We start from the raw sequence: 57,671 nt of genomic DNA on the forward strand, positions 1-57,671 counted from the left end.
CCATTTTCAAAGTAGTTGAATATTTAGTCATGAAAAAAGTGCTCCTAATAGTCAGATTAATGTCTAACTATTATGGAGCACTTCAATTGAACAGATTTAATCTAGAGGGTTATCTAATAACACTATTTTTTTATTGGTTGATGTTTACTTCATTAAAAATATAACAGAACAAAATTTACAGATTTATTTAGTTATTTTGGTGCCATGCCCAAATGATCCCTTTTGTCTAATCGTTTTAGCAGCAGCTAAAGCAGCTTTAGTTAGACTCTCATTTATATCTTCTTCTGACAGATTTTTTAGGTTTTTAGTTTTAGTGAGCAAATAGACAACTAAATTGGCAAAAAAAGTATCTCCTGCACCCATAGTATCAATAGGTGCTGGATCATATTTAACTTGGCCAACATACTTTTTCCTGTGATTACAGTCAAATAGCAAGGGAGGCTTACCGCCATTTGTAAATAAGACCAAAGTTGTATTAAGTTTAATACATTGCTTTAATATTCTTTCCAAATCATCAGCTTTTGCTTCCGATAAAGAAAATTGCGCAATATCAACATTTTTAGCTACTTGATCTAAATATTCAGCAGTATGATATTTGGCCATTTCGGAAAAATCATAGGCAATTATAATTCCTCTTTGGTGAAGTTTAGCAATAACATTTTCAGAATTTGCATGGCAAGCACTATAAACTACAAGTGCCGAATCCAACATTTTTAATAAACCAGGTTCATCTAGTGAAGGCAATAGCCTGGTACCTCTTATACTGTCAATAAATTGACGATCCCCATCCACAATGTTTACAAAAGTCTTTTCGGTTTGGGCATTAATTCGATTGCAAAATGATGTATTTACGTTTTCATCTTTTAAACTATTTAAGATTAATTCCCCATCATCATCTTTTGCCAGACTACCAACATAGTATGAATCAACAAGTTGCTTTGGTGCAAAAACAGAAAAGTTAACTGCATTGCCCCCAGGATATTTTACATTTTGGTTTTGATAGTAATCTACTACATTATCTCCCAAACCGACAACGTATTTCTTTGACATCTTAAGCAGCTCACTATCTAATAATCTACCACTCGATAATAGCGACGCTTAGTTAGAGGATGATTTCTAATATTTTCCAAATGTAAACTCACTCTGCGTAAAGCGGCCCACATTACTGAAGGCTCAACTATTGGTCTAAATTTCGCTGAAATATGGGGTAAAGTGAATTCTTTCATATCAAACTTGGTGAATTGGTCTGTATATTTAGTAGCAAAGTTAGCCACTCGCTCGTCTAGTGGCCTCGTCGCTCCTTCTGATTCAAGCAACACCACTGGAACATCTTTATCAACCAATTCAAATGTACCATGAAAAAATTCAGGTGAACTAACTGATTTGGTTCTAAGCCATTGCGATTCTTCTAATACACACATTGAATAACTATATGTCGTTCCCCACAGGTCGCCAGAGCCAACCCATATTTGATAGTCGACATTTTGATATTTTTCTGCAAATTCTTTTGCCTTACTGTCAACCTCTTGGGCAACAACATTCATATCTTCTGGCAATGACTTAAGTTCATTAGCAAATTTTTCATAGTCATTAAATTCATTATTCACTTGCATAATTTTGCCAATCAAGAAATAAAAAGCTAATTCCTGAGGATGATAGCCAAAAGTATTAACGGCATATGTTGAGTGCTGTGCTAGTGGCGTATTATCTTTGTTAACAATTGAAATAGTTCGTACACCCAATTGTTCCATCTTTTCAGCTAAAGCAACAGTTTCCTTAGTATCACCTGATTTAGAAAGTAGAATAACTATACTATTTTTGTTTAGTTTCTTACTTCCTACAGCTAAAAAGTCTGCGGCTGTCAGCAAATAGCTGGGAATTGATGACTTACTTTCCATCCAATAGTTAAATGGCTGCATCACAGCATTTGAACCACCAGAGGCAGTGAAAAATATATTACTAATTCCTTCTTTTTGCACTTTCAGAGCAATTTGTTCAATGTCAGCCCGTAAGCTATATGCTTTTTTCCCTTCAGTTACAAACTTTTCAGCGTCAAACTTTAACATTACAGTTTTCCTTTCTTCTATGCCTTTAAAATTCCTAAATAAGCCATTAAAATGCCGAATACAAAAATTCCGACTAATATAGTAATTGTTGATACCTTTTTCTTTAATAACCAATAAATAAACAGCACACACGCAAGAGGCAACATATTCGGTAAAACACCGTTAATCATAGCGTTCCATGTTTGGGCATCATTTCCCTGACCAAGCTTACCTGCAACGGTGATTGTTACCATACTTGCCGACATTCCGCCAATAACCATCAAACCAAGAATTGATGCGCCATATGCAAATTTTTCAAGCAAACCAGAAGACTCGGCACTCTTTAGCATTGAAGCTCCCAAGTCATATCCTTTGACTAAACCAATCCAGCGTACTAAAAGTGCGGGGACGTTGTAGACTAACAAAAATAATATTGGACCTAAGATACTACCTTTTAATGCAAAAGAAGTTCCTAAGCCAGTGGCTAAAATTCTTAAAGTGCCCCAAAAGAATGAATCTCCGATTCCTGAAAGAGGTCCCATCAAAGCAGCTTTAACATTATTTATTGATTCCGGATCAAAATTATCTGGGTTTTTGGCATTTTCTTCTTCCATTGCTGTAGTAATTCCCATTACCAACGTAGAAAGTGGTGGTGAGCAATTGAAAAAAGCCATATGCCTTTGAAGGGCCTCACTTCGTTGCTTTTTTTCTGGATATAACTTGTCTAGAACCTTATTCATGGCATAGCTATAGCCCATATTTTGTTGTCTTTCAAAATTCCAAGAAGCTTCTAATGTGAGAGAACGCCAAAATATTCCTTTTAAATCTTTTCTAGTAATGGCTTTTGTAGCAGAATCAGAACTCATTATCATCATCCCCTCCTGGATTATTATTTAACTTATTAGCATCAATTTTATTTTCAAGATGCAGCACAATGTACATTAGGCAGAACGCAAAGATGGAAATTCCCAAAATTGGTATTTTTAAATAACTGTACAATGCAAAACCAAGTACAAAGTAAATCGCCACATTTTTCTTTAAAATCATTTCCAACAATAAAGCAAAACCTAATGCTGGCATTATTCCAGCTGCAACATTTATACCATTTTGAACAAAATCAGGGATCATATTGAGCAATTTTGTCATTACCGGGCCACCTAAGTAAAAAGCAAGCCCGACAAAAATCGCTCTCGGTATACATTTGACTGTGATAAAACCATACATGTTCATTCTGCTCAGATGTCTACTATCACCTTGTTCAGCATATTTATCGCCCTTCTTTAAGAATATAGGTAAAATTACAATCGTTAATAAATTGTCAATAATCAAATACAGTGCTGCAACCGGAAAGGCTAAAGTAATCGCAAAACCAGCTCCCTTACCTGTTGATATTGCAAAGGCTGTACCCAAAACTCCTCCAGCTGGAACATCTGGCGGCCTAGAAGCGCCAATAGTAATTGCGCCCATAAATGCCAGTTCAATAGTTGCACCCATTATGATTCCAGTCCTTAAATCGCCTAGAACTAATCCAGTTAGTGCTCCAGTAACAAGTGGTCTAGACAAGTTACTAGTTCCAGTTAACCAGTCGGCTGGAGCAAGAGCTGTAATTAAGGCTAGCAAAATTGATTGAGTCAATGTGTTCATTTTTCAAACCTCCTTTTTAGTATTTATAACCGTTTAATCAAATCTATTTTTTTATCTGTTGGTACCATTTGGGCAAATATTTCTATGTTTTTTTGTGCTAATTGTTTGAGATCAGATATATCTTTATCATTTAAAAAAACTGAAGAGGTTATTTGGACAGAACCAACAGTTTTACTAGTTCCGCCAACATTAAGTTCCTTTATTTGTGGGCAACCGCTTAACAATTGGTAAGCATCATTAACCGTTTTTAGAACGATGAAGAGACGATATTTATCAGTAACACCTGAATTTATTTGATTAACAGAATCAGCAATAGTTTTAACTACGACTTTTACACCCTGGGGTGCTGCCAATTTTAATGCAGTCATTTGCATATCATTATTTGCTGCTGCATCGTTCGCAACCAAAATACAATTAGCGCCAATAGCAGAAATCCAAGAAAATGCAACTTGCCCATGAACAAGTCTATGGTCTACCCTTGTCCCAATAATCATTGTTTTCTACTTCCTTTTTTAAAATTCATCTCGTTTAATATCAAGATTAATTTCATTGCAAAATTTAACGCTGTCTTTTGCGCTTTTGATTGATCTTTTTATAATTTTATTGATATTATCTTGAGACTTTTGTTCTATTTTTAAAACTAATTCAATAATTAAAGGCAAAGATAAACCAGCAATTAAATACAGATTCCCCTCTTTATTCAAATACTTCATCCAGTTATTATTAACGCTGCCACCAAAGATATCAGTACACACTATAATAGTTTGCCCACGATTTTGATTTAAGTAATCTACTATCTTCTTTTCAATATCATCATTGCCATCTACATACGCATTGATGTAATCGAGAAATTTTACATCACCAACTATCATCTTGGCCGACTGGACAACGCCTTGTGCCATTGTCCCATGACTCATGCATAAAATTTTCATTTTTACCATCGGCTCCTTACTAGATCTTTATTAATTGACTAACTAAAAACTGAGGTTTTAATCAAATTAATAAGGGATTCTCTTGTAATACCTACGAACAGTCAGGGGATGCTTTCTTTGATCTGAAAGATATGCACTAACTCTTTCCAAAATTGTGGCTAATACGATAGGGGAAATAATCTTTCTAGTTTCATTTGAAATATCCATTTGATAGTCTTTCGTATCGATCACAGTAATAGTATCTGTAACTTCTGGTAAGAAGTGACGAACACGATCAACAATTGGTCTTGAAAAATCCTCTCCTTCAAAGACAATGACACTAACACCCTTTTCAACTAATTCCAGTGTTCCATGGAAAAAGTCTGCAGCCTGTACAGGTCTGGTTTTTACCCACTGCATTTCTTCTAAAATACACATACCGTAATAATATGCTTCAGTAAATGAATCACCTGCACCAGTAATAATGTGATATGGGGTATCTTGAAATTTCTGAGCAAATTCTTTCGCCATAGGTTCTGCCTGTTGTTTTACTGTTAATAATTCTTCAGGCAATTTGGCAAAATCTTGGAAATAGGAATCATATTTTTCAGTTGTAATTTCACCCTTTTTTAGCATTACTCGCAGAACTATCATCAAGCCCTGTAAATAATAACTTTCGGAACTCGTGTCATCCAAAACGTCATTATAAACAGTGTAGGTTGCCTCTTTTTCAAGTGGTGTATTTGGACTGCCAACAAGTGCCAATGTTTTAACATGCTTTTTATTACAAAAATCAACTAGTTCCAATGTTTCTTTAGTTGTTCCAGATAATGATGGAATAACAACTAATGATTTGCTTGAAAAAGTTTTATTGGGAGATGCAATGAATTCAGCTGCTAAAACCCGCTGAAATGGAAAAGCACTTCTAGTCCTTGCAAATTCAATAGTAGAGTCAAACAAAATTCCCACACCACCAGAGCCGATAAAGAAGATATTATCAATTTCAGGTAGTAATTCATCAATAATATTATTGATATTATCCTTTTGCTTTACTGCCCCTGTTTGAGTCTTCAAAAATCTGTTTTTATCAAAGTTAAACATTTTATTCCTCCTAAAAATTACCTTTGGTTAACTTTTACGAGTAAAGATTAGCATTTATATTACAATGTGTCAATATTTTGTTGACATTATTATTTACCAAAGGTAATATATAATTCGTAAGCGATTACAAATTGAAGGGAGTAAAACATGATTTCACTATTCAGAATTGATGACCGTCTTATTCATGGGCAAGTTGCAATGGCTTGGTCTAAGGCAGCTAACGCTGACATAATCATAGCAGTAGACAAGACAGCAGCTAATGATCAATTACAAAAAATGGCTTTACTTTTAGCCAAACCGTCGGGGGTCGAAGCTAAAATAATTGATCCTAAAGATTTTGCTAAAACATACCAAGAGGTAAAAGAAAGTAAAGTTATGGTAGTAATTGGTAATCCGATTGATGCCAGCAAAATAGTCAAAGAACTAAAAGGAAAAGAAAATTTTGATATCAACTTAGGTAACCTAAAAAGTGGTGAAAATAAAGAAAAAATTTCTGGATCTATTTATGTAACTCCAGAAGAAAAGTCAGCATTAGAAGAGATAAAAAAAGATGGCTTTAAGATTTACATTCAAGGCACACCAACTTCGAAGAAAGATTTTTATTAATTTAATTCTAAATTAAGTTGAAAGGGATGAATTTAAATGATACTAAAAAATTTACTTATAGCTCTTGTTGCTTATATTTCGCAACTTGATGAAAGATATCTCGGGGCATCAATGATGAATCGGCCTATTATTATTGGGCCTGTCGTGGGTCTTATATTAGGCGATTTACAAAAAGGCATTGTCATTGGTGCAGCTTTAGAGGCAATGTTTATTGGTATAGTTACAATTGGTGCAGCCTTACCACCTGATGTTGGTGTAGCCAGCGCAATCGCAACGGCCTTAGCAATTCAAAGTGGTGCTAGTACCAACGTTGCGGTAACTTTAGCAATGCCGTTTGCCATAGTTGCTCAAGGACTTAACATGTTGGCATTCACACTTAACTCTTACACTATCAAAAAAGGCAGAGACGCAATTAAAAGACATAATTTTAAGAGTATGCAAAGATGGCATTTTTTCCCATTAATTCTTAGATTGCCTTCTGGAATCTTGACTTTTTTAGTACTTCAACTGGGAACAAAAGCTGCGCAATCTTTGATAGCTTTATTACCAACAAAGATAATGACTTCTTTTTCAGTCGCGGCCGGTCTGCTTCCAGCAGTTGGATTTGCAATGCTAATACAAATGATGATGGATAAAAAAGTTGCTCCTTACTTCTTTATTGGTTTCATTCTTAGTTCATATTTAAAGATGCCGGTAATTGGAGTCTCAGTACTTGCTTTACTAATTGCACTTTTAATAACTCAAAAAAATAATGCAGCAAAGAATAATCAACAGTAAATAGAGGTGATTTTTTATGGCTAAAAAGAAATTAACAGTTAAGGATTTAAATCGGGTATTCTGGCGCTCTTTTGCATTGCAAGGATCAGAATCTTATACAGACATGCAGGGAATGGGCTATACTTTTTCAATTTTGCCAGCTCTTAAAAAGATTTATGCTGGCAATGATGATAAACTCTACGAATCTGCATTACGAAATACAGCTCTTTTTAATACGACTCCCCACATAGCTACATTTATTATGGGAATGTCATTAGCCCTGGAAGAAGAAAACTCTGTTGACCCAGATTTTAACGTTGAGGCAATTTCCTCCTTAAAAGCGGCGTTGATGGGTCCTGTAGCAGGGATCGGAGATACTTTATATTGGGGGACATTTAGAGTAATTGCTGCAGGAATTGGTCTTTCTCTTGCTACTCAAGGTAATATTTTGGGACCGATTCTCTACTTTTTAATCTATACTACATTACACTTTATTGGCCGCTATGGTGGAATAAGGTTAGGTTATAGCATGGGCGCCAAGGCAATGGAAAAAGCTTATGAAGGAAATTATCTTGAAAAATTTACATTAGCTGCTTCTATTGTTGGTTTGATGTCCATTGGTTCCATGACTTCTTCATTAGTTAACTTTAAAATTTCTGCAATATTTAAAACTGCCGGTGGCACAATTAATGTTCAAAACATTCTTAATGATATCTTTCCTGGACTGCTGCCCCTTGGATTAACCTTTTTAATGTATTACCTGTTAAAGAAAAAGGTTAAGGTAATCTGGTTAATCTTAGGAATTTTCGTTCTTGCTATTGCAGGAGTTTATCTAAATATCCTAAAGTAAAGAATTGTTATTAATAAAAAAATGTGCAAAACGCATTATTTGCGGTTTTACACATTTTTTCTTTGTTCAACTGGAAATCACTAAATGAATCTTATATATGATAGAATTAATATTTACTATATTAGTTTATTTTAAAAAAAGAGTATTAAAATAGGTAACAGTTAGTTATCTTGCTATGACCTATTATTAAAGTATACACTTAAATATATAAGAAATTTTGCTAAAATTAAATAAAATTAGTTAGTTTATTTGAACTAACAGTTTTGTCAGTAGCTATGCTTGTTATATAATTCTACAAGTTACAGAACTGGGACCAGGTTCCAAAATTTATACTCACATTGGGTGTGGTTATTAATGATATATAAACAAATTAAAGAAAAGATTTTCAATCAATACATTAAAGTGGCAGACAAAACCGGTTTAATTCCTTCTGAAAGAAGTTTATCAGAAAAATATAAAGTAAGCCGGCCAACTATCAGAAAGGCCTTAACTTCATTAGAACAAGATGGTCTGATAACTAAAGACTATGGTCGAGGCTATATAATTAATCAAACTGCATCTGGCCAAGATAAATATGTAGATCATGAGCTAAGTACATTTATTGGCTTTTTTGAAGATGCCGAACACCAGCAAAAACCAACTTCTTCAAAAGTTTTACAGCAATCAGTAGAATATGCGGATGAAAATATCGCTAAAAAGCTAAATCTTGAAAAAGGCGATCCAATTTTTGTTTTGTCAAGAATACGTTATATAAAAGAAACACCAATGTGTGTTGCCAGATCTTACATCCCACTAAAATTTGATGGTAACTTAATAAATCAAGATTTCAGTGAAAAATCTTTATTTACTACTCTAAAAGATAGTGGCCTTCAATTAGACAAAGCTAAGCGTACAATTGAAGTCGTTAGAGAGGAATCACCCGACTATCTTTATTTAAAGATAGATAAAAGTGAACCAATTTTAAAATTTACCAGCATAGGTTATACCAAAAAAGGTATTCCATTTGAATACGAGGAGTCAAGATATCCTGCCTACAAAGTAAAATTTGAAAGTACTGTTTGCTAGATTTGATAATCACAGAAAGCAAAAAATGTTCTTAAACGTAAAACGTTCAAGAACATTTTTTATTAGAGTTATTCTCTTAATAATCTTTTTGCCAAAGCAAAATCACCAACAGTCGCAGAACCATTATTACTGATTTCCGGCATTGTTATATATTTTTCTAATGGTGGCACGTGGACATAATCATTCAATAATGTCGCAAAATCACGCCGTACTTTTTCAAGAAACTTTTCACTGGTAACGCCGCCGCCAAAGACAATTTTATCCGGGCGTAAAATTAAAGTGACTTGCAAGGCAGCCTGTGCTACATAGTAGCTCATAATATCCCACACAGGATCGGAAAGCGGCACATCTTTACCAGATTTGTTAAGACGTGCTTCAAACGTAGGACCTGAAACCAAACCTTCCAAGCAATCTTTATGAAAAGGACAAACACCAGCAAAATCCAAGTCATCTGGATGGCGCTTAACTTTAACGTGCCCCATTTCGGGATGACCTAAAGAGCCTACCAACTTGCCGTTAATAATAGCTCCGCCACCGACACCAGTGCCAATCGTGTAGTAAACGAGTGAATCAACATCTTCATTAGATAGCTGCGACATTACATATTCACCAAAAGCAGAGCCATTAACATCAGTGGTAAAGAAAACTGGAACCTTAATTGTTTTAGTCAAAAACCCGACAAAGTCAGTATTACTCCAGCCTTTTTTGGGAGTATCAGTAATAAAGCCATAATTAGGTGCCGTTTTCCGAACTTCAATTGGTCCAAAAGACGCAATTCCAATTGCATCAACTTTAAACTGCTTAAAGTAATCTACTGTTTTTTGTAAGGTTTCCTCTGGTGTCGTAGTGGGAAAAGTTGTTTGATCCTTAATTTGATAATTCTCATTGCCGACCGCACATACAAATTTTGTACCACCGGCCTCAATTGATCCTAGTAACATTTATATCTCCTTAGTTATTTTGTTTATATTAGATATTATAACCCTCAATCTATTCTCCAAAAAATTTTCTTAAATAAAAGCCTGCCAATAGTCTTTCAACTATTTAGTAGGCACACCCTGAATATTATTACAGCTTCTGGCAGACTTCAAATATTTCTTTATTCGGTCCGTAGAAGTTAAAATACTTAATACCATTTTCCCAATAAGGCAAACTTTGAATTCCATTTTCAACAAACTGTACATTTAATTTTTGAACTTCAGCAAATGCACGATTTATATCGTTTGTATCAAGTGCAATATGATTAATCGCTCCTACTTTTTCCGGTGCTTCTTGAGGAGATTCCCAACTCTCCAGCATTAATGATCCTAACTGGTAAAATCCTACTCGGCTCCCTTGATTATCTTCAGTATTAACCAACTTAAAGCCTAAACTTTGATAAAAATCTCCACTCTCATCAAATTTTTTTGTCGGAATGCCTACATGTTGCAAGCCATTAAAAATCATTTTATTACCTCAAACTTATCTAGCAGTATCTCGCCATTCGGTGTAATACTTAACATTAGAAACAGCAATTTTACCTTCATTTACAAAAAAGCTGAACTCTTTTCCTGTTTTATGATACATTCTAGCACTTAGAGCAATATTGTTAATATAGATTATGATGATACTACCATCAACGATTAACTTAATGTCATATGTTTTACCCTTTTCAAGTGAAAGTGGACGCTCTAAACCAATATCAAAATATTGTGGCCACGGATAATTTGGAGTTCTGGAAAATTTAAGTGCATGTTCAGGCTTAGAAACTTTATACTGATAACCTTCTCTAGTGTCATCGTTAACAAAAGCTTTTATGCCAAATTCTTTAGTATCTTCTAATACTTCGACTCGTGCTTCAACTAAGAACTGTTCCGGAACTTCATTAATTACAGTATGCTCTTTTTTACCGTTGGCTTCTCCCATCTCAAAAGATGGAATAATTTCAACTTTTGCAAAGTTATCAATTATTGTTTGTGGCAAGGTCACACCCAATGTCTTATCTTTTCTTTGAACAATCTGATGAGGCACAAAAGCTCCACCCCAATCCCAATTACCAAGATCATCATTATTCTCTTTTGTTGCTACCCAGCCACTCAAATATCGACCTACTTTTTCATTGCCAACTGATCTGGCAGCATAATATGCTTTACCATCAAAGAACTCATCGTTTAACGAATGCCAGTTACCAAATAAATGTTGACTAATTCTATACTTTGTCCGCTTATCCTCTGAATACTCTGAAAATAAAAGGTACCAATTTTCTCCTATTTCAAATAAATCTGGCATTTCAATCATATTGAACTCATTAGGTGTCCAAAAATCTCCTTTAAATGTCCAGTTTTTCATATCTGGAGATTCAAAGTAAACTAATCTTCCTGTCGGTTTCTTTTTATCACTTGGAAGTCTTGCACCTAAAACCAAAATGTATGATTGCTTTTTTTGAGAATAAACTACAACTGGATCACGCCAATCATTATGATCATAACCATCTTGTGGTACTAGACTGCTGGCTTGGCCAATTTTATTCCAATGAATTAAATCTTTACTGGTAGCAGACATCAAAATTTCTGAAGTTTTTTTAGCTAATTTTGCCTGACGGTTATGTCCGGTATAAAAAGCTATTTTTTTATCTTTACCCTCAGTAATACTACCGGCATATATAAATTGATCTGCAGAATCATGAGAACCTTTTGGTAAAACTTCTCCATAATCCTTGAAATTCACAAAATCTTTAGTAGTTACGAGTGACCAGCCAAAAGGATCAGTTAAAGGTTCAGGCTTACGTGTATCTCTTTGGTGAAACAGGTAGAAAGTTTGGTCTTTCTCATTAAAAAAAGGCATACAATCTCCAAACCAACGATCTTTTGGTTTATAAAATATTTTTTGCATATCTAATACATTTTCCTCTATTCGTCTTCAGCCTTTTTGGCATTTTTCATATCAAACCTGATTAAGGCAGACATAGAAGTGATTTTTTCAATAACTTCGTTTATGCCTTTTCCCTGCATCCTCATATTTAATGTTTCCACGAGTATTGGCAAGTTTACTCCGCCAAATAATGCAAATTGATTATGCCAATTTATACTTCTTTTTGCTAACTCATTAAAGGGAGTTCCACCTGCAATATCACAAAATATGATTGTCGGTTCATTTACACAGGGTGTAATAACTTGATCAATTTTTTGAGAAAAAGCGTTTATTCCCTGATCACCTAGATTGACAACTTTTAATTGATCTATTTTACCAAAAAAGGATTTTAAAACTTTTTCAAACTCGGTAGCAAGATTACCATGTGTAGCGACGATAACATTAAACATTAAATTCAAATCCTTTTTAAATATAATCTTTTAAATAGACAGTAGGACTCTGTGGTGTAGGTATTACCGTGACTTCAACTCCGCGGTCTATCAATTTTTTAAATGACTCTTTCTCTTCTGGGGTTACATTAATTGAGGGGCGGACACGTTCAGTTCCGTCACGCTGAGCTAGATTGCCAACGTTTACGGAATTAATTGGTAAACCATTATCAATCAAATAATTGACATCCATCGGGGAAACACAAATTAGTAAAACACGTTGTCCTTTGTATTTTCCACTTTTAATATTATTTAAAGCCTTTTGTCTGCCTAAAATTGATGTACTAACATTAGCAGGTGCAGCAAGTCTCACAACTGTTTTACGCATTTCGTCATTTACAATATTATCGTTAATTACCATGATTCTCGTAGCATTCAACCGACCACTCCACTGAGTAGCCACTTGACCATGAATCATACGATCATCAATTCTAACGTGAATAATTCCTTCCATGCTTTCTGTCATCTTGCTTACCTCTAAGCTAAAATATGCATAGCATTCAACGCTACAGAAACAACCAGTACAATTAGAATTACGTAAAGAGGTTTTACCTTTTTACCAAGCAGGTAATATATAAGAGCAACAACAGCTGCAGGCAACAACCCAGGCATAATCTGATCTAATATGCTGTTTCCAGTCATTGTCAGCTTTCCCTGTTTAAAGGTAAATGCCAAATTAACCTTAACCATAGTTGCAGCTAAGGCACCAACAACCATTAGTCCCAGCACAGATGCTGCGTTTGTCAGAGCTTTTAAAGTGGTATTTAATGAGGAAAGCATTTTGGTTCCAGATTTATACCCTACATTAAATAATGGATAAGCTGTTAGACGTAATAATATTGAAGCAACAACCCACATAATACAGCCAAAAGCATTACCATGTAGTGCCATATTAGCAGCGATTGCGCCAAAAATAGTCCAAGGAATAGTGACAAACAAGCTGTCTCCTATACCAGCTAAAGGCCCCATTAATCCAGTCTTTAAAGCACTTACTGCTTCAAGTGATTCAGTTTTGCCTTTTTCTTCCATACCTACATCAACACCCATAATAAATGGTGCTGTGTATGGGGTAGTGTTAAAGAATTGCAGCTGGGTTTTAATAGCGGTCTTCTTACCCTCTGGATCATCTTGATAATTTTCTTCAATGAAAGGCAACATAGCATATGTATACCCTAGACCTTCATATTTTTCATAGTTTAATGATGTTGCGCCGAATACTATCCAGCGATTCATTACTTTTCTATAAATGTTTTTCATTTTACTCATCTTCGTTAGATCCCCCATTTACAGTTTCTTCAGTTGTACTTTGTTTTTTTGATTGATTTTTATATAGGATTAACGCAATGGCAAAACCAATTAAGGAAATACCGATAATCGGCATCTTTAAATAAATTGCTAAAACAAAGCCAATAATCAAATATGAGAAGTAATCTCTGGTCGGTAAATACTGCAATAGCATTCCAATACCAACTGCTGGCAATATCCCTGCAGCAGTCTTAAGACCGCCTGAAAGCCAAGCAGGAATATAATTAATGAAGCTACCAACAATTTTAGGTCCTAAAATTACTGTTAAAAGAACAGGAATACCGGAAACAAAACTGGTAAACAATGTAGCAAGATACTGCATCCAGTTAATCATGCGGTAATTTCCCTGATCGGCATACTTTTCGGCCTTCTGTTGACAAAAAATATTTGCTGACCATTTTAGAACATCAACCTGAACGATGAGCAAGGCAATTGGAATCGCAAGTGTGATACCAATTGCAGCAGACTGCTTTGTTGCGATAGCTAAGTAAGTACCAATTAAAGCTGCTGTCTGATAATCAGGAACAGAAGCGCCACCAAAACTGGTAATTCCAAGTGTCATTAACTGCAGGGTACCACCAATATATAGTCCTGTTTCTACATTACCCATAATCAAACCTGCAATTAAGCCAGCAACAACTGGTTGAGAAATTCCAAGCTTAGGTCCCTCTTTATCAAAGTTGATTATAAAACCGTATATCACGATTAAAATATTACGTAATAGCATTTTTCTCTCCTTCTCGAAAAATAGTAAACAATCAAATTAAATTTACTTCGCTCCAAAAGTTACTTAGCAATAACTGTGCCAAGATTGCAAGAGAAAAATAAACAACCCAATAATGCAGTTGAAACCTGGTTTTATTGTCTGTTAAATATTATTTGATCAACATAGATTAACTCTGACCTGGGAATTTTCACACTATAATTATCCTTTATCACACTAAATGCGGAATTAATTTTTTCAAGGTCCTGACCATGCTCCTTTGCAAATTGTTCTTCAAACTCTGGATTTAAATTATTTTCTTCCTTCCTGATTAACCGCTCAATCAAATAGCTAACATGAACGTATAGCGTAAATTTCTTTTGGTTTGATAGTGCTAATGAAAATTGCCGTTCAAGTTCTTGAATAAAAATAGTAATATTTTCAATAACTTTTGGTGCATCCAAAATAGTAACCATGTTGATTGTTTGTTCTAAAGAAAAATTTTTGACTAAATTATTTGAAATAGTATTAATTTCATCATTTGAAAATAAACCTGCAAGCCATTTTTTTAATTCTTCAGTCCCATTATCAGATAATATTTTTTCCAAAAGAATGAAATCAATCCCTTCAATTTCGGGATTTTCAGTGCCTATGATTCCCACAATGTCATACATTCTTTTGATTACCTCAACTTTATGGGCATCTTGCAAAGCCTGAAAATCATAAGGAATAATTTTAATTTTTTTCGTCGATGGCAGGCAGCGTCCCAGCAGTCGAGCAACGTGCGTGGCAGTTCCTATTCCTGAATAGCAAGTGGTCAATATTGCTTTAGTCTTATTTTTTGCAGGATATGTTAATTTAATATCCAGTTGACTTATTTTTCTAGCATTTTCACTTATTTCTCTAAAACTGCGTTTCTTTAAAATACTCTCTCCTACTTCTAGAGCCAGTGGAGTAGAAACATTGTTCATTAGCAAAATCGGAGCATTTATCTGACGGGGAAAGAGTTTTTCTATTTCTTTTAAAGATCCCATATCTACTAAAATAACTAGCCCATGTGAAATATCATTATTTTCACTATAATCAATAATTTGGTTAGCTATTTGTTGGGTACTGACATTAATTGGCATGTCAAATGCATCTAAAGTGTGTGCATTAAGCAATCTATTAACAACATTGGCAATACTACCCGCTGTGGCGTAGCCATGGGCAATGACAATTGCTTTAATTAAACCCGTTTTAGTAATTATTTCTAATTTATTCAGATAGATAGTTAATAAAATATAATCAATTTTATTTAGATCAATATCAAGATTATCCTTAATCAAAGTTATCAGGCGAGTAACATACTGGTAAACATCAGAATATCTCTGCTGTACATCCTTATTAAGTTGAATCAAATCCTGCATGTTTTTCAATTCTGTATTATCTAAACGAATTTTTTGTCTTTCAAATAAATAATAGCTAACAGCATAAATTGCATTGCCACTAATTTTTAACTGATATGCATTTTTTAACTGGTCAAATAGTCTTTTGACGCTTTCAATAACATAAGATAAAAAAGGAATTTGTTTACTATTATCTTTTTCAAAAAGCAATGTATCAAATAACTGATAAACAATCTGTTTCAGTTTTGATTCGCACTTATGTAAATCATGGCTATTTTGCACATAAATCGATAGTATTCTTTTTAAACTATTCAGAAAAACCTTTTTTTCTGATGTGTTACGTGCTATTAAGTCTTCCAATTCAGTATCATTATTAATTACAATTGAACTGCTCTGCGCATGATAGGTATCAATCTTACTGTTACTCAAAACTTCATCTGGTAAAAATGAAGTCGTAATTGAGATTGCCTTTTTGCTTTTATTCTCTGCATTTGCTCTTGCAATTGTTAATTTAATTGCATTCTTTAAATCACCAATATTGCCTGTAGGTTCATAATTGGCGAGCATTTTCAAAACCTGACTACTTACATTAAGGGTCTTTCTAATTTTTTTCTGCTCATTTTTAAGTAAAGTGAAAACTAGATTTTGTCGTTCCTCTCTGCTTCTTTGACTTAGCGGTGGCAGAGTAATTTTAACTGGAATTCGGCGCATAAAAGTAGTCAAAAAATTAGTATCAAGGTCTGCCGTGGTGGCAAAGCATAATCTGACATTCACTTTTTTGCCTTTTTGCGTTTCCCCTACCGGATACACAATCCCTTGATCAAGATATGTAAAAAGTTTTTCTTGTCCCTTTGACCCCAATCTATGAACTTCATCCAAAAAGAGAATACCACCATCTGCTTCGACGAAAGCGCCATCATGATCAAAATCTGCGCCGGTAAAAGCTCCTTTTTTATAACCAAATAAATTACTGGTTAATAATTCTGGATTATCTGCATACTGGGCACAATTTACAGTAATGAATGGAGCATTGGCCTCAATGAGCTTTTGTGTCCGACAAAATTGATTGATTAAACCAACTAAATAACTTTTACCAGTTCCACTTTCACCAGTTATAAGCAAAGGCAAACCGCCATTTGGATATAAAATGGCCGCTCGCACCCGTTCTATACTTTCTTTCAGGCTAGGATTTATTTGGGTAAGATTTTTTAAAATATCTCCATTATCATTTTCTCGTTCAATATCTGAAGCAGAATGATAGATATTTCTCTTTAAATGGAAATTACTCTTTTCAAACTCTACCTTATGAATAAAATGCACAGGTCTAGTTTCAATTTTGACTAATTTTTGTTCTTTTGTTAGTTGGTTTAAATACAAACTAACCGTATTGCGCTTTGCCTTCAAAGCCTTGGCAACTCCACCAGCTGTTAAATCCTCATCTAATTCTTGCAAATCAATTGTTTTGGTTTTAGCATCCAAATAACGTAAAATTTCATCTTTTAGCATGTTGACCTCTATATTTAAACAATTTGTTAAACCGCAAATACCTACAAACGTCATTGTAACTTAACTTTATTAATTCTTCAGAGCTTTTTTTACTTCTAAAAACTGTGAATCATAGCTAATAAGAATTCTTTTGTCTCCTTTAACTAATTTTGGATGAATAGTAGTCGGCAAAAAAATTTTCTGATTTCTTTAGTGTGAAGAGGAGAGAATTAGTGTGAAAGCAAAAAAGACTTGAGACTCGAAAATCCCAAATCTTTTATTTATAAAATATTCTTATTTGATAGCTCACCGGCTTATTACTTTTCAGACACATCCTGAATTTTTACATCAGCCCCAAGCAGTCGCAATTTTTCTTGGACACGATCATATCCTCGTAAAATATTACCAGCATTATTAATAGTGGTTACACCATCGGCCATTAAACCGGCTATCATTAAACATGCTCCTGCGCGAATTTCGCCAGCTGAAACCGTAGTACCATGGAGTTTAGCAGTAGGATGAACCAAAATAATATTATCTTCAACCTTAATATCCGCACCCATTTTGCGTAATTGCTCAATGTGTCCAATTCTTTTGGGGTAAATTTGGTCAATGATGACACCTTCACCGGACTTAGCAGAAAGCAAAAGCGGTGTTACCGGCTGCTGCAAATCTGTCGCAAATCCCGGATAAGAAGAGGTCCGAATTTGGGTCATTTTTAAATCACCAGCGGGATAAACATAAAGCGAATCCTCTGTTGCATCAATTACCACTCCCATTTCTTCTACTTTAGCTAAGTAAGAATCAAGGTGTTCTTCAATAATATTATGAATGCAGATGCCGTTGCCAATACAACCAGCAAGAGAGATATAAGTTCCGGCTTCTATTCGATCAGGAATAATTGTGTGGGGAGTCTTAGCTTCAAGACGCTCAACACCCTCAATCCTAATAGAATCGGTCCCAGCACCTCTGATAACTGCACCCATATTGTTCAAAAATGTGGCTAAATCAATTATTTCAGGTTCTTTAGCAGCATTATCAATAATAGTTTGTCCTTGAGCAGTAACAGATGCCATAATTATGTTCATTGTGGCACCCACCGAGGGCATTGCCAAATGAATTGTAGCACCATGCAGTCCATCTGCAGGTGAAGTAATTTTTATTTGATCATTCTCATTTTTTACACAGGCGCCTAAGGCTTCAAATCCCTTAATATGTTGATCGATGGGGCGGGGACCAATATCATCTCCACCAGGGAAGCCCACAACAGCCTTACCAAAACGACCAAGAAGGGCTCCCATAAAGTAATAGGAAGCACGTAAACTCTTGATTTTACCACTTGGCAATGGGCTCATCTTAATGTGTTCTGGATTAATGCACAACGTCGTGTTGTGAAAATCACTTACGACATTCATTTCATTTAACAGATCCATTAAGTTGTCAACATCGGCAATCCTTGGAACGCCTTCCAAAGTTACTGGTGTACGCGACAAAATTGATGCTGGAATCAATGCAACAGTCGAGTTTTTGGCACCACCAATCCAGACATCACCCTGCAGGGGCTTTCCACCATGAATTATCATTTGCTTCATTGGCGAAAAAATCCTTTTCTATTTCGTTTAGTCATAATAATGTTATAGGAATTTAACAGAAAAAACAAGAGAAGACCTTCGTCTTCCCCAGCTCAAAAATCTGGTTTTTGTATTATCCAAATATGCCAATTAAAGCTTTTCTTCAGGAAGACCACTGGCAGCACCAATAAATGCTTTGTATAGACCTTCCGGTCTTTGAGGTCGACTCAAAAATTCTGGGTGATATTGGGCAGCGATAAAGAATTTATTTTTAGTCAATTCAATAATTTCAACTAAATGATTATCCGGGGAAACTCCGGCAAAAGTCATACCAGCCTTTTCAAAGTCTTCACGATATTCATTATTAAATTCGTAACGGTGACGGTGACGTTCCTGAATAACATCTTGATTGTCATAAGCAGCAGCAGTCTTTGTCCCCTTCTTCAAAGTTGCAGGATAAAGACCTAAACGCAAGGTTCCGCCGATATTTTCTTCATCACGTTTGTCGGCCATAATGTCAATAACATTATGCTTAGTCTTAGGATCTGCTTCAGTGGTGTTAGCATCTTGATAACCCAAAACATCACGCGCAAATTCGACTGTTGCCATCTGCATCCCCAGACAAACGCCTAAAAATGGAATATCATTTTCCCGAGCATATTTAATAGCAGTAATCATACCTTCAAAGCCGCGCGAACCAAAGCCGCCAGGAACGATTAAACCGTCTGATCCTTGCATGTAATCAGCAATATTGTCTTCAGTCACGTCTTCTGCTTGCACCTTATTAATTTTAACATCAGTATTGTAGGCGTAACCAGCATGCTTTAACGCGTCTGTAACTGAAATGTAGGCATCCTCAAGTTCAACATACTTGCCAACAAGAGTAATCGTGGTAGTGTGTTGTAAATTTTTAACCCGTTCATCAAGCCTTTGCCATTCCGCCATATCAGCTTCATCCTTAGGGCTCTTGAGATGTAAGAAGTCACACACTTTTTGGTCCATCCCTTGTTTTTGGAAAGCTAACGGCAGGTCAAAAAGGGATGGTGCGTTAATTGATTCAATAATGCGGTCAACCGGCACATCAGTAAAGTTAGAAATTTTATCTTTGTGCTCTTGATCAATTGGCATTTCTGCACGCAAAACCAACATGTTAGGTTGAATACCAATACTACGCAATTCAGCAACTGAATGTTGGGTCGGCTTAGTCTTCATTTCTTGGGCTGCGTGTAAATAAGGCACTAACGTACAATGAATATACATTACATTTTCTTCGCCTACCTCACGCCGCATTTGTCTAATAGCTTCCATAAAAGGAGTTGATTCGATATCACCAACAGTACCACCAATTTCTGAAATGACAACATCAGAATCAGTTGTCAGACCTGCGCGCATGATCTTTTGCTTAATCATGTCTGTAATATGAGGAATGACTTGCACAGTGGCACCATGATAGTCCCCGCGCCGCTCTTTTTCTAGCACTTCTTTATAAATTTTACCGGTAGTAACATTCGAATATTTGCTCGTGCGTACGTCAACAATTCTTTCGTAGTGACCTAAGTCAAGGTCTGCCTCAGTACCATCATCAGTGACAAACACTTCCCCGTGTTGGTAGGGATTCATTGTTCCGGGGTCAATGTTAATGTAAGGATCAAACTTTTGCATTGTCACCTTTAAACCGCGGTTTTTTAATAATCGACCTAAGCTAGAGGCAGTGATGCCCTTACCTAGTGAAGAAACGACACCGCCAGTAACGAAGATATATTTTGTCATTAGCCCAAACTCCTTTGCAAAAAATAAGAATAATCAAAAATAAAAAAGCTCCCTCACGGGAGCTTAAACGCACATAACGTGCCCAAATAAAATACTATCTATTTTAGGACGCAAAGTCAAGAAAATTATTCGTCATCATCGTCGTCTTCATCATCATTCAATTCAGACAGCTGACCCTCAATGCCATCTGGCAAGTCTTCATCATCGTCGTCATCGGTGTTGACATATTCATCGTCATCGTCAAAATCATCCGGCTCATCATCAGCAGTGGCATCCAAGTCTTCGTCTTCCGGATCATCATTATCATAATCAATGATATCATCGCTACCTGTAGCACTCGCTAAAAAGGCATTAACTTTCTTATGGTGCGTCCGAGTATCTTCTTCATCTTCGTCTTCAGGGTGATTAACCTCTTCATCTACAGATTCATAAGGAAACCATGAACGCAGAGCCCACACATTTTCACCCATCGAAATGAATTCACCATCGGTATTCATGTCAGTGTAGAATTGGGGCAAACGTTCCCTTATTTCTTCATCGCTGACGTCTAAGTACTTTTGCACTGCATTAACAATATCGGCAAAAGCCATTCTCTTATTGTTATCTTCTAAAATTGCGCGAGCAACTTCAATCATTGATAATTCATTGCGATTTTTATTTTTAAAGTCGTTTAATCCCACAATGTATTCCTCTCTCTTAAACAGTCTTTCTTATTTTACTAGGCGTTCAAGTAAAAATCAATGTGACGGCATAATTACCTATTAAGTATAGACCACTATATAGGTTATATTCAATCTGAAGTTCTCTTGAACCATCATTTTTAGGGAAAAATTTAATAAATTCAGTCGTGCTTTGGAGATCCATTTGATAACCTTGAGCGACATAGCGACAGTCTTTGCGCTCACCAACAACAAAATGGAGTTGCGAGTAGTTATTTCTGTCAGTTCCCCGCCTAATAATCACATTATCTTCTTTAATTAATATCTTAACGGGAATTTTGTCATCTTCCAAATAAGAAACTCTGGTATTACCTGCAGATTCAATTAACTCGCCATCAGCTTTTTTCTTGAAAGTTTCACTTTCTTTGCCTTGGATTATTTTGCTAGTAAAATCGATTTTTACTTTAGTCATATACTTGATTCTTTGTAATAAAAAAGCCAACCATGTTGATTGACAAATATGTCTTGATTTTTTACTTAATTTTAGCAAAAAATATTATAAATCAAATTATTTTTTTAAGCCAGCAATTACTTTAATTAGTTTTTTTAGGTCTTGCCAGCAAAATATTTATGCCACCTATTATAATTAAGATCGCACAAAGAGCAATAATAAATTTTTCACCAACATGATCAAGAATTATACCCGAAACAACAGACGAAATGGGGCCACCAATATTGGCAAAAGTTCTGACTGTGGTTAAGACGCGCCCTAAATAATTATCTGCTGTGGAAGTCTGAATGACAGATTCTGCGAGAACATTATGAATACTGGTAGCAGGACCAAAAAGAAAAAGTAATATACAAAGAAGTACCATGTTTTTTAAAGAAAACAACATTAAAATAAGCGGTATGGCACTAATTGTCCAGGCCCAGCCAACTGTTATAATTCTTGCTTTCATTTTGCCGGCTATTATGGCTCCCAGTATTATTCCCGCCAGTATGCATATGTAGAAAGTACTATAAAGTGCCGGCTGCCCCGCTTTTGCGGCTATACGGGGTAAAATTAAAATCATTGCAGGTTGTGCAAACGAATAAAGCAAGCCGGACCAAAGATAGTGCAATAAAAAGGCATTTTTCTTAATGTAACTGTAGCCACTGAAAATCTTTTGCCAATATTTAATTAGACCTTCTGCCTGGCTTTCTTTTTCTTTAACTGCATTATGAATAGGTATTTTTCTCAGAGCTGCAATTAACAATAAAAGCCCCAGTAAACTCAAGCAGGCACAAGCTAAAATAATGTCTCCGCTTGCCATAAAAGCCAGTAATGCACCAGAAAGTGCAGTACCACCAACATTTACCAGTTGATCCACGATATTAATCTTGGAAATAATACTGGTCATTTCTCTTTCATCCAGAAGAGATTCTTTTAAAATAGCGCGATCAGCCGGGTTAAAAAACTCATCACAAATTGATAGTAATCCAGCAATAATAATGGCTAAAATATAACTTTGGCTAAAATAAATAATCACAGCTGTAAGCATAAAAAGTAAGATTACTTGAATCACCATAGAATAGATGCTGGTTTTCTTGAAAGAGTGACTGTCAATAAAAGGACCGTAAAAAATAGAAAGAGCAGCAGTTATTGTGAAAATAGCATTAGTAATGCCAACCACAGTCGAACTTTTGGTTTGAATTTGGATCCACCAAATAAAAACCATGCCATAAAGCGAGTTGCCCAAGCCACTAACTAAGCGTGACAATAAGTATGGTTTTTTCTCTAACATAATTTTTCTCGTTTCGCACTAGTTCTGTTAAAATTCTATTTTAATTAAAAGCTAATTAAATATTTAAAGCAATATATTTTTTATTAATTAGGCTAAATTCTGTTAGAACTTGCGGTATCTTGCATGTCTTTTATCTAGTAAATCTGTTAAATTTTCAATTTGAAATGTTTTTAGCTTTTGTCCTATTAAGTCTTTTAATCCTTGTGCTTGATTTTCTAACACTTGTTCAGGCAAAACCCGTTCAACTATGCCCTGCTTTTTTAACCACTCCGGTTCAATGTGCATTATTTCTGCCGCCTTTGTTGCCAGTTTGGCGTCCTTCCACATAATTGAGGCAAATCCTTCAGGTGACAAAACTGTATACATGCTGTGTTCCAGCATCCAGACTTCATCACTGCAGGCCAAGGCCAACGCTCCACCTGAGCCGGCTTCACCAATAATAATAGTTAGAATTGGTACCTTTAACTGCAACATCTCACTAATATTAGCGGCAATAATCTGTCCCTGACCATTCTTTTCTGCTTTTGCTCCCGGATAGGCGCCTGGAGTATTAATAAGAGTGACAATGGGAATACTCATTTTGGCAGCTGTTTTCATTACCCGCAGTGCTTTACGATAACCTTGGGGCAAGGGACTGCCAAAATTAGTTGCCATGCGTTCTTTTAATTCTTGTCCCTTATTAGTTGCAATGACGCAGACACTCATATCTTTTATGGTTGCAAAACCCGCGATTACTGCTGCATCATCACTACTTGTGCGGTCTCCATGCATTTCAAAAAAATCTGGAAACAATTGAATTACCAGACGATGCATATTACTTTTATAGTCACTTCTTGCCCCATCCATAATGGCTAAAATTTTATCACTCGCCATGAACTTGAGCCTCCCATTTTTCTGCGGCAAAAATTTTAAGTATCTGACCTAGTTTTGTTACTTGCTCATTTCGGGGTACAATACTATCAATAAAGCCATTTTGGTAAGCATTCTCAACTGTCTGAAAATCTGGTGGCAGTTTTTTATTAATAGTCTGTTCAATTACTCTGCGTCCGGCAAAACCTAATAATGCTTTAGGCTCAGCTAAAATAATGTCTGCCTGGGAAGCAAAACTGGCAGTGACACCACCGGTTGTTGGATCCATAATTACGCTGACATAAAGTAAATGTGCTGCGCGATGGTCATTAACTGCCTGTGAGATTTTAGCCATTTGCATTAGTGAATGAATTCCCTCTTGCATTCTGGCACCACCTGAGGCAGTGAACAAAACAACGGGTAGTTTCTTTGTGGTTGCTTTTTCAAACAAGCGTGTTATTCGCTCACCAGTTGCTGTTCCTAGACTGCCCATTATAAACACCGGATCCATAATTCCTAAAGCAGTTTCGTAACCGGCAATATTTGCTTGGCCGGTTAAAACCGCATCCTTAAGTTTAGTTTTGGACTGCATTTTTTTAATTGTGGCTTGATAATCAGGAAAATTGAGTGGATCAGTAGTCGCTAAATCTGCATCCCATTCCGTAAAGTCCTTTGTTAGCATCTTTAAACGTGCTCTGGCAGTTACTCGAAAACCGTAGCCACAATTAGGGCACAGCTGATATTTACCAGCACGATGAAAATAAAACTTATTGCCACATTTAGGACAAATTCTAAAAATGCCTTTAGGAACATTTTCCTGATACTTTTTTAATGCACTGTGGGGATGACTTGCAAATCTAATTGCCATTAACCTGCGCTTCCTTTTCATTATGTCTTAGTTGCTGAAGATAATCGGGTAAAAATTCTTGATCTATATACGTTGTTAAATATGTACCGGTCTGAAATTTATCATCATTAAGCAAAGCAATCAAAAAATCGCGGTTAGTAACTAAACCTTTAATCTCAAATTCTGTTAGTGCATCAATCAAACGCTTAATTGCCATTTGCCTGTTAGCTGCATGTGCAATAATTTTGACAATCATCGAATCGTAAAATGGTGAAACGGTATCCCCACTGTTAACTCCACTTTCAATCCTAATACCCAGTCCACTAGGCAATACCATTTTTGCGATCTTACCAGCCTGGGGGCAAAAATTTTTACTAGGATCCTCTGCATTAATGCGGGCTTCAATTGCAACGCCATGGACATACACATCTTCTTGAGATATGCTCAAATCTCTTCCCGCAGCAATATTAACCTGTTCTTTAACAAGATCAACATGAGCAACTTCTTCAGTAATTGAATGTTCAACCTGAATCCTGGTATTCATCTCCATAAAATAGAAATGATGGTCAGGATCCATTAAAAATTCGATAGTACCGACATTTTCATAATTTATTGCCTTTATTGCTTTAACAGTTATCTGTTGCAAATAGTCTCTTTCTTTTGCACTGATTTGTGAACAAGGCGTTTCTTCAATCACTTTTTGCTGATTGCGTTGCATCGAACAGTCTCTTTCCGGAAGTGCCACCACATGTCCGGATTTGTCAGCCATAATCTGTACTTCAACGTGTTTTGCCGGGGAAATAATTTTTTCCAGATACATTCTGTCGTCTCCAAAAGAAATTCTGGCTTCTTCTTGTGCCTGGTTAAATGCTTCAGTTAAGTCAGCAGCTTGAGTCACACGTCTTATTCCTTTTCCGCCACCACCGGCAACGGCTTTGAGCATTACGGGGTAGCCCACTTTATTTGCAATTTTTATTGCAGCCGCAGCATTTTTAACAATCCCATCACTTCCAGGAATAACAGGTATATTATTCTTGCGCATCATTTCCCGGGCATTAGCTTTATTTCCCATTAAAGAAATGGTTTTTGACTTGGGACCAATAAAAACTAAATGGCATTCTTCACACATTTGAGCAAATTCAGGACTCTCCGATAAAAAACCGTATCCTGGATGAATTGCATCTGCTCCAGTTAAGACAGCCGCACTGACAATATTTTGCATATTTAAATACGAATCGGCCGGTTGGGGAGAACCAATACATATTGCCTCATCAGCTTCTTTAACATGTTGGGCATGTTTATCGGCCGTTGAATAAACAGCAACTGACTTAATTCCCATTTCACGTAAAGCCCTAATTATCCTTATAGCTATTTCTCCACGATTAGCTATCAAAATTTTTTTAAACATAATGTCACACTTTACTGAATTGCAAAAATCAACTGAGCAGTACATGCAACTTTATCTTTAACAGTTGCTTTAGCCTCACCAATCCCGGCATTTCCACGCAGCTTATCCAGCTTAACTTCTAAATTCAAAGTATCTCCTGGCTTAACCATTGTTCTAAAACGAGCATTCTTGATGCCACCAAAATAGACAGTTTTCCCTTTAAAGTCTGGCATCGTCAACAACGCAACTGCACCAGTTTGTGCTAAAGCCTCAGTTATCAAAACACCCGGCATTACTGGATTACCCGGAAAATGTCCCTGAAAATAGCTTTCATTAATTGTGGTGTTTTTTTGAGCAACAGCATATTTTCCGGGTTCATAATCCAATACCTGATCAATTAACAGCATTGGAAATCGGTGAGGCAAAATAGCTTGAATCTGCACACTATCTAAAGTGTGTAACTTTTTTGGTTCACTCATATTTGCTACCTTCACTCTGGAATAACCGTTATCAGTGGTTGATCATATTCAACCACTTGTTCATTTGTAACTAAAATTTTATCGATAGTTCCTGTAAAGTCGCTTTTAATTTCAGTCATCATTTTCATTGCTTCAATAACGCAAACCACATCACCTTTATTGACATGATCACCTGGCTTTTTATATTGAGGTTTTTCTGGACTTGCTTGTAAATAAACTATGCCAACAAGTGGTGCCTTAATTTTTAAAGTTTTCTGCTTAGGTGTATCTAAATTGCTAAGTTCTTGATGATTAGTTTCCTGCAGTGTTTTAGCAGACGATTGGCCTACAGGCCTTTCTTCCCTAATTTCTACTGGTGTAGCCTGACTTTTATCAATCTTAATATGACCACCGTTAAAGTCTAAATCCAGTTTGGTTATATCACTTTGATTAATTTCTGCGATTAATTTTTGAATTTCTTCAAAAGTCATTTAATCATCCCACCTTTTTAGTGCAATCACTGCATTATGTCCGCCAAAGCCAAATGAATTGCTAATGGCATAATCTATTTTTTGCTTATAATTTTGTTTATTGACCAAATTAACTTTACAGTCAGGATCTTGTTGGGTTATTCCTGCGTTTATTGGCAATAATTCTGAATTAAGTGCCAAAATTGTGGCAATGGCTTCAACAGCTCCTGCTGCTCCTAGTAAATGACCCGTCATGCTTTTAGTACTTGAAACTAGCACATTGCTATTTAGACCAAAAACCTGATTAATTGCTTTAGACTCAGCCCAATCATTTGCTTTGGTACTTGTACCGTGAGCATTGATATAGCCCACTTGCTCAGGAGTGACCTGCGCTTCACCAAGCGCCAGTTCCATAGCTCTTGCAGCCTGGCTGCCACTAGGATCAGGAGACGTAATATGATATGCATCTGAACTAGTCCCATAACCAACAATTTCACCTAAAATTTGTGCGCCACGACTTTGAGCATGTTCTAGCGATTCTAAAACAAGAGAGCCTGAACCTTCTCCCATCACAAAGCCGTTACGATTTTGATCAAAGGGAATACTTGCTTTTTCAGGATCCCTCGACGTCGACAATGTTGAAATTGCAGCAAAACCGGCTATCCCACTTTCATTGATTGCAGCTTCTGAGCCACCAGCAATCATGACATCAGCATAGCCATCTTTTATCTGTCTGAAAGCTTCACCAATTGCATTTGTACTGGAAGCACAGGCAGTCACAATTGTGGTACTGATTCCTTGAGCATGATAGCGAATAGAAATATTGCCTGCCGCCATGTTAGCAATTGAAGTTGGAATAAACATTGGCGAAACTCGATCCAGACCTTTTTCGTGCCATTTAATAACTTGTTCCTGGATGGTAGTTAGTCCGCCAATTCCTGTGCCCCAAATTACGCCAAAACGTTCACTATTGGTATTTTTTTCATCAATTCCTGCTTGTTCCATGGCTTGTGCCGTTGAATACATAGCGTATAGTGTGAATGCATCCATGCGTTTAGTATCTTTTTTAGTTAAAAAAAGCAATGGGTCAAAATTGTCCAGTTGCCCAGCCAGAGTGACCCCACTTGAATCAGCATCAAAATAAGTAATTGGCTCAAAACCAACTTTTTGACTATTGAGTCCAGCTTCAAAACTGGCAACGTCATTACCAATAGGTGTTAAGGCACCCAAACCTGTAACTACTACTCTTGTCATTGCTTACTCCTTACTGCATTGTCAATCCGCCATCTACCGTTATTGTCTGACCAGTAATATAGTCATTTTGAGCTAAAAAAACTGCGGTTTGTGCTATTTCTTCAATTTGGCCTAATCGTTTCAGCGGAATTTCCTTAACTATTTGTTGCTGTATCTTTTCACTGAGATTTCTGGTCATTTGTGTGTCAATCATCCCTGGGGCAATGGCATTACAGCGCAAATTGCGTAATGCTGCTTCTTTTGCAACAGATTTAGTTAAGCCAATAATTCCTGCTTTACTAGCGGCATAATTAGCTTGACCAATGTTACCTGTCAAACCAACTACACTTGATAAGTTAATAAAACAGCCGTTTCTCTGCTTATACATCGGTCTCAGTGACTGTTTGATGACATTAAAGGTGCCAATCAAATTGGTGTTAACTACACTTTGAAAGTCTGCTTTAGACATTCTATTAAGCAGTCCGTCTTTGACAATACCTGCATTATTGACCACAACATCTAGATGTTCAAAATGATTGATGATTTTAGCAATCATTTCTTTCACATCTTCTTCTTTTGTAACATCAGCGCTAATATCTATTACTTCAACATGATCTTTTTCAAACTGACCTATCACTTCAGAACTAATTGGTTGGCGGGCATTTAAAACTATTTTTGCTCCCTGTTTGGCAAAAGCTTGAGCAATTGCCAGGCCAATACCGCGTGAACTGCCAGTGACCAAGACAACACTATCTTTTAACTTCATGAATTAAACTCCTTTAAAGCAGAAATTGTTTCTTGCATATTTGCCACACTATCTGTTTGATAGGTTGGAACTCCTTTAAGAATTTTTCGTGCAAAAGAAAGCAAAGTTTTACCTGGTCCTAATTCAATAACTGCAGTTATATCTTGACTATGCTGAGCCAAAGTCTTTGCAAAATAGGTAGTAGAAACCAGCTGCTCCGTTAAAGTCGGAACAAGATTGTCAGGTGCAAACTCTTTTTGGGTCGTAGTGCTATAAATTGGAAAAGTGCCATTATGCCAATCAACTTTGTTCAATTCGGTTTTCAAAGCTCCTTGAATTGATTTCATTAATGGAGTGTGAAAAGCACCGCTTACTTTTAGTGGAACTACACGCGCACCATCTTTTTCAAGTTGTTCACGCAAATTTTGAACTGCATCTTTTTCCCCACCAACAACAATTTGATTAGGAGTATTAACATTTGCTATCCCAATCAGACCTATTTTTTGGGCATCTTTTATAGCTAGTTCTACATTTGCTAAAGAACTCTTCATGACAGCCACCATAATTCCTGGATTTTGACTGCTTGCTTGTTGCATAAGTTCACCACGCTTTTTTATCAGGTGAAGTGCTGACTCAAATTCTAAGTAATTGGCACAAGCAAGACCGCTATATTCACCCAGGCTGAGTCCGATACCTAATTTTTTAAAATCTGCATTTTCGCTAAGAATTTGGTACAAGCCATAACTTATTGTCAAAATAGCAGGTTGGGAATAACGCGTTTCGGCCAGCTCATGTGCTTTATCGGAATCAAACAGCAATTCTGCTAAATCAACATACAATATATCACTTGCTTTAGCAATGATTTTACGGTAGTGCGGTTCGGTTTGATATAAATCATATGTCATACCAGTTTTTTGAGCACCTTGACCACTAAATAGTAAACAAATCATTTGCTTATCTTTCTCCATTCAGCAATTTGTCTGCTTGACTATAAACTTCAGCCAGAATTTCAGCAGCAGGTTGTTCCTTTTTTACCATACCTGCAATTTCTCCGGCCATAAATGAACCGGTTTCCGCATCGCCTTCAATTACTGCTCTTCGCAGACTACCAGTTCCCAGTTCTTCCAACTTGTCGTAATCAGGATGTGGCTTTAATGCCTCTTCTTTTTCAAGTCCAATATATGTTTTAGCCATCTTATTTTTTAACACCCGTGAAGGATGGCCCGCATATTCACCAGTGACTAAAGTACTGGCATCTTTGGCACGTAAAACAGCTTTTTTATAATTGGGATGTATCTTTGATTCAGTTGCTACTAAAAAACGAGTGCCCATTTGCACGCCCTCAGCACCCAACATGAATGCAGCAGCCATGCCGCGACCATCGCCTATTCCTCCAGCTGCAATTACGGGGATTTTAACTGCATCTACAACTTGTGGTACAAGGGCCATCGTTGTTAATTTTCCGATATGACCCCCTGATTCCATCCCTTCGGCCACAACAGCGTCAACACCTACACGTTCCATCATTCTGGCCAAAGCAACAGAACCAACAACTGGGATTACTTTAATACCAGCATCTTTTAACTTTTCTATGTATTTTGCCGGATTACCCGCTCCAGTAGTTACAACTGCAACACTGTCTTTATTTGCCAAAATAACCTTGACAACTTCATCTGCATAAGGTGAAAGCAGCATCACATTTACACCAAAAGGCTTTTTTGTTAGAGATTTAGCTGATTCAATCTCGTCAGCCACTACATTTCCGGGTGCACTGCCTGACCCAATGATCCCTAAGCCACCAGCATTTGAAACAGCAGCTGCCAGCTTGCCATCTGCTACCCAGGCCATACCTCCTTGAAAAATTGGGTATTTAAGGCCCAGTTCTTTCATAAATGGACTTAATTCCATTTGTTAACCTTCTTTCGCTGCTAGTTGCTTTTTAACAAAATCAACTAAATCCTGAACTGTTTCAATACCTTCTTCACTTTCAATCTTGATATCAAATTCATCTTCTAATTCATTAATCACTTCAAACACGTCCAGACTGTCAGCATTTAAATCGTTTTTTATATTGGATTGAGCTGTGACAGCACTTTCGTCTTCTCCAGTTTGTGCAACAATAATTTCTTTTACTTTGTTAAAAATTTCTTCTTCAGTCATTTGATTTCTCTTTCTTAATAATTTATCTTTATCGTTTTTAAAAACTTAAGGCAATACTGGCAACCGTCAGGCCACCACCAAAGCCACTTAATATTAGTTTTTGATTGCGTTTAATGATGCCAGAATTAACTGCTTCATCCAACAGTATTGGCACACTGGCAGCAGAAGTATTGCCATATTTTGCAATATTTTCCAAAAATTTTTCTTCAGGAATATTTAGATGCTTTGCTATTGCGGAAATAATGCGTCCATTTGCCTGATGGAGCAAAAACCACTGCACATCTTCCTTTTCCCAGTTTGCTTTAACTAAAACTCGCCTAATGGAATTAGGTACTTCATGAGTAGCAAAGTTATAGACAGCTCTACCATCCATCTCGAAGTATTTCTTGTGCTCAGAGTTGCTATCTGAACTATATGGTGAACACAAGGGTTGGTATCCAGCAGTCAATTTTGCTCTTTGTTCTCCAAAAGCTGCCAAATTTTCAGCAATTATTCCTTCTGTTTGAGAACTTTTTTCAACTAACACTCCCCCACTGCCATCCCCAAAGAGAACTGCAGTTGAGCGCTCTTGCCAATCTATCAACTTGGACAAAACTTCTGCTCCGATAACTAATCCTCGTTGATAGGGTCCTGCTAGCAATTTATCCGCGACCGCTAAAGCATAGATAAACCCAGAACACGCTGCATTAATATCAAATGCCAATGCTTTGCCAGCGTGTAGTTTCCCCTGCACAATTGCTGCAGTTGAAGGTGTCAAATAATCAGGCGACATAGTTGCCACAATAATAAAATCTAGTTGTTCAGGTTTGAGATCAGCTCTTTGCAACAGCAGTTGAGCAACAGTTAAAGCCAAATCAGAAGTCTGTTCATCTTGAACTACATGACGTTCTTTGATCCCAGTTCTTGAAGATATCCATTCATCTGAAGTAGTCATTATTTCCGCTAAGTCATCATTGGTAATTACCTTAGGAGGAACATAATGAGCAGTTTGACTAATTCTTAAACTCATCAGTTAACGCTCCTTTTATTATCAATTCTTGCTGGAAACTCAAGAAAAGCACGCAGGTTCAACAGAGCACGTTCAATAATTGCCACCTGTTCATTATCAAAGCCTTCAATAAACTTTTTTACCATATGACGGTGAAATGAATCGTGCGCCCTATAAATTAAGCGACCACGACTAGTTAAACCCAGCCGAATTATCCTCCTGTCATCTTCACCGTTTATTCGCACAACATAGCCCTTACGAACCAAGTTATTAACCATTGTTGACAGCGAACCTGCTGTTACCATCAATTCACTTGCTACTTGGGAACTGGTCTTGTGTTCATACATGGTAATCGCATCGATTGCGTGCAATTCTCTTAGTGAAATGTCTTTAAATTCGCTTTTACGTAATTCGCGCTCTTCAACTTTCATAATATCTGAATAAACTGTGGACAAAAGATTATTGATGCGTTTTAAACTTGTCTCCAATAGCATCACCTCTTACTCAAATATATAATCCATAAGGATAAACATATTTTTTAACATATATAAAGCCATAATTAAACTTTTTAATGCAAATAATTTCGCTTTATATCAACAAACAGCATCTCCTTTAAATACTTTTATATTCAAAATAAATTATTATAGAGTATGATATGGTATTATTTTCTAAATGTCAAACTCCTTTTTGCAATATTAGTTTATTTTAGCTAACAAGGCAAGTATTTTTTAAAAAAATCTAAAAGAAAATAGTTTGAATTTCAAAGTATTTTGTAGATTTAATTAGGTATAAGGATATATTATTAATGAATAGCGCAAAAAAAGAAGCATATCTCAAAATATTGTTGACTAAATTCCCACTGAAAATAAATTGGTGGGAAAGCATCGATTCCACAAACTTATGTGCAAAACAAAAACTAGCAGCTACGGGGTATTCAGGTCCCGTGCTATACGGGAGTGACGAGCAAACATATGGCTATGGTAAACAAAGTCGGCACTTTATTTCACAAAAAGGTGGCATTTATCTATCACTAGTAATTAAGGTTCCGCAGTTGAACTGGCAGAATCAAGGATTATTAACTACAGGTATTGCATGGCAGCTGCATTTAGCTATTAAAGAGGTATTTCATCTAGATACTCAATTCAAATGGGTGAATGATCTGCTTTTTAAGAGTAAAAAAATAGCTGGAATCCTGGTTGAATTACCACAGCCCCAAGTTGCTGTTATTGGCATTGGCTGTAATCTTTATCAAGAGCGTTTGAATAATGAATTAAAGACCGCTGGCAACTTACTAACAAAAATGCCCAGTGAAAAGCAAATTTGTCAATTTATCGCTCAAATTACAGAAAATTTATTAGAATTTATTCCTCATTTTGATCAAATCAATTTTTTGCCTGAATACAAAAAGAAGCTTGCATTAATGAATCATGATGTTGTCCTGACTTTAGGCAAACAAAGAATACAGGGAAAAGTGACAGACTTAACACAACAGGCAAATTTAGTCTTAGAAACTGAAGAGGGTTTGAAAAATTTTAATGCTGGCGAGGTAACAAAAGTGAGAGATTTTTAGCAAACAAAAAAGACGAAACTACTTCGTCTTTTAAAAATGTATATTATCTTAAACAGTTATAGCTTTTAATATAACAAACACACCTGCAAATAATGCATTTTACAGGTGCGTTTGAAAATTTATTACTTTCTCTCTGCCTTATTTAAAGAATCTTTGACAGCTTCTTTTATCGCTCTGCTGGTTTCTGACGCTCCAGAAACGGCGTCAACATCATAAGTGTTTTGCTCAACCATTTTTTGAGGTAATTCTTTAACAGCTTTTGAGCCGTAGTCATCACTTTCGGTTTGCTTCAGGATTTCAACATCCACAATCTTACCGGCTTCATTCAACGTAGTTCTGACAACCACTCCATCACCCATACCTTGATTACTGTATCCTAAATATTGATTAGGGCCAACTTTAAATTTTTGATCGCCTTCATCGCTTGAGGCAACAAAATTATCATTAATTGGTGCACTATTTAGATCCGTTGTACCGATTCTAGATATATCCTGTTTTATAACAGCGGCATTTTCGCCGGCAATTTTACCGGAAATTAAACAATCTGCAATATTTCCACCGGTAGTATATTTATTAACAAATGGAGAGCCTAATTCACCTGCTTCAAATAAATGTGGAATTGGTGTTCCATTAGGATCTAGTACTTGGGCATGACCGTCACGGCGGCCGCCACCCTGAGTATTAAGCATATTTTGTCTCAGAGCAATTGCATAAAATGGCCCATTTTGACTAAATGCACGTAAAGTTGCAGGGTCGCGGTGATAAGCATAGTCTTTTCCTTGTTGCGCCATAAAATTGAACTCTGAAATTGTCTGAGACAAAACTTCTGGGTCTTTACCAATTGCAGAAGCTAAATCAGCAATTGAATCAGCCTTAATAATATTATCCAAGAAATGAGGCACTTTAAGACCATCATCTGGTTCATTAAGAAGTTCTTCATATTTTTCCTGGTCAAAAACCATATAAGGATGGTTTTGATTTAATGGCACTACCCAATCACCATGATTATAAATGTGACCATGACGATTTAGTTCAGCTTCATTAAAGTAGCGGCTACCGTCTTCACCAACGACAATTGCACTACCGTTTGCTATTTCTGACCAGAAGACATTTAAAGCATATGTCGAACGAATACCTTCTTTTTGCCTTGGTGAAAGACCGTGAAATTGACCTAGAGATTCAAATGATCGCATATTCCACAACTGAGCGTTTACTTCTTCCAACATTTTAATACCATCACCCCTATTGTAAAGCGAACCAATTGGTGACAAATAAGAAGACTGCAAAAATGTCTGAATCATTTCTTTATTATTTTCAAAACCACCGACAGCTAAAACTACACCATTATTTGCTTTAATGTTACGTAAGACATGATCTCGTTCAATTTGAGCACCTAAAACAATTTTCGAGCCGCCATCTTGAATTAAATGTTTAGCTGGACTGCTGTACCAAACAGTAATTTTTTCTGAATGATCTAGTACTTTTTGGCGTAAAAGTTTCCACAAGGCAGCATCACTTGTGCCATTATGAACTAAGTAATCATCATAAGAATCAGCACAAGGCAATTCAGGATATTCAGTCACATATTTGGTCGAAGGAGTACCAGCCAGCAATTTCTTCATGCTAACTGGTTTAACACCCAAATATTTTTCAAAATATTCACTCATATTAGCCATTCCTTCAATTAAATTGTTGAATGGTTCTTTGTCTGGTTTTAAAGGCGCTGCCAAGTTTTCATGGTACTTCTTTAAAGCTTCATAATCCGTACCAGCTCCCACCATTTGACCAGCATAACGTGTATTACCACCCTCATGACCTTCTGGCGCACTGTCGACTAATAAAACTTTAGCACCACTGTCTGCCGCAAACCTGGCAGCTGTGGCACCAGCTCCACCAAAGCCTAAAACTATTACATCATAAACAGCATCCCATTTAAAATTGTGTTCATTATTCATTATTAAGCCTCCATATAAAAAGCTCTGATATAGACAACTTAATTATAATTCTAAATTCAGATATTGTGAATAAGGTAACTAAGACCTTTTTACATAAAAAAATAGGCAAATATAAATATTCACCTATTCGTTAATTTTTTATTTTTAAATAAATTTACGGCTCATCTGGTAACCAGATGATTACGTTTCTTAACAAATCCATAATACCACTCCTTTTCTAATCATTTAATAATTTCATGATAGCTCTTAAATACAAATATGTTTCATAATTTTCATATTTGAAAATCATTATTTACCATTCTTGTAACATTTACTTCGTAACCAGCATCAGTCAAAACTTCTAAAATACTTTTAGCCGCAATTCTTTTACCTTTGCACAAGTCATTATAATAATTGCCCAATATCTTAGTAAAAGCTAATTCTATGTGATTAGGCATTTTCTTTAAGTAAGATAAAGCTTCATAACAAAGTTCTTTTCTGTCTTTTTTTATACACCAATCAACATAATTAATCATTAATATGCTTAAAGCCAGCAACGTCTTTTTATCTATTTTATTAAAATTTTGATATTTTCTAATCATATTATTAATAAAAAATGCCGCGTTATCTATGCTATAAATTTGTATTAAATTTGCCATTAATATGATTCTATAATATTCATTTTCATCACTATCTTTTTGAAAAATTATTTTCTTGATCTCTTTTTTTTGATTGTCACTTAGATTATCAAGTGTTTTTTCATCATGAGTATCAGCAATTAGCCTGGTGGCTAAAATAGTAAATTTAATAAAAGGAGTTTGAGGATTAATTTTTTCAAGTTCATTAATTATTTCCTTTATTTGAAAAGTATTTCCGTTATACGCCATATTTATAAATTTATGAATCAGAATCACAATTTTTTCTTTATTATACTCTTTGGTTTTATAGTTACCAAAAAACTCTTTTACACTAATATTATGCTTTTGCAAAATTTCTAAAAAGTCATTTACTCCAATATCATTTAGTCCTCTTTCTACTTTCGAGTAAAATGAAACTGAAATAACTCCAGCTGCCATTTCTGTTTGAGTCAATCCTAATTCTTGACGTAAACTTTTTAATTTTTTACCTATATAGTTCATTTAATCACCTGTCTTTTTATGCTATATATGACTTAACAATTATGAGCACATCTGCTAAAGCTGGCAAACTTATTATTTAATTTTAATAAAATAAGCTAAAAGAACAATGATGTTAAACTAAAGAGTCTAAGTTTGTTATAATTTAAGTTATTAATAACAAATTAATATAACAGCTTTAGGGGATTCGACATGCCAAATTTTCATAACACTAAACTTAAAAAAGAAGTAGTTTTAAGAGATCCAGTTCACGAGTACATCCACATTGAAGACAAAGTTATACTTGATATCCTGAAAACCCAAGAATTTCAAAGAATGCGCAGAATTAAGCAACTTGGTCCCATTGCATATGTTTTCCCTGGTGCAACACACACACGTTTTGAACATAATCTGGGCGTTTATGAATTAACTCGCAGAATTTGCAATATTTTTGCAAAAAAATATCCATCACAGAGGCCTGGTGATGGTCTATGGGACGATAATAACAGATTATTAGTCGAATGTGCTGCACTTCTCCATGATATTGGACATGGACCGTATTCACATACTTTCGAACATCTTTTTGATACAAACCACGAAAAAATTGGTCAAAAGATTATCACTGACTCAAATACAGAAATTAATCAAGTCCTGCGGACAGTTTCACCAAATTTTCCAGGTCTTGTAGCCAGCGTTATTGCTAAAACTTACCCTAACCCACAAGTAGTCAAAATGATTTCTAGTCAAGCAGATGCCGATAGAATGGACTACTTGCAACGCGATGCTTACTTCACTGGAGTTACTTATGGAAAGTTCGATTTATCTAGAATTTTGCAAGAAATTCGCCCATATAGTGAGGGAATTTGCTTTACAATGGCGGGAATGCATGCTGTTGAAGATTATATTGTTTCTCGTTATCAAATGTATCAACAGGTTTATTTCCACAGAGTCGGTCGTTCGATGGAAGTTATTTTACAGCATTTGCTTGAAAGAGCCAAAATCATTTATAAACAAGGGAATTTGCCAGTTACTCCTAGTTTAGCAAAATTTCTGGCTAATGACTGGACGCTTGATGATTACCTGGAGCTAGATGATGGCGTAATGGAAACTAATTTTTCAATGTGGACAAAAGCCAGCGATCCGATTCTATCTGATTTAACAAGGCGCTATCTCTTCAGAAAACCTTTAGCCAGTGTATGTATCAATCCAGAAACCAAAAATCTACTGCCAAAATTAAAAGATTTAATCAAACAGGCTGGTTTTGATCCAAATTATTACACCGATACCAATTCAGCTTTTGATGAACCTTATGATGCTTATAAACCGACTGGTAAAAATGCTAACAGTCAAATTGAAATTATGCAAGACGATGGACAATTAATCGAATTATCACATTTGAGTCCTCTTGTACGTTCATTGAATGGCACATTGCAAGGCGACGAACGCTTTTTCTTCCCTAAAATCATGATGTCAAATAGTGATGAACCTCAAATTTTTGATCCGTTATACCAAAAATTTCAGCGTTACATTAAAAATGGCACTTTGCGATACTTGAGAAAACCAAAAAATAAATAAGCAGCTGAATCGCTGATTCAGCTGCTTTTACTACTTTTGTTATGATTTAAGTTAAAAGTATAATTCTTTTCAATCTTTAACTTTTTTGACCAAATGAATTTCTCTGTCGAATAGCTGTTTCATTTGTTCATTAAAACTGTGAGCGATAAAAATAACGGTAGCAGTAGTAGACGTCACTTCATGCAAGATTTGCATAGTAGCTTGCTGATCGATTGCACTAGTTCCTTCATCAATCAAAATTATTTCACTTTGATGAACTAAAGCCCGCACCAGAACAATTTTTTGTCTTTGTCCTCCTGAGATATTTAACTTGTTCAAATCGATTTTTTGATTTAATCCTTCATCAAATTTGGCAATATCACCTGCTAATTGTACTTTTTCAACCAGTGACGGTAAAGCGCTCTTTAATTTGTCTACAAACATCGTCATGTTGTCAGCAACGCTCACCGGAAAAAGCACAGGATCTTGGGGAATATAGCCAATTTTACTCATATCTGGGTTAACCACAGCACCATCCTTGTCTTTAAAAACAATCTGCCCTGAAGTTGGTTTGATTTGTCCGAGAATGAGTTTAAACAAAGTTGATTTTCCAGCTCCAGAATCACCAGTCAGAAGCACTTTTTCACCTGACTTAATATTAATGTCTGGAAAAATTAGGCTTTCACCATTAGGAAATTGCAAACTAAGATCATGGGTACTAAGTGATGCTGGAGTTGCTACTTCTTCAGCTTGCTCTTTTTTAACTGGCGCAGCCGTTTGGGCAATCTCCTGATTTAAAGTTTTGGAGCCCTTTATTTGTCCATAACGACTAACTATGATTTGAATACTTTGCCTTAAGTAGAGATTACAATTGCCTACTCCAGTGATTGCACCAAATGCTACTATTTTAGCTTGGAACAAATAACCCGTTAGTAAGAATAAAATTAATGAAAAAGAAACTGATACCAATCCATTAATTATACTTAGTAATTGCGTAATCCCATTTTGCTTGACATAAGCATCTTCTAGCTCTTTAGCTGCATCATTAGTTACTTTAAATAGTTTTCCTCCGGCAAAATAACGTTGTAGTTCTTCAAGGCCATTAAGCCACTTTTCTAAGCAATCGAGATATTGATTATTACTCTTTGAAATCTTGGTCATTGAATTTTGTAGTGGCTTTTCTAATAATTTTGGTAACGATAATGAAATAGCCACCATCAAAATAATTGTGAGAAGTAAACTCCAGTGTAATGAAATAAGCAGAACAATTACAGATACTAAATTAATAACACCACCAATTAGACCAAAAAATGGTGCAAAATAATTTTCTTGGCTTTGATTCAGGTCATTTGTTAATCGATTTTGAATCTGGGCAACAGAATGCTCTTTTTGATCCGCATAAAAGTGAGATACAGATCTTTTTCTGATATGAAAATTAAATTCCTCTTGTTGTTTTGATAGAAAGAACGCATGCAGTCCTTGTATTAAATATTGAAATAAGAAAGGCATAAATGAAATGACATTTATAATTAAAAACTGTTGGAATTTCTGTTGCTGAATTGCTGTGGTTAAAAGCATAATTAATTGTGTAGTTACAATTGGTAAAGTCCACTCTAAAACTGTAATCAAAATTAGTATCATGAAGCGTAAAGGGTTTTGCTTATAAAAGTCCTTAATTGTCATAATATCTTACCTCCTTTTTATTGCTTTATGTTTTCGTTAAGTGAATTTCTCTGTCAAACATTTCTTTCATCTGATCATTAAAGCTGTGTGCAATAAAGATTACTGTAGCAGAACTCGATGTGATTTCCCGCAAAATTTGCATTGTCGCTTGCTGGTCAATAGCACTGGTTCCTTCATCAATCAAAAAAATTTCACTTTGATGGACTAAAGCTCGTACTAGAACAATCTTTTGTCTTTGACCACCAGAAATATTCAATTTGTTTAAATCGATTTTTTGTTCTAAACCATCATCAAACTTGGCAATATCGCCAGCAAGTTGAACTTTTTCAACTAATTGTGGCAGTGCACTTTTTAATTTATCGGAAAACATAGTCATGTTATCAGCAATGGTTACCGGAAAAAGCACAGGGTCTTGCGGAATATAGCCAATTTTACTCATATCTGGATTAATCCTTGAACCATCTTTATCTTTAAATATGATTTGTCCAGAACTTGGCTTGATTTGTCCTAAAATAAGTTTAAACAATGTTGATTTGCCAGCTCCTGAATCTCCAGTCAACAATATTTTTTCACCTTGTTCAATATTAATATCAGGAAACTGCAACCTTTCACCATTGGGAAATTGTAAATTCAGATTGTGAGTGCTAATCGCAACTGGTCTTACCTTTTTTGTAGTTTGCACCTTTTCTACTGGTGTCGCTGTTTTAGCAATTTCTTTATTTAGAGTTTCGGACCCCTTCATTTTCCCATAAGAGGTTACTATAAACTGAATTCCCTGTCTCAAATATGATTGGCAGTTGCCTACTCCGGTAATGGCACCAAACACAACTAGTTTTTGTTGAAACAAATAACCGACTAATGAAAATAAAATCAAAGAGAAAATAGCCGATACTAGACCATTTATTACGGTTAGTAGTTGCATAACACCATTCTGTTTAACATTAGCATCTTCTAAATTTTTAGCAGCTTTATTCGTTACCTTAAATAATTTTGCACCACTAAAATAGCGTTGTATTTCTGCAAGTCCATTAAGCCATTTCTCCAGGCAATCTAGATATTTTTGGTTGGTCTTAGAAACTTGAATCATTGAATTTTGTAAGGGCTTCTCCAACAGCTTTGGCAAAATTAAGGAGATTAGTACCATTATTGATATGGTAACAAGCAAACTCCAATGTAATGAAACCAATAATATAATGGTAGAAACTATAATGACTACTCCTCCAATTAAGCTAAAAAAAGGAGTAATATAATTTTGCTGACTTTGAACTATATCATTGGTTAACCGGTTTTGAACTTGTGCTACTGCATGGTCTTTTTGATCTGCATAAAAATGACTAACAGTTTTTGCTCTGATTGCAATGTTATATTGTTCTTCTTGTCGCGACAAAAGGTAGTTTGACAGCCCTTGCATTAAATAATCTGATATTACGCATAGAAAGGAATATAAAATAGCAATTAAAAAGTTTTTAAAGTTTCCCATCTGAATTGCCGTTGTTAAAAGCATGCTGATTAAAGTAGTAATTATTAAAAGACAATAGAAACCAATATTGATTAAAAGTAAAACAATAAAGCGTAAAGGATTTATCCTATAAAATTCTTTAATTGTCATTTTGATTACCTGATTTTTTATTTGATTTTAAATTGATTTGATAATCAAACTTGTCTTTTAGTTCCGGACTGAAGTTATGTGCAATCATTAAAAGTGTTTTATCGGTATCGAGCAAATTGCCAATAATTTCACTGGTAGACTTACTATCAACTGCACTAGTTGCTTCATCAAGTAACAAAAATGGTTCATCATGAATTTCAGCCCTGGCTAAAACTACTTTTTGTCTTTGTCCACCTGATAAATTGCCTTGATCTAAATCAACCGTTGTATTAATTTGATTTGGAAACTTTGCTAAATCTGGTACCAACTGAACTTTTTGGACAGCTTCTTTTAGTTTGCTAACCAATTTACTGTTAAACATCGTAATATTATTTGCAATAGTATCAGGAAAGAGCGTTGCATCTTGTGCTATGTAACCTAGTCGAGCTTGCTGAGGCGATATTTTAGTCCCATCTTGAGCAGTAAAGTAGACCTCACCAGTTTTGGGCTTAAGTTGTCCCAGCAGGACTTTGAATAGAGTTGACTTACCTGTGCCTGAATCTCCTGAAAGTAAGACCTTATCGCCTTTATTAATAGTAAAATCAGGATAAGATATACTTTCTCCATTTTGATATTGCACTTTCAAATTGTGACATTCAACACCATAAACAACCGTTCCAGGCTTCTTTTCAGGTATTGATTTTGTTAAATCAGCAATTTCCTGACGTAACTTTTTGGTTGATCTCATTTGCGTCATTGCGTTAATAACTTCCCAGAGACCATTAAAAATGGTCGAAGCAAAGCTACCTGTTATAAACCAATCACCCAAAGTGATTATATGATTAAAAAATAGTAGTCCACTGAATAAACTTGACCCAATTTGACCAATAGCATTACCTAAGCCGTTAATACTAATCGAGATTCCTTGTACTTTTTTTCTATAAACATTGGCTTCTGCCAGTTTCCGACTATCTTGACCAAGTGCTCTATCTAGTCGGCCGCTTGCACTGTATCTGCGCAATTCACTTAAACCAGAAAACCAATTTTCAATTGTATTTAAAAACTGCGCGTTTTTCTTGGCTGCTGCAGCTGTGGAATTAGATAACTTTTTTGTCATAATTTTAGGTAGAGTCAACACAATAATTGCCGCTACAGCAACAAATAAAATTAATGACCAGTGAAGAGTTATCAATGTACCAATTGCGAAGATAAGACTTAACAAGTTGGTCCAAATTTGAATCCAAGGCGTAGCATAATCGTCTGTTAAAACCTTGAGATTATTGCCTAACTCATTTTGTATTTCTGATACCTTATAACCGCCAGAATTGTAATACCGCCGCATTATTTGGGAACGAATATTATGTAAGCATTCTTGAACTTGCTTATTAAACAAAAATGTTCCTAATGGTAAGGTCAAAACAGTAAAGATTGATACAATAAAATCAATGACTAACCAAAATACAAATCTGTCCCAGTTGCCTTTTGTTAAATCATTGATTGCATATTTAAAAAGGTATGTTGCCAATGTTCCACAAATGGAATAACATAAGAAAATAATTAGAATGAAAATACCCCGAAAAATATTGGTTTTAAAAAGATTTTTAAGTGACATTGCTCTTTTATCCTTTCATCTTTTGTATGTTTTTATTAAACTTTAATTTTATTTTAAATGCAATAGAATTTCACTAAGGGGTCAATAAAGCAGACTAAGTGGTAATTCTGCCAAACTAAAAGATCTGCTTAAGTTAAGCAGATCTTAGTAAATTTTATAATTTATTAATGTTTATCTTTTTCGTATCTAGTGTTAAATAAAGGACTGAGTGGTTCATGTTTTTGAATGCATTTGATTGCATCCCCAATAAGCGGACCTACTGAAACCAGAAGAGTTTTTTCCAACTTCTTTTCTACTGGCTGATTAATAGAATCTGTCAATACCAAATTTTTAATCGGAGAATCATTCAATCTTTGGATAGCTGGACCTGATAAAACTGCGTGAGTAGCACTGGCATAAACTTCAGTAGCTCCAGCATCTATTAAAGCTTGAGCAGCTAGTGTAATAGTGCCTGCTGTATCAATCATGTCATCAATAATGATTGCACGTTTACCCTTGACATTGCCAATGATATTCATTACTTCAGAAACATTTGCGCGAGGACGACGCTTATCTACAATCGCAATAGGTGTCTTCAAAAACTCAGCCAGTTTGCGAGCACGGGTTACTCCACCATGATCAGGCGAAACGACAACAGCATCTTCTTGTAGTTTGTTTCTCAAAAAGTAATCAGCAAGTAATGGTGCACCCATTAAATTATCAACAGGAATATCGAAAAATCCTTGAATTTGTGGTGCATGCAAATCCAGTGACAAGACTCTGGTTGCTCCAGCTTCTTGCAGCATGTCAGCTACTAACTTAGCAGTAATTGGTTCACGTGGTCTAGTCTTACGATCTTGCCGAGCATAACCATAGTAAGGAATCACGATATTAATTGTTTGTGCACTTGCACGGCGCACAGCATCAATCATGATCAACAATTCCATTAGGTTATCATTAACCGGTACACTGGTTGACTGAATCAAATATACATCCTTACCCCGAACAGATTCATCAATGTTAATTTGAATTTCACCATCGCTAAAGCGTTGCACACTGGACTTACTCAGTGGCACTTCCACCCGCTGTGCAATTTTTTCCGCCAGCGGAACATTGGAATTGAGGGCAAACAACATCATATTGTCTTTATAAGACATAATTTCCTCCGTATTAAAATTGTTAACAACTTATTATTTTACCAAAAGTTGTCTGAAAAAGTTACTTCTGATATTATTATTCAACTTTAACGAACGACATTCAAGCCCTGAATCTTAGTTTATGAAGTAAATTATATAAGTTTTTAGCTAAACTCCAGTGAATACCAAAATGAAAGTTGATACTATTTGAAAAAATGACTGTCAAGTTTAAGTACTTCACGTATTCAGTTTTTACTCTTGCAAAAAATATTTTCACCAGTTATTTTAGCTATATGAATATTGTTTTATTGCGTATTTAGCCATTTTTGGATACTTTTGCTTGATCAAAAAGTCATTGAAGAAAAACTTTTACTTTGCTAAAATTCAAAACATAAACAAATATCTATATAATGTCGAAATGAGGTCGGCAGTTTCTACACGTTAACCGTAAATTACGTACTATAGATAAAAGGTGAAGAGAACTTTTAAGTTCTTCCGGTCTTTTTCTATGCACTAGAAAAAGATTTTTTTGTGTTTTACTTTTGAAAGGGAGGCAAATATGAATAGTAATTTCCTTTGGGGCGGCGCTACAGCATCCTATCAGTGTGAGGGTGCCTGGAATATTGATGATAAGGCTGAATCCATGTGGGATCATTATTTACATGAAAATAATTTAGAAAACGGTGATGTAGCTAGCGATCATTATCATCATTTTGAAGAAGATATCAAAATGATGAAGGATGGTGGTCAAAATGCATACCGTTTTTCTTTGTCTTGGCCCCGCATTATCAAAAATCGTACCGGGGACATTAATCCGAAAGGAATTGAGTTTTACAATAAACTAATTAATTGTTGCCTTAAAAATGGCATAACGCCTTTTGTGACGCTTTATCACTGGGATCTGCCACAGTACTGGCAAGAGGTTGGTGGCTGGCTCAATCTCGACACCAGCCGTGCTTTTGCCCACTACGCTGAAGTTTGTTTTAAAGCTTTTGGCGATAAAGTTAAGCTCTGGACAACTTTTAACGAACCAAAATGGTTTACTGTCAATGGCTATTTGATTGGCAACTATCCGCCGGCTGAACATGATCTACAACACACGATCACTTGCGGTTTTAACGTGATGTATGCCAGTGCATTAGCTATTCAAAAATTTCGTCAGGGAAATTTTCAGGGACAAATAGGCATTGTTCATAGTTATTCACCAATTGATGGCATAGACGATACAATAGAAACCAAAATCGCCATGCGGAATGCTGATAATTATGCTAACAACTGGGTTTTAGATACCGCTGCACTAGGTAGTTTTCCCATTGATTTGATAGCTAAACTTAGTGAGACTAATGATATTTCTTTCATGAAACCTGACCTTCTAAAAACAATAGCGGAAAATACAGTTGATTTTTTAGGTTTAAATTATTACGCCCGTACATTAGTAAAACCATATACTTCCGGCGAAACGAAAATGGTATTTAACAATTCCGGTAAAAAAGGTTCAACTCAAATGAGAATAAAAAACTGGTTTGAACAGGTAATGGATCCAAATAGTGAATACACTGAATGGGATACTGAAATATATCCCAAAGGGTTAGAGGATGGCTTAATTCGTGCATACCAAAAATATCATTTGCCTATCTATGTGACAGAAAATGGTGTTGGCTTTCATGAAAATATTAATGTAAGTGAAGTCAAGGATGACTACCGCATTTCCTTTATGAATGATCATATAAATGCTTTGATGAATGCACAAGACAAAGGAGCTGATGTCAGAGGTTACTTTACCTGGTCCCCATTTGATCTGTATTCATGGATGAACGGGGTCGAAAAACGTTATGGCTTAGTAGCCGTCGATTTTTCAACATTAAAGCGTAAGCCAAAAGCTTCCTACTTTTGGTACAAAGAAATTATTAATTCAAATGGTAAATTGATTGAACGTAGGGAATACTAAAGTAGGAGTTTGAACATGGAAACTACAAAAATTACTTCTTGGATGGATAAACACATTACACCATTTGCTAATAAAATGGCCAATCAACGTCATCTTGCAGCAATTAGAGACACTTTTATGACACTTCTGCCAATCACATTGTTTGGTTCAATTTTTGTCATAATCGGTGCTGCGCCACCTGTTACCAAACATAGTAATGGCTTATTAATAGCTTGGGCTCACTTTGCTCAAAAGAATGCTTTAACTCTTTCTTGGTTAAGTTCCGTTTCGATGAGCGCAATGTCAGTTTTTATTTGCGTTGGTATTACCTACTTTTTATGCCAGCATTATAAAGAAAATCCTCTATCGCCTATTATGTTTTCTTTAGCAGGATTTTTTATGTTAGTTTTTGATCCTAAAAAACTCGGCTTCACTGGAAATTTTGCAGACATTAGTTATTGGGATGGCCGTGGAATTATCATTGCCATTTTGATTGCTATTCTAACAACGGAAGCGTACCACGCAATGCGTAAGCACGATTTTGGTCGTATTAAGATGCCTAAAGGAGTGCCATCAGCTTTATCAGAAAGTTTTGCTTCATTTGTTCCAGCACTAGTGATTTTAGCAGTAGACGCAATTATTTTTATAATTTGTCAAGCAAACCATACTACAGCAGTTAAAGCCATTTACAGCTTCTTATCACCAAGTTTTAAGGTTGCAGACAGCTTGCCAGCAACAATCTTTTTAACTATTTTAGTACAGCTCTTTTGGTTTTTCGGTATTCACGATGCTGCTCTCGCTGGTATTCTGGGACCAATTCGTGATGGTAATCTCTCTATCAATGCTAGCGCTAAGTTAGCAGGCAAAGCACTACCAAGAATTTTCACTACTCCTTTTTGGGTTTACTTTGTTATTATCGGTGGCTGCGGTTCAGTATTAGCTTTAGCGATTATAATGTCATTTTCGAAATCTAAGCAACTAAAAACAGTGGGTAGAGTGGGTTTAATTCCAGCACTATTTGGAATTTCTGAGCCTATGATATTTGGTACCCCGTTAATGCTAAACCCAATCTTTTTCATTCCCTTTATTTTTACTTCCACGGTTAACGCTATCCTCAGTTACCTTTCAATGTCATTTGGATTGGTAAAGAAGACATTTGCACTATTTTCATGGCAAATGCCGGCGCCAATTGGAGCATTTTTATCAACTATGGATTGGCGGGCTCCAATATTAGTAATATTATTGATTGTAATTGATGGCTTAATGTATTACCCATTCATGAAAATTTACGAAAGAAGCTTATTAAAGGAAGAAAACAGTTAGCAACAGAGCTTTAATCAAATTTCTTATTCAATTAAAAAACTAAATTCTATTGAGAACTAATTTCCAATATTCAAGCGAAATTAGTTCTTTTTATTTGAAAACTTTCTCTCCTTATTGTTAGTTAATAATAGAAATTTTCTTTTCTATATTATTTGGAATTAAAAAAGTGTACCTTATAATTATAGCTTTAGCTATTAAGGAACACTTAACTAAAATTTTTAATTCAAACTATTTAATACGTCACTCACAATGCCATGATGTTCAGTTAACAATTGTGCAGCTTCGTGCTTACTTTTACCCGCTTTAGCCATCACTATTGCAAGAGCAACATCATTGTCTGCTTTTTTTAAAAAGCTTAGAGCTTTAGCAGTCGGAATTCCTGCCGTTTCACTAATAATACGGCAAGCACGATCAACTAGCTTATCATTGGTTGGTTGCACATCAACCATCACATTTTGATAAACTTTGCCTTGTCTTATCATTACACCGGTTGAGATCATATTTAAAATCATTTTTTGAGCAGTACCGGCTTTCATACGTGTTGAGCCGGTTATCACTTCAGGACCAACCACAGCATTAATTGCAATTTCAGCGATTTGACCTATCACTGAATTTGGCACACAAGCTACGGCTATAGTTAGAGCTTGGACTTTAGCGGCATATTTTAACCCACCAATAACATAAGGAGTTCGGCCACTGGCAGCTAAGCCAATAACAATATCATTTGCCGTTAATTTAAGATTTTTCAGGTCGGCTTCTCCCAGTGATGCCGAATCTTCTGCACCCTCTACAGCAGCAAACATAGCTTTTTTGCCACCTGCCATCAAGCCAATTGCTCTTTCCGGCTTAATACCGTATGTCGGAACTAGTTCAGCTGCATCAAGCACGCCTAATCGTCCACTAGTTCCGGCGCCAATATATATTAAGCGTCCTCCAGCAGAGTATCTTGTGGAAGCCTGATCAATTGCTTTAGCAATTTGATCGCTCTCTCCTGCTACAGCAAGAGCTACTTTTTGATCTTCAGCATTGATCGTTTTGACCATATCCAATGTAGACATTGTATCAATGTGTGTTGTTGCTGGATTTCGCGCTTCAGTTTCTAAGTTTTTAATTTCCATATTCTATCCGTAAATTAATTCGTTTTTACAGTTGCAACAATCTGATTTGCAGTAACCTTGCCTGTAGCAATAGGAGAAATACTTGTGACATCTTCCATATTGTTAATCATTACCATCACGTCTGTTGGCTTGCCCGCAGCTTTGATAGCTGGAACATCCATTTGAGCAATAACATCGCCTCGTTTAACATACTGTCCACTTTTTACTTTTATTTCAAATGGAGCACCCTTTAATTCAACAGTGTCAATTCCAAAATGCAAGACTAATTCCAATGGACCTTGATCTGATTCCATTGTAACTGCGTGTTTCGTATCCATAATTGTTAAAATACGTCCATCAACTGGAGCAACAATTTTACCATCATTATCAGGTATCACAGCAAAGCCGTCTCCCAGCATTTTTTGAGCAAAAACATCATCTTTTACTGCAGATAATTCTTCCAATTCACCATTCACAGGACTGGCTAAATTAACTTCAACACTTTCGTGACTTGTTTCATTATTCTCGGGGTTAACAAAAGAGCCATCCTCATTTTTAGCAACTACAGCGCTCTTAGGTACGCCAAAGAAATAAGTTAGAATAAAACCGCCAATATAAGCTGCTAATAGACCAATACAATAATTTAATGCTTTATTGTGGGCAATTAACGGAATTAAGGCAATACCAGATGTACCAATAGCAATTGAGCCAACATTGCCGAAGGCTCCTAAAACGGCACCACCAATACCACCACCTAAACATGCAGTAATGAAGGGACGACCTAAAGGAAGAGAAACACCGTAAATTAGTGGTTCGCCCACTCCTAAAATTCCGACGGGCAAAGCCCCCTTAATTAGTTTAGTTAATTCTTTGTTCTTACGACATTTAACCCATAAAGCAATTGCAGTACCTACTTGTCCGGCACCCGCCATTGCTAAAATAGGCAAAAGCGGCGTATAACCCATCTTTTGAATCATTTGCACATGAATTGGCGTTAAAATTTGATGCAGGCCAAACATAACCATTGGTAGGAACACTGCACCTAAAATAAAGCCGGCAACAGGTCCACCAACCTTTAAGACCCAGTTAATTCCGCCAACGAGTGAGTTTGAAACCCAACCAGCAAAAGGCATAATGATAAAAATAGTAATTAATCCCATTATTAATAAAGTTAAAAATGGAGTAAAAATAATATCAACTGAATCAGCCATATATTTGTGGAAGAATTTTTCAACATATGACAGAAGCCATACTGCAAGTAAAACTCCAATAATACCACCCTGTCCAGCAGCTAATGGCTCACCATTAAAAATATTTGGTATTACCATAGGAGCCACTACACCAGGCAACAGCACCACTCCACCGATGATCCCACCAAGTCCAGGTGTGGCATTAAATTCTTTAGCAGCATTAATACCAACATAAATATTTAAGTAGAAAAATAATCCATTTGCAATCACACCTAAAACGGTGATGCCCAGGTTCCAGCTTGCCGGCAGCATTTTGGCTGTCAACATATTTCTTAAAATACCTGATACACCGGAAATTAAGCCGGCACCAACAAATGCTGGAATTAAAGGTATAAAGATAGCCGAAATATGTTGCAAGACAATACGCCACCAAGTTTGCTTTAAGCTGGCTTTATGGGCTACGTGAACTTCTTCAGCTTTCTCCATAACTTCGCTCTTGTCTTTTTGATAAGAACTTTCCTTAGCTGTTACATCTGGAAAAGGATCATTTTCATTTACTCCAGCTGCATTAACCATGCTTTGAGCAACTTTAGCATTTACACCAGGACCTAAAACTACTTCCAGCGTTTCACCATCAACTACTCCCAAAATGTCTTTAACTTGTTTTAAACCAGCTAAATCCACTTTAGATTTATCCCTGACCGTAATTCTCACTCTGGTCATACAATGGTATAAAGATTTAACGTTTGCAATACCACCAATATGATCATAGATTTCTTGGCCTATTTCGGAATATTTATCTGTACTCATTTTTTCCTCCTTTTTTAAAGACAAAATAAGTATATTATTTATTAGACCAATTTGCAATCTATGATGTAATTTTGCTAAAATACATAGTTCATTGGATTATACCATTTTTAAAATAAGCAATTATAGATTTGTCATTATTTCTAAATTTATATGATATAAAAAGTTATTCCAATTTATTCGTGACAGGTTCAAAAAAAATTTTTTGTCCCGACTCTATTTGATCCAAAAGGGGTAAATCATATGCAGCCACATGTCCCAAAATATTAACTTTGCTATCGGAAGGCAGATCACGTTTAGCTATTTGCAATTCACCTTGATAACGTAAATATTTCGTATTGTCACAAGTAATTGTTCCTTTAGTTCGAAATTTAGGACTTTCCTGAGGTGCGACATCAAAAAGCTGACGGCTGCGTCCTTCATTAAGCCTAACAACATCACGCGCTACGTCTGGTCTATTATGCCATTCATATTGAAACAGCTTGGGTATTTTTTCCTTAACATGAAGGGTTATAATCTTCTTTTTAGTATAATTTTTGAAACTGTCAATCATTTGCGCTGACAAAGAAGCATCACCGATAAAAACATGATCACAACCCAAATGTTTTAATTCCAACATTGCTGCTAAAGGATTCTCTCCTCTTTGCTTTTCCAAAGTAGGTAATCCAGCATGAATTGGACCACGTAAAACAGCATCACCAGCGACAAATGCCATCGTTTCCAGATTCACGTGATGTAACCAATCATTTTTCTCTTTTAACCAATTCGAATCCAGACCGGTTTCTGGACGAGGATAAAAATTATGCCAAGCTTGTAAGTTTTCGAAGTTAGCGCCGTGTTCTCGTAAAGCTGTGATGTCATCCTCATTAATAGTACTAGCGTTCAGAGCTATAGGCCTTTTCTGCGATAGTTTAGCAATAATAGCTGCTGACACGTTATCGTCTATTCTAAGTCCAGTCAAGCCTAAGCTTTCAACCTGTTCTTCATTTTCAAGTGAAAGCCCTAGCCTTGCCATACCACTCTCAGAAACATCAGCAATGATATCAGTTTCTAGATTTTTACACCATTTAGTCAATTCTGTTAATCTTCTCACTATTATTTTAGGATCATCTTCAGGAATATGCAGTGAAGTAAAAATAGTTGTTAATCCCGCATTCCGCATTGCAAGTAAATAATTATAATCATCAGCCGTTAAATCACGGTTGAGATAAATTGAAAAACCTAACATACATTTTTCTCCCCTTTAAATGTGAAATCACTTACAGACATTATTATACTATTTTATATATACGGAGATTATGAGTAACTAAAAAAATCGTGAACTATTGTCCACGATTTTTAATAATCAAGTCAATATAATCAACTTTTTTGCAATATAAACGTACTCCAAGGTTCAATAGATTTTAACAAGTCTAAGTCATCGGGATGTAAGTGTCCTACAAGATTACGTCTGCCATCATTAACAAACGGTGTTAAAACAATTTGAAGCTCTCCTTTATACCTCGGATATTTATCATTAACAACAACTATATCTCCTCTTGCAAAAGAGGATTTGTCATTATTATGAGCTGGAATATCCTCCTTAGCATAAACAACACGAGGCTGCGTGTCGCGTAACAGAAATGCAGAAGCATCACCGCGATACAAATGAGGCTCTTTTAAGCAAATCGTTTGCTCAATTGGTAAAACATCATCTTCAAAATCGATTTCTAAAGTAGGAAATGAACTGTTAAAAGCATTTGCTGCAGCAGCTAACTCATCTTCACTGGCAAAAGCGTTTCCAATAATAATGTCATCAATCATTTTACTCAAGCGTAAGTGAGTAACCTGACTAAAAATGCTCCGCTTACGATCACTTTCAAGTGTAGGTAAGCCTTCATGAACAGGCCACGGACCAAATTTAGCATTTTTTGATGAAATAAACGCAGCTGTATGCAATCCATAATCACGATACTTTTGTGAATATTCATTAAAAATTTTTTCACTTAATCCCGTATATTCTTGTGGATAAAAGTTATGACAACCAATTAGATTATCATTCTCCGGATTATAAGCCATGATACTATCTAGGTAGTTGGTTCCCCTGCTCATATTAAGTTCAATTTTTAATCCATATTGATTATGAGTCATTGAAGCCTCTTCCATGCCACTGAAACCTTCATCTAAACGCAAGCCCCAGACACCTAAGTTATGGAAAAAAACAAGATCATTGTAATCAATTTTTAGTTCTTTAAATAAAACAGGGTTAATATCTACTACCGTTTTAAAGCCTAGTTCATTAGCATAAGCTACATCTTTCTTTAACTTTGCAAGTATATCTTCTCCACTTGCACTTTTTAATTGCAAAAGTGATGTAAATATTCTGCTATAGCCATAATGATGGGCTAAATCCATATATTTTTTATCCTGTTCAAATGTACTTTGCTCGGGATAAAGTGAAATACCTAATTGCTTCATAAACTATTGCTCCTTAAACTTTATTAACTTTTTTAGGATCCATGTTATTAGAAGCAATAACAAATGGTACATAAATCAAGAAACCTACGACCATATTAACAATTTGTAAAATAACTGGACGCCAATCAATCGTTGCCATTATTGAATTAAGGAATGGCGGCATTGCCCAAGTTGTCTGTACGGCAACCCGGTTTACCAAGCCAAGACTTAGAGCACCATATGCAATTGATACCATAACTAATGGAGCAAGAATAAATGGAATAATGTAAATTGGATTCAAAACAATTGGCATACCAAACATCATAGGTTCATTAATGTTGAAGATTCCAGGTACGAGAGAAATCTTAGCAACAGCACGTTCATCTTCACGCTTTGAAAAAGCAAGAACAGCTAAAATGAGTAACAGAGTTGAACCTGCACCACCGATCCAAACATAAAGGTCAAAGTCACTTCTAGTCCACATATACGGTAATGCTTTTTGCACCTTATGTGCATTAGTATTGGCAATCAGTGCAGTAGTCCAAATACTTTCTGTAACTGGTGCCAATACATTGGTACCATGGATACCAAAGAACCAAAACAGTTGGACTAAGAATACAATCAGTAACAACGAGCCATATCCTTGACCCATCTTCATTAGAGGCTCTTGAATTGTTTTGGCAATTAAGTCAATAACTGTTGTGTTTTTAAGAGTGAATAGATAGTCAATAATACCAACAACGAACAAACCAGCAGTCGCAGGAATAATACCTGTAAAGGCATTAGAAACAGCTGGCGGAACACTGTCAGGCATTTTAATAGTAATATGTTTCTTTACTAAAGCAATATATATTGCAACAGAAATGGCACCCATAATCATAATGGTAAAGAAGCCGTAAGCACCAAAGTACTTGCTAAAATTAAACCATCCCCAAGCACTAATATTCTTGCCATTAACAGCCATTTGAGCATCAGTTAATGTTTTTATATCTCCCTTAGTAAGAACATTTTTCAAGTCAGCTGAAAAACTCTGAGGCAAGCTCATGATAAAGGTACCTAATGTAAGCAGGCCACCTGCGATTGGTTCAACTTTATATTGGATACACATTTGATAGCCAAACGTGAAGGCAAACAGCAATCCTAGAATCGCTGTTGAACCTGTCCAAACCAGTCCATTAATACTAATGAGCCATTGCATTGAGTTAACAACGCCCATCCATCCTAGGTTAGTGGGAACATCCCTAAAGATGGCATTTAATACACTAGCTACTGAACCAGCCAGCATAATAGGCATAATGGAGATAAAGGCATCACGCAGTGCAACAAGCCAGCGAAGAGAGCCGATCTTAGCCGCAACAGGAACGAGATGCTTGTTTAGCCAGTTAATTATAGCATTCATAATAATTCCTCCTACTAATATTTCACTACACTTGCATTATACCATAGCAAATGGAAACGTTTACCATTTTACAGGCGGAAATTATTGTGGCTGTAAGTTTTATGACTTTGGTCTACACCAATATAGTTCAATATTCTCTAATCGATATTAGTCAAGTGATTAAAATGGTATATACCATATTTTTTTACTAATAAAATACATCTTTTTAATTATTATTTAATAAAAGTATTCATCTATTATTTGCCACATTCAATAGGAATCACTTTGATTTAGAGTTTATCTTTAAAAGGACGAAAGGTTTCATGTTTAGTTGAATATTCCACAACTTTCTTTATCTTATTCCCAGTAAACTCTATTAGTGACACTCCATCGAAGCAATATTCCTCTTTTTCTACAGCATCAAAATACCAAGTAACAACAAATTTATCAGTATCAGTTTGTTCAATGTTATAAATATCCCATTTTAAAACTGTCTGCTCTTTAGACTTTGAATTGATATAGGCTTTTAACTCATCTAGTCCTTCATAAGTAGCACCGTAGCATTCACGGTAATAAACATCTTGGCTAAACCAACTATCAAGATTAGAAAAATCTTTTTTAATCCAAGAGTTAAAGTAATCTCTGATAGTTTGTTCATTTTCTATAGTTTGACTGGAATTTGATAACATAATATTCATCTCCTAATTTTAAGCGAATTATATATTTCCACTTCTATATTAGTCTTATTATGTATAAGCATCTAATCTAACTTCTAAATAATCTAAATACTATTTTTATTAAAATTAGTAATTCACATTTATAACTTATTATTTTCAAAAACCTGATTATATAATTTAACTTTTGTTTGATAAATTTCATCAATAGAGCAATACACTGGTATTTTAAAGTTTAGTGTCAATTTTTTCCTTTCATTAGCACTCAAACTAATTTTTTCAAATTTTATTAAACGCCATTTTTGAGGTATTTCTCCTAATTTTTTTATTTGGGCAAATATCAATAAAGTTTCGTGTACTTTCATTTTACTTCTATTCAAAAGATCAATAGTTACTTCACCGGAAACCATACTAGTGAATGACAAACTATTAATATCTGCTTTTATTTGACCATAATGTAACCCATAACCAAATTCAAGTTTGGGACTACCTGATTCATCATAGTAATTCTCATTCTTTTGTGAATCACGCTGATAATAATATACGGGTAATTGACTTGAATTTATAGGATAGCTAATACTTAACTTTCCTTCAGGATTATAATCACCCAAAAGAATATCGGTGACTGCCTGTGGGCCTAAAATGCCGGGATACCAACTTAACAAAACAGCATCTGACAGCGATAAAATCTCATTTATATCATATGGTCTACCTTGAATTAAAATGGTGATTATTTTTTTACCGCTTTTTTTTAATTGCTTTAATAACCCAATTTGCGAACCACCAAGTTGCAAAGAAGCAACATCAACATTTTCTCCACAATCCATATTTGCGCTTTTTGAAGATAATGCACCATTATTAAAGAATTTGTCATCAAAACGCCTTGAACTTGAGCCACCAAGGACTAATATTGCCAAATCTGAGCCCTTGGATGCTTCTTCTACCATTAATTTTTGTTTCATTGTCTGTTTCGATCTAACTTGACACCCTAATGTATATTTAAGACTAGGCATTTTTTCTTTTAGCGCACTATAAATTGTATTTTGTTCAATTTTTGTTTTTTGTGGTGCGCTATAATCACCAAGTAAGTTGTAACAAGAGTCTGCACTAGGACCTACAATTACTGCCTTCGTTGTTTTCTTAATTGGCAAAATATTATGTTCGTTTTTGACAAGAGTCATACTTTCTAGTGACAATTGCTTATTTATTTCGTTTTCTTTTTGCAATATCTGGTCAATTTTTTCGCTTGTTACATTAGTATACGGGTTATCAAATAATCCTAATAAAAATTTGATAGTTAAAACTCGTGAAACCGACTGATTTAAATCTTTTAGTAATTCAGGATAAATTTTCACTGCGTTTTCAATATTAAGGAATAAATTGTCCCATAAACTGATATCTATCCCTGCTGAAAGAGCAGCCTTAACAGCCTGAGACTCATCAGGATAAAAATCACTTAACCGATCCAAAGCTGTCCCATCTGCCATGATTATCCCTTGAAAGCCATGATCCTGACGCAGTTTTTCTTTTAGCAACCATTCATTAACATGACAAGGGATCCCATCTATATCATTATAAGCAGCCATAATACCAGCTGCATTCCTACATGAGTGGATCAAAGATTCATAATCATTAATGAATTCATTTTTTCCCAAATTAACAGAACCTGAATTATGTCCTCCAAGCACTTCTCCCTGTGCAATAAAATGCTTAAGAACTACACCAACATGTTTTTCAGCTGAGTTAACTATCTTATCTCCAATCTTATTTTTTTCATTAATTAGATCTCCTTGAAATCCTTGAACTATTGCTTCAGAAAATTGTGCCGATAGGTATGGATCCTCACCGAAGCACTCTTCAGTTCTTCCCCATCTGGGATCCTTAGCTAAATCCAAAGTGGAAACAAGTGCTAAATTGATACCTTTAGCTTTTAACTCATCAGACTCTGCCGCAGCCATTTGTTTGATTAGAGAAGAGTCAAAGCTATTACCTTTTCCAATATTAGTAGGAAAAGATGGACTCTCAAGTGCTTGATGTCCATGGGGGCATTCTTCAACAAATAATACAGGTATATGTAGTCTGGAATGTTCAATCACATATTCCTGAATTTTATTTGTTAACTTTTGGCTATTATATAGAGAAATCCCGTTTTTAAAATTAACCTTCGACCATGGATCAGCTCTCAGAACGCCATATAAGGCACCTATTCCATTTCCCCATTTGACATGTTCCTTAAAATAATTCGTTAAGCTATAATTGTCTTTTGAACTTTTTTGATAACATTTCCAACCATATAAATGTTGGTTTACCTGACCAATTTTTTCTTGTAATGTCATTCTTCCTAACAAATCATTTACTCGATTTTGAATAGGCAAATTGGAATTTTGATAATCATTCATATCTATACTCTTAAGATTTTTCAACAACTTTATTACTTGCCATCACGAATGGTATATAAATGATAACATCCATTATTAATAATATTACTGTGAACAATGTTGCCGGTATATTTCCTGCTGTTGAAACCCATGTTTGTAGAACTGGTGGAGT

Annotated in this window: 54 protein-coding genes and 1 riboswitch (1 of these 55 running past the window's edge); of the genes, 8 read left to right on the plus strand and 46 right to left on the minus strand. The window is 35.6% G+C overall.

The annotated features are described in order from the left end of the window. Nucleotides 1-183 precede the first annotated feature (183 nt). The 7 genes from LACWKB10_RS01400 to LACWKB10_RS01430 form a co-directional block, all read right to left on the minus strand. Nucleotides 184-1,050: a PfkB family carbohydrate kinase gene (locus tag LACWKB10_RS01400; RefSeq protein WP_034977868.1), complete on the minus strand. Its 867-nt coding sequence runs from the start codon at nucleotides 1,048-1,050 to the stop codon at nucleotides 184-186. A 17-nt stretch (nucleotides 1,051-1,067) separates the two neighbouring features. Then, the gene (locus LACWKB10_RS01405) at nucleotides 1,068-2,066 is read right to left on the minus strand and encodes an SIS domain-containing protein (protein WP_034977869.1); all 999 of its coding nucleotides are present in this window, start codon (nucleotides 2,064-2,066) and stop codon (nucleotides 1,068-1,070) included. Between the two features lie 17 nt (nucleotides 2,067-2,083). Then, nucleotides 2,084-2,911: a PTS system mannose/fructose/sorbose family transporter subunit IID gene (locus LACWKB10_RS01410; protein ID WP_152560547.1), complete on the minus strand. Its 828-nt coding sequence runs from the start codon at nucleotides 2,909-2,911 to the stop codon at nucleotides 2,084-2,086. Next, the gene (locus LACWKB10_RS01415; RefSeq protein WP_034977873.1) at nucleotides 2,901-3,689 is read right to left on the minus strand and encodes a PTS sugar transporter subunit IIC; all 789 of its coding nucleotides are present in this window, start codon (nucleotides 3,687-3,689) and stop codon (nucleotides 2,901-2,903) included. The genes LACWKB10_RS01410 and LACWKB10_RS01415 overlap by 11 nt, the downstream gene beginning before the upstream one ends. Nucleotides 3,690-3,712: 23 nt before the next feature. Beyond that, the gene (locus LACWKB10_RS01420) at nucleotides 3,713-4,183 is read right to left on the minus strand and encodes a PTS sugar transporter subunit IIB (RefSeq protein WP_034977875.1); all 471 of its coding nucleotides are present in this window, start codon (nucleotides 4,181-4,183) and stop codon (nucleotides 3,713-3,715) included. 18 nt (nucleotides 4,184-4,201) lie between these two features. Beyond that, a complete protein-coding gene (locus LACWKB10_RS01425; protein ID WP_052060233.1) occupies nucleotides 4,202-4,621 on the minus strand; it encodes a PTS sugar transporter subunit IIA in 420 nt (139 codons plus the stop codon). A gap of 66 nt (nucleotides 4,622-4,687) precedes the next feature. Further along, entirely contained in the window at nucleotides 4,688-5,701 is a 1,014-nt protein-coding gene (locus LACWKB10_RS01430; protein ID WP_034977880.1) for an SIS domain-containing protein, read from the minus strand. A gap of 147 nt (nucleotides 5,702-5,848) precedes the next feature. On the opposite strand from LACWKB10_RS01430, the gene LACWKB10_RS01435 reads away from it, so the two are divergent. From LACWKB10_RS01435 to LACWKB10_RS01450, 4 genes are all read left to right on the plus strand, one after another. Beyond that, nucleotides 5,849-6,307 carry a PTS sugar transporter subunit IIB gene (locus tag LACWKB10_RS01435; protein ID WP_052060234.1) on the plus strand — a complete coding sequence of 153 codons (459 nt, stop codon included), beginning with the start codon at nucleotides 5,849-5,851 and terminating at the stop codon, nucleotides 6,305-6,307. A gap of 36 nt (nucleotides 6,308-6,343) precedes the next feature. After that, nucleotides 6,344-7,084, plus strand: coding sequence for a PTS sugar transporter subunit IIC (locus LACWKB10_RS01440; protein ID WP_052060235.1), 741 nt, complete (start codon nucleotides 6,344-6,346; stop codon nucleotides 7,082-7,084). A gap of 16 nt (nucleotides 7,085-7,100) precedes the next feature. Further along, on the plus strand, nucleotides 7,101-7,913 hold the full coding sequence (locus LACWKB10_RS01445) for a PTS system mannose/fructose/sorbose family transporter subunit IID (RefSeq protein ID WP_034977883.1): 813 nt from the start codon (nucleotides 7,101-7,103) through the stop codon (nucleotides 7,911-7,913). A gap of 354 nt (nucleotides 7,914-8,267) precedes the next feature. Beyond that, nucleotides 8,268-8,978, plus strand: a complete 711-nt coding sequence (locus tag LACWKB10_RS01450) for a GntR family transcriptional regulator (RefSeq protein ID WP_034977884.1) — start codon at nucleotides 8,268-8,270, stop codon at nucleotides 8,976-8,978. Nucleotides 8,979-9,046: 68 nt separating this feature from the next. Here LACWKB10_RS01450 and scrK read toward each other — a convergent pair whose 3' ends face one another. From scrK to LACWKB10_RS01575, 25 genes are all read right to left on the minus strand, one after another. Further along, nucleotides 9,047-9,919 carry a fructokinase ScrK gene (scrK, locus tag LACWKB10_RS01455; RefSeq protein WP_034977887.1) on the minus strand — a complete coding sequence of 291 codons (873 nt, stop codon included), beginning with the start codon at nucleotides 9,917-9,919 and terminating at the stop codon, nucleotides 9,047-9,049. Nucleotides 9,920-10,046: 127 nt separating this feature from the next. Beyond that, nucleotides 10,047-10,424 (minus strand): VOC family protein, encoded by a 378-nt coding sequence (locus tag LACWKB10_RS01460; RefSeq protein WP_034977891.1) that lies wholly within the window; start codon nucleotides 10,422-10,424, stop codon nucleotides 10,047-10,049. A gap of 15 nt (nucleotides 10,425-10,439) precedes the next feature. Then, nucleotides 10,440-11,849 carry a GH32 C-terminal domain-containing protein gene (locus tag LACWKB10_RS01465; RefSeq protein ID WP_034977893.1) on the minus strand — a complete coding sequence of 470 codons (1,410 nt, stop codon included), beginning with the start codon at nucleotides 11,847-11,849 and terminating at the stop codon, nucleotides 10,440-10,442. A gap of 17 nt (nucleotides 11,850-11,866) precedes the next feature. Next, on the minus strand, nucleotides 11,867-12,277 hold the full coding sequence (locus LACWKB10_RS01470; protein ID WP_034977896.1) for a PTS sugar transporter subunit IIA: 411 nt from the start codon (nucleotides 12,275-12,277) through the stop codon (nucleotides 11,867-11,869). A gap of 16 nt (nucleotides 12,278-12,293) precedes the next feature. Then, nucleotides 12,294-12,782 (minus strand): PTS sugar transporter subunit IIB, encoded by a 489-nt coding sequence (locus tag LACWKB10_RS01475; RefSeq protein ID WP_034977899.1) that lies wholly within the window; start codon nucleotides 12,780-12,782, stop codon nucleotides 12,294-12,296. Between the two features lie 11 nt (nucleotides 12,783-12,793). Further along, on the minus strand, nucleotides 12,794-13,582 hold the full coding sequence (locus LACWKB10_RS01480; protein WP_034977902.1) for a PTS system mannose/fructose/sorbose family transporter subunit IID: 789 nt from the start codon (nucleotides 13,580-13,582) through the stop codon (nucleotides 12,794-12,796). Beyond that, complete coding sequence (locus LACWKB10_RS01485) at nucleotides 13,575-14,348, minus strand: PTS sugar transporter subunit IIC (RefSeq protein WP_034977905.1); 774 nt, start codon at nucleotides 14,346-14,348, stop codon at nucleotides 13,575-13,577. The genes LACWKB10_RS01480 and LACWKB10_RS01485 overlap by 8 nt, the downstream gene beginning before the upstream one ends. Before the next feature lie 131 nt (nucleotides 14,349-14,479). Continuing rightward, entirely contained in the window at nucleotides 14,480-17,218 is a 2,739-nt protein-coding gene (locus LACWKB10_RS10360) for a sigma 54-interacting transcriptional regulator (RefSeq protein WP_034977908.1), read from the minus strand. Between the two features lie 296 nt (nucleotides 17,219-17,514). Next, a complete protein-coding gene (locus LACWKB10_RS01495; RefSeq protein WP_034977910.1) occupies nucleotides 17,515-18,789 on the minus strand; it encodes a UDP-N-acetylglucosamine 1-carboxyvinyltransferase in 1,275 nt (424 codons plus the stop codon). Between the two features lie 129 nt (nucleotides 18,790-18,918). Continuing rightward, on the minus strand, nucleotides 18,919-20,538 hold the full coding sequence (locus tag LACWKB10_RS01500; RefSeq protein ID WP_034977913.1) for a CTP synthase: 1,620 nt from the start codon (nucleotides 20,536-20,538) through the stop codon (nucleotides 18,919-18,921). Nucleotides 20,539-20,663: 125 nt separating this feature from the next. Further along, entirely contained in the window at nucleotides 20,664-21,218 is a 555-nt protein-coding gene (rpoE, locus tag LACWKB10_RS01505) for a DNA-directed RNA polymerase subunit delta (RefSeq protein WP_034977915.1), read from the minus strand. 46 nt (nucleotides 21,219-21,264) lie between these two features. Continuing rightward, nucleotides 21,265-21,669 (minus strand): DUF1934 domain-containing protein, encoded by a 405-nt coding sequence (locus tag LACWKB10_RS01510; protein ID WP_034977918.1) that lies wholly within the window; start codon nucleotides 21,667-21,669, stop codon nucleotides 21,265-21,267. 121 nt (nucleotides 21,670-21,790) lie between these two features. Next, nucleotides 21,791-22,981 carry an MFS transporter gene (locus tag LACWKB10_RS01515; RefSeq protein WP_034977921.1) on the minus strand — a complete coding sequence of 397 codons (1,191 nt, stop codon included), beginning with the start codon at nucleotides 22,979-22,981 and terminating at the stop codon, nucleotides 21,791-21,793. Between the two features lie 102 nt (nucleotides 22,982-23,083). Then, nucleotides 23,084-23,854: a carboxyl transferase domain-containing protein gene (locus LACWKB10_RS01520; protein WP_034977924.1), complete on the minus strand. Its 771-nt coding sequence runs from the start codon at nucleotides 23,852-23,854 to the stop codon at nucleotides 23,084-23,086. Beyond that, a complete protein-coding gene (locus LACWKB10_RS01525) occupies nucleotides 23,844-24,698 on the minus strand; it encodes an acetyl-CoA carboxylase carboxyltransferase subunit beta (RefSeq protein ID WP_034977926.1) in 855 nt (284 codons plus the stop codon). The genes LACWKB10_RS01520 and LACWKB10_RS01525 overlap by 11 nt, the downstream gene beginning before the upstream one ends. Then, nucleotides 24,688-26,085 (minus strand): acetyl/propionyl/methylcrotonyl-CoA carboxylase subunit alpha, encoded by a 1,398-nt coding sequence (locus LACWKB10_RS01530; RefSeq protein ID WP_034977928.1) that lies wholly within the window; start codon nucleotides 26,083-26,085, stop codon nucleotides 24,688-24,690. The genes LACWKB10_RS01525 and LACWKB10_RS01530 overlap by 11 nt, the downstream gene beginning before the upstream one ends. Nucleotides 26,086-26,096: 11 nt before the next feature. Continuing rightward, nucleotides 26,097-26,543: a 3-hydroxyacyl-ACP dehydratase FabZ gene (gene fabZ, locus LACWKB10_RS01535; RefSeq protein ID WP_034977930.1), complete on the minus strand. Its 447-nt coding sequence runs from the start codon at nucleotides 26,541-26,543 to the stop codon at nucleotides 26,097-26,099. 11 nt (nucleotides 26,544-26,554) lie between these two features. Further along, nucleotides 26,555-27,013, minus strand: coding sequence for an acetyl-CoA carboxylase biotin carboxyl carrier protein (accB, locus tag LACWKB10_RS01540; protein WP_034977932.1), 459 nt, complete (start codon nucleotides 27,011-27,013; stop codon nucleotides 26,555-26,557). Beyond that, the gene (gene fabF, locus LACWKB10_RS01545) at nucleotides 27,014-28,246 is read right to left on the minus strand and encodes a beta-ketoacyl-ACP synthase II (protein ID WP_034977934.1); all 1,233 of its coding nucleotides are present in this window, start codon (nucleotides 28,244-28,246) and stop codon (nucleotides 27,014-27,016) included. A gap of 10 nt (nucleotides 28,247-28,256) precedes the next feature. After that, on the minus strand, nucleotides 28,257-28,991 hold the full coding sequence (fabG, locus tag LACWKB10_RS01550) for a 3-oxoacyl-[acyl-carrier-protein] reductase (protein ID WP_034977937.1): 735 nt from the start codon (nucleotides 28,989-28,991) through the stop codon (nucleotides 28,257-28,259). Continuing rightward, a complete protein-coding gene (locus LACWKB10_RS01555) occupies nucleotides 28,988-29,938 on the minus strand; it encodes an ACP S-malonyltransferase (RefSeq protein WP_052060237.1) in 951 nt (316 codons plus the stop codon). The genes fabG and LACWKB10_RS01555 overlap by 4 nt, the downstream gene beginning before the upstream one ends. Then, entirely contained in the window at nucleotides 29,925-30,878 is a 954-nt protein-coding gene (fabK, locus tag LACWKB10_RS01560) for an enoyl-[acyl-carrier-protein] reductase FabK (RefSeq protein ID WP_034977941.1), read from the minus strand. The genes LACWKB10_RS01555 and fabK overlap by 14 nt, the downstream gene beginning before the upstream one ends. A 3-nt stretch (nucleotides 30,879-30,881) precedes the next feature. After that, on the minus strand, nucleotides 30,882-31,130 hold the full coding sequence (locus LACWKB10_RS01565) for an acyl carrier protein (protein WP_034977944.1): 249 nt from the start codon (nucleotides 31,128-31,130) through the stop codon (nucleotides 30,882-30,884). Between the two features lie 37 nt (nucleotides 31,131-31,167). Next, complete coding sequence (locus tag LACWKB10_RS01570) at nucleotides 31,168-32,142, minus strand: beta-ketoacyl-ACP synthase III (protein WP_152560548.1); 975 nt, start codon at nucleotides 32,140-32,142, stop codon at nucleotides 31,168-31,170. Next, on the minus strand, nucleotides 32,139-32,612 hold the full coding sequence (locus LACWKB10_RS01575; RefSeq protein ID WP_200878500.1) for a MarR family winged helix-turn-helix transcriptional regulator: 474 nt from the start codon (nucleotides 32,610-32,612) through the stop codon (nucleotides 32,139-32,141). The genes LACWKB10_RS01570 and LACWKB10_RS01575 overlap by 4 nt, the downstream gene beginning before the upstream one ends. 311 nt (nucleotides 32,613-32,923) lie before the next feature. Between LACWKB10_RS01575 and LACWKB10_RS01580 the strand changes: the two genes are divergently transcribed. Then, nucleotides 32,924-33,688: a biotin--[acetyl-CoA-carboxylase] ligase gene (locus LACWKB10_RS01580; RefSeq protein ID WP_034977950.1), complete on the plus strand. Its 765-nt coding sequence runs from the start codon at nucleotides 32,924-32,926 to the stop codon at nucleotides 33,686-33,688. Between the two features lie 122 nt (nucleotides 33,689-33,810). Here LACWKB10_RS01580 and LACWKB10_RS01585 read toward each other — a convergent pair whose 3' ends face one another. Together LACWKB10_RS01585 and LACWKB10_RS09780 are read right to left on the minus strand one after the other, a co-directional pair. After that, a complete protein-coding gene (locus LACWKB10_RS01585; protein WP_034977953.1) occupies nucleotides 33,811-35,643 on the minus strand; it encodes an FAD-binding protein in 1,833 nt (610 codons plus the stop codon). A gap of 272 nt (nucleotides 35,644-35,915) precedes the next feature. Beyond that, on the minus strand, nucleotides 35,916-36,761 hold the full coding sequence (locus tag LACWKB10_RS09780) for a helix-turn-helix domain-containing protein (protein ID WP_052060239.1): 846 nt from the start codon (nucleotides 36,759-36,761) through the stop codon (nucleotides 35,916-35,918). Between the two features lie 189 nt (nucleotides 36,762-36,950). Between LACWKB10_RS09780 and LACWKB10_RS01595 the strand changes: the two genes are divergently transcribed. Next, complete coding sequence (locus tag LACWKB10_RS01595) at nucleotides 36,951-38,312, plus strand: HD domain-containing protein (protein ID WP_034977956.1); 1,362 nt, start codon at nucleotides 36,951-36,953, stop codon at nucleotides 38,310-38,312. A gap of 69 nt (nucleotides 38,313-38,381) precedes the next feature. On the opposite strand, the gene LACWKB10_RS01600 is transcribed toward LACWKB10_RS01595, so the two are convergent. The 4 genes from LACWKB10_RS01600 to LACWKB10_RS01615 all read right to left on the minus strand — a co-directional run bounded on the left by LACWKB10_RS01600 (nucleotide 38,382) and on the right by LACWKB10_RS01615 (nucleotide 44,310). Beyond that, nucleotides 38,382-39,974, minus strand: a complete 1,593-nt coding sequence (locus LACWKB10_RS01600; protein WP_034977959.1) for an ABC transporter ATP-binding protein — start codon at nucleotides 39,972-39,974, stop codon at nucleotides 38,382-38,384. A 25-nt stretch (nucleotides 39,975-39,999) separates the two neighbouring features. Next, a complete protein-coding gene (locus LACWKB10_RS01605) occupies nucleotides 40,000-41,583 on the minus strand; it encodes an ABC transporter ATP-binding protein (RefSeq protein ID WP_034977962.1) in 1,584 nt (527 codons plus the stop codon). Beyond that, nucleotides 41,573-43,174 (minus strand): ABC transporter ATP-binding protein, encoded by a 1,602-nt coding sequence (locus LACWKB10_RS01610; protein WP_034977965.1) that lies wholly within the window; start codon nucleotides 43,172-43,174, stop codon nucleotides 41,573-41,575. The genes LACWKB10_RS01605 and LACWKB10_RS01610 overlap by 11 nt, the downstream gene beginning before the upstream one ends. Before the next feature lie 164 nt (nucleotides 43,175-43,338). After that, a complete protein-coding gene (locus LACWKB10_RS01615; RefSeq protein WP_034977967.1) occupies nucleotides 43,339-44,310 on the minus strand; it encodes a ribose-phosphate diphosphokinase in 972 nt (323 codons plus the stop codon). Between the two features lie 362 nt (nucleotides 44,311-44,672). Then, nucleotides 44,673-44,771: riboswitch (purine riboswitch) on the plus strand. A gap of 77 nt (nucleotides 44,772-44,848) precedes the next feature. Between LACWKB10_RS01615 and LACWKB10_RS01620 the strand changes: the two genes are divergently transcribed. Together LACWKB10_RS01620 and LACWKB10_RS01625 are read left to right on the plus strand one after the other, a co-directional pair. Beyond that, nucleotides 44,849-46,237: a glycoside hydrolase family 1 protein gene (locus LACWKB10_RS01620; RefSeq protein ID WP_034977969.1), complete on the plus strand. Its 1,389-nt coding sequence runs from the start codon at nucleotides 44,849-44,851 to the stop codon at nucleotides 46,235-46,237. 15 nt (nucleotides 46,238-46,252) lie between these two features. Then, complete coding sequence (locus LACWKB10_RS01625) at nucleotides 46,253-47,539, plus strand: PTS sugar transporter subunit IIC (RefSeq protein WP_034977971.1); 1,287 nt, start codon at nucleotides 46,253-46,255, stop codon at nucleotides 47,537-47,539. A 218-nt stretch (nucleotides 47,540-47,757) separates the two neighbouring features. Here the strand turns inward: LACWKB10_RS01625 and murQ are convergent, their stop codons facing one another. The 8 genes from murQ to LACWKB10_RS01665 form a co-directional block, all read right to left on the minus strand. Further along, entirely contained in the window at nucleotides 47,758-48,657 is a 900-nt protein-coding gene (gene murQ, locus LACWKB10_RS01630; protein WP_034977973.1) for an N-acetylmuramic acid 6-phosphate etherase, read from the minus strand. Between the two features lie 14 nt (nucleotides 48,658-48,671). After that, nucleotides 48,672-50,636: a glucose PTS transporter subunit IIA gene (locus LACWKB10_RS01635; protein WP_081945319.1), complete on the minus strand. Its 1,965-nt coding sequence runs from the start codon at nucleotides 50,634-50,636 to the stop codon at nucleotides 48,672-48,674. A 163-nt stretch (nucleotides 50,637-50,799) separates the two neighbouring features. Further along, nucleotides 50,800-51,861: a DUF871 domain-containing protein gene (locus LACWKB10_RS01640; RefSeq protein ID WP_034977975.1), complete on the minus strand. Its 1,062-nt coding sequence runs from the start codon at nucleotides 51,859-51,861 to the stop codon at nucleotides 50,800-50,802. 131 nt (nucleotides 51,862-51,992) lie between these two features. Then, entirely contained in the window at nucleotides 51,993-53,090 is a 1,098-nt protein-coding gene (locus LACWKB10_RS01645; protein ID WP_034977977.1) for a DUF871 domain-containing protein, read from the minus strand. Between the two features lie 13 nt (nucleotides 53,091-53,103). Then, complete coding sequence (locus tag LACWKB10_RS01650; RefSeq protein ID WP_034977981.1) at nucleotides 53,104-54,468, minus strand: PTS sugar transporter subunit IIC; 1,365 nt, start codon at nucleotides 54,466-54,468, stop codon at nucleotides 53,104-53,106. A 269-nt stretch (nucleotides 54,469-54,737) separates the two neighbouring features. Continuing rightward, nucleotides 54,738-55,136, minus strand: a complete 399-nt coding sequence (locus LACWKB10_RS01655) for a nuclear transport factor 2 family protein (RefSeq protein ID WP_052060240.1) — start codon at nucleotides 55,134-55,136, stop codon at nucleotides 54,738-54,740. A gap of 128 nt (nucleotides 55,137-55,264) precedes the next feature. Beyond that, the gene (locus LACWKB10_RS01660; protein ID WP_034977983.1) at nucleotides 55,265-57,520 is read right to left on the minus strand and encodes a glycoside hydrolase family 3 N-terminal domain-containing protein; all 2,256 of its coding nucleotides are present in this window, start codon (nucleotides 57,518-57,520) and stop codon (nucleotides 55,265-55,267) included. Nucleotides 57,521-57,530: 10 nt separating this feature from the next. Further along, on the minus strand, nucleotides 57,531-57,671 hold the 3' end of the coding sequence (locus LACWKB10_RS01665) for a PTS sugar transporter subunit IIC (protein ID WP_034977986.1). It continues 1,176 nt past the right edge of the window; only the last 141 of its 1,317 coding nucleotides appear in the window; its start codon lies off the right edge, out of view — the gene reads right to left on this strand; it ends in the stop codon at nucleotides 57,531-57,533.

It is taken from the genome of Lactobacillus sp. wkB10 (genome assembly GCF_000760615.1).
Taxonomy (GTDB): Bacteria; Bacillota; Bacilli; order Lactobacillales; family Lactobacillaceae; genus Lactobacillus; species Lactobacillus huangpiensis.

Coding starts and splice junctions, on each gene's coding strand:
- LACWKB10_RS01425 (WP_052060233.1), bottom strand. CDS start 4,621: ATGAAAATTTTATGCATGAGTCATGGGACAATGGCACAAGGCGTTGTC.
- LACWKB10_RS01595 (WP_034977956.1), top strand. CDS start 36,951: ATGCCAAATTTTCATAACACTAAACTTAAAAAAGAAGTAGTTTTAAGA.
- LACWKB10_RS01415 (WP_034977873.1), bottom strand. CDS start 3,689: ATGAACACATTGACTCAATCAATTTTGCTAGCCTTAATTACAGCTCTT.
- fabZ (WP_034977930.1), bottom strand. CDS start 26,543: ATGAGTGAACCAAAAAAGTTACACACTTTAGATAGTGTGCAGATTCAA.
- fabG (WP_034977937.1), bottom strand. CDS start 28,991: ATGAAGTTAAAAGATAGTGTTGTCTTGGTCACTGGCAGTTCACGCGGT.
- LACWKB10_RS01495 (WP_034977910.1), bottom strand. CDS start 18,789: ATGAAGCAAATGATAATTCATGGTGGAAAGCCCCTGCAGGGTGATGTC.
- LACWKB10_RS01435 (WP_052060234.1), top strand. CDS start 5,849: ATGATTTCACTATTCAGAATTGATGACCGTCTTATTCATGGGCAAGTT.
- LACWKB10_RS01660 (WP_034977983.1), bottom strand. CDS start 57,520: ATGAATGATTATCAAAATTCCAATTTGCCTATTCAAAATCGAGTAAAT.
- accB (WP_034977932.1), bottom strand. CDS start 27,013: ATGACTTTTGAAGAAATTCAAAAATTAATCGCAGAAATTAATCAAAGT.
- murQ (WP_034977973.1), bottom strand. CDS start 48,657: ATGGAAATTAAAAACTTAGAAACTGAAGCGCGAAATCCAGCAACAACA.
- LACWKB10_RS01450 (WP_034977884.1), top strand. CDS start 8,268: ATGATATATAAACAAATTAAAGAAAAGATTTTCAATCAATACATTAAA.
- LACWKB10_RS01530 (WP_034977928.1), bottom strand. CDS start 26,085: ATGTTTAAAAAAATTTTGATAGCTAATCGTGGAGAAATAGCTATAAGG.
- fabF (WP_034977934.1), bottom strand. CDS start 28,246: ATGACAAGAGTAGTAGTTACAGGTTTGGGTGCCTTAACACCTATTGGT.
- LACWKB10_RS01640 (WP_034977975.1), bottom strand. CDS start 51,861: ATGTTAGGTTTTTCAATTTATCTCAACCGTGATTTAACGGCTGATGAT.
- LACWKB10_RS01515 (WP_034977921.1), bottom strand. CDS start 22,981: ATGTTAGAGAAAAAACCATACTTATTGTCACGCTTAGTTAGTGGCTTG.
- LACWKB10_RS01580 (WP_034977950.1), top strand. CDS start 32,924: ATGAATAGCGCAAAAAAAGAAGCATATCTCAAAATATTGTTGACTAAA.
- LACWKB10_RS01400 (WP_034977868.1), bottom strand. CDS start 1,050: ATGTCAAAGAAATACGTTGTCGGTTTGGGAGATAATGTAGTAGATTAC.
- LACWKB10_RS01520 (WP_034977924.1), bottom strand. CDS start 23,854: ATGGCGAGTGATAAAATTTTAGCCATTATGGATGGGGCAAGAAGTGAC.
- LACWKB10_RS01460 (WP_034977891.1), bottom strand. CDS start 10,424: ATGATTTTTAATGGCTTGCAACATGTAGGCATTCCGACAAAAAAATTT.
- LACWKB10_RS01525 (WP_034977926.1), bottom strand. CDS start 24,698: ATGGCAATTAGATTTGCAAGTCATCCCCACAGTGCATTAAAAAAGTAT.
- LACWKB10_RS01510 (WP_034977918.1), bottom strand. CDS start 21,669: ATGACTAAAGTAAAAATCGATTTTACTAGCAAAATAATCCAAGGCAAA.
- LACWKB10_RS01555 (WP_052060237.1), bottom strand. CDS start 29,938: ATGGAGAAAGATAAGCAAATGATTTGTTTACTATTTAGTGGTCAAGGT.
- LACWKB10_RS01655 (WP_052060240.1), bottom strand. CDS start 55,136: ATGTTATCAAATTCCAGTCAAACTATAGAAAATGAACAAACTATCAGA.
- LACWKB10_RS01565 (WP_034977944.1), bottom strand. CDS start 31,130: ATGACTGAAGAAGAAATTTTTAACAAAGTAAAAGAAATTATTGTTGCA.
- LACWKB10_RS01635 (WP_081945319.1), bottom strand. CDS start 50,636: ATGAGTACAGATAAATATTCCGAAATAGGCCAAGAAATCTATGATCAT.
- fabK (WP_034977941.1), bottom strand. CDS start 30,878: ATGGAATTAAGTCCATTTATGAAAGAACTGGGCCTTAAATACCCAATT.
- LACWKB10_RS01405 (WP_034977869.1), bottom strand. CDS start 2,066: ATGTTAAAGTTTGACGCTGAAAAGTTTGTAACTGAAGGGAAAAAAGCA.
- LACWKB10_RS10360 (WP_034977908.1), bottom strand. CDS start 17,218: ATGCTAAAAGATGAAATTTTACGTTATTTGGATGCTAAAACCAAAACA.
- LACWKB10_RS01575 (WP_200878500.1), bottom strand. CDS start 32,612: ATGCTATTGGAGACAAGTTTAAAACGCATCAATAATCTTTTGTCCACA.
- LACWKB10_RS01475 (WP_034977899.1), bottom strand. CDS start 12,782: ATGACAGAAAGCATGGAAGGAATTATTCACGTTAGAATTGATGATCGT.
- LACWKB10_RS01440 (WP_052060235.1), top strand. CDS start 6,344: ATGATACTAAAAAATTTACTTATAGCTCTTGTTGCTTATATTTCGCAA.
- LACWKB10_RS01410 (WP_152560547.1), bottom strand. CDS start 2,911: ATGAGTTCTGATTCTGCTACAAAAGCCATTACTAGAAAAGATTTAAAA.
- LACWKB10_RS01610 (WP_034977965.1), bottom strand. CDS start 43,174: ATGTCACTTAAAAATCTTTTTAAAACCAATATTTTTCGGGGTATTTTC.
- LACWKB10_RS01625 (WP_034977971.1), top strand. CDS start 46,253: ATGGAAACTACAAAAATTACTTCTTGGATGGATAAACACATTACACCA.
- LACWKB10_RS01605 (WP_034977962.1), bottom strand. CDS start 41,583: ATGACAATTAAAGAATTTTATAGGATAAATCCTTTACGCTTTATTGTT.
- LACWKB10_RS01445 (WP_034977883.1), top strand. CDS start 7,101: ATGGCTAAAAAGAAATTAACAGTTAAGGATTTAAATCGGGTATTCTGG.
- LACWKB10_RS01500 (WP_034977913.1), bottom strand. CDS start 20,538: ATGACAAAATATATCTTCGTTACTGGCGGTGTCGTTTCTTCACTAGGT.
- LACWKB10_RS09780 (WP_052060239.1), bottom strand. CDS start 36,761: ATGAACTATATAGGTAAAAAATTAAAAAGTTTACGTCAAGAATTAGGA.
- LACWKB10_RS01620 (WP_034977969.1), top strand. CDS start 44,849: ATGAATAGTAATTTCCTTTGGGGCGGCGCTACAGCATCCTATCAGTGT.
- LACWKB10_RS01420 (WP_034977875.1), bottom strand. CDS start 4,183: ATGATTATTGGGACAAGGGTAGACCATAGACTTGTTCATGGGCAAGTT.
- LACWKB10_RS01615 (WP_034977967.1), bottom strand. CDS start 44,310: ATGTCTTATAAAGACAATATGATGTTGTTTGCCCTCAATTCCAATGTT.
- LACWKB10_RS01480 (WP_034977902.1), bottom strand. CDS start 13,582: ATGAGTAAAATGAAAAACATTTATAGAAAAGTAATGAATCGCTGGATA.
- LACWKB10_RS01465 (WP_034977893.1), bottom strand. CDS start 11,849: ATGCAAAAAATATTTTATAAACCAAAAGATCGTTGGTTTGGAGATTGT.
- LACWKB10_RS01650 (WP_034977981.1), bottom strand. CDS start 54,468: ATGAATGCTATAATTAACTGGCTAAACAAGCATCTCGTTCCTGTTGCG.
- LACWKB10_RS01430 (WP_034977880.1), bottom strand. CDS start 5,701: ATGTTTAACTTTGATAAAAACAGATTTTTGAAGACTCAAACAGGGGCA.
- LACWKB10_RS01470 (WP_034977896.1), bottom strand. CDS start 12,277: ATGTTTAATGTTATCGTCGCTACACATGGTAATCTTGCTACCGAGTTT.
- scrK (WP_034977887.1), bottom strand. CDS start 9,919: ATGTTACTAGGATCAATTGAGGCCGGTGGTACAAAATTTGTATGTGCG.
- LACWKB10_RS01585 (WP_034977953.1), bottom strand. CDS start 35,643: ATGAATAATGAACACAATTTTAAATGGGATGCTGTTTATGATGTAATA.
- LACWKB10_RS01645 (WP_034977977.1), bottom strand. CDS start 53,090: ATGAAGCAATTAGGTATTTCACTTTATCCCGAGCAAAGTACATTTGAA.
- LACWKB10_RS01485 (WP_034977905.1), bottom strand. CDS start 14,348: ATGCTATTACGTAATATTTTAATCGTGATATACGGTTTTATAATCAAC.
- LACWKB10_RS01600 (WP_034977959.1), bottom strand. CDS start 39,974: ATGACAATTAAGGACTTTTATAAGCAAAACCCTTTACGCTTCATGATA.